The 54,608-nt window shown below is 63.7% G+C and carries 59 protein-coding genes (2 of these 59 running past the window's edge); 27 read left to right on the forward strand and 32 right to left on the reverse strand.

Annotation, left to right across the window (positions count from 1 at the left end):
- On the forward strand, positions 1-398 hold the final stretch of the coding sequence (locus ACPPVP_RS26615; RefSeq protein WP_426525978.1) for an MBL fold metallo-hydrolase. The gene continues 478 nt to the left of window position 1, outside the view; only the last 398 of its 876 coding nucleotides appear in the window; its start codon lies beyond the left edge, outside the window; its stop codon occupies positions 396-398.
- 144 nt (positions 399-542) lie between these two features.
- Here the strand turns inward: ACPPVP_RS26615 and ACPPVP_RS26620 are convergent, their stop codons facing one another.
- The 3 genes from ACPPVP_RS26620 to ACPPVP_RS26630 all read right to left on the reverse strand — a co-directional run bounded on the left by ACPPVP_RS26620 (position 543) and on the right by ACPPVP_RS26630 (position 3,458).
- Positions 543-1,043, reverse strand: a complete 501-nt coding sequence (locus ACPPVP_RS26620; protein WP_426525980.1) for a peptidoglycan-binding domain-containing protein — start codon at positions 1,041-1,043, stop codon at positions 543-545.
- 326 nt (positions 1,044-1,369) lie between these two features.
- Positions 1,370-2,446, reverse strand: a complete 1,077-nt coding sequence (locus ACPPVP_RS26625) for an NAD(P)H-dependent flavin oxidoreductase (RefSeq protein WP_426525982.1) — start codon at positions 2,444-2,446, stop codon at positions 1,370-1,372.
- Between the two features lie 37 nt (positions 2,447-2,483).
- Positions 2,484-3,458, reverse strand: a complete 975-nt coding sequence (locus tag ACPPVP_RS26630; protein ID WP_426525984.1) for an NAD(P)H-dependent flavin oxidoreductase — start codon at positions 3,456-3,458, stop codon at positions 2,484-2,486.
- Positions 3,459-3,561: 103 nt separating this feature from the next.
- Here ACPPVP_RS26630 and ACPPVP_RS26635 point away from each other — a divergent pair, with 103 nt between their 5' ends.
- Positions 3,562-4,443: a LysR substrate-binding domain-containing protein gene (locus ACPPVP_RS26635; RefSeq protein ID WP_426525986.1), complete on the forward strand. Its 882-nt coding sequence runs from the start codon at positions 3,562-3,564 to the stop codon at positions 4,441-4,443.
- Here ACPPVP_RS26635 and ACPPVP_RS26640 read toward each other — a convergent pair.
- On the reverse strand, positions 4,430-4,645 hold the full coding sequence (locus tag ACPPVP_RS26640) for a hypothetical protein (RefSeq protein WP_426525988.1): 216 nt from the start codon (positions 4,643-4,645) through the stop codon (positions 4,430-4,432). The genes ACPPVP_RS26635 and ACPPVP_RS26640 overlap by 14 nt on opposite strands.
- A 202-nt stretch (positions 4,646-4,847) precedes the next feature.
- Here ACPPVP_RS26640 and ACPPVP_RS26645 point away from each other — a divergent pair, with 202 nt between their 5' ends.
- The 3 genes from ACPPVP_RS26645 to ACPPVP_RS26655 all read left to right on the forward strand — a co-directional run bounded on the left by ACPPVP_RS26645 (position 4,848) and on the right by ACPPVP_RS26655 (position 7,283).
- Positions 4,848-5,783, forward strand: coding sequence for a cyclase family protein (locus ACPPVP_RS26645; RefSeq protein ID WP_426525990.1), 936 nt, complete (start codon positions 4,848-4,850; stop codon positions 5,781-5,783).
- A 91-nt stretch (positions 5,784-5,874) separates the two neighbouring features.
- Positions 5,875-6,357 (forward strand): Holliday junction resolvase RuvX, encoded by a 483-nt coding sequence (ruvX, locus tag ACPPVP_RS26650; RefSeq protein ID WP_426525992.1) that lies wholly within the window; start codon positions 5,875-5,877, stop codon positions 6,355-6,357.
- A gap of 2 nt (positions 6,358-6,359) precedes the next feature.
- Entirely contained in the window at positions 6,360-7,283 is a 924-nt protein-coding gene (locus tag ACPPVP_RS26655) for an AEC family transporter (RefSeq protein ID WP_426525994.1), read from the forward strand.
- Here the strand turns inward: ACPPVP_RS26655 and ACPPVP_RS26660 are convergent.
- Genes ACPPVP_RS26660 through ACPPVP_RS26675 form a run of 4 tightly spaced genes read right to left on the reverse strand, consistent with a single transcriptional unit; the run spans position 7,278 to position 11,366 of the window.
- Positions 7,278-8,054: a CPBP family intramembrane glutamic endopeptidase gene (locus ACPPVP_RS26660; protein ID WP_426525996.1), complete on the reverse strand. Its 777-nt coding sequence runs from the start codon at positions 8,052-8,054 to the stop codon at positions 7,278-7,280. The genes ACPPVP_RS26655 and ACPPVP_RS26660 overlap by 6 nt on opposite strands.
- A 46-nt stretch (positions 8,055-8,100) precedes the next feature.
- Entirely contained in the window at positions 8,101-8,880 is a 780-nt protein-coding gene (locus ACPPVP_RS26665; RefSeq protein ID WP_426538072.1) for a CPBP family intramembrane glutamic endopeptidase, read from the reverse strand.
- A gap of 28 nt (positions 8,881-8,908) precedes the next feature.
- Complete coding sequence (locus tag ACPPVP_RS26670; RefSeq protein WP_426525998.1) at positions 8,909-10,552, reverse strand: acyl-CoA dehydrogenase family protein; 1,644 nt, start codon at positions 10,550-10,552, stop codon at positions 8,909-8,911.
- Between the two features lie 22 nt (positions 10,553-10,574).
- Complete coding sequence (locus ACPPVP_RS26675; RefSeq protein ID WP_426538074.1) at positions 10,575-11,366, reverse strand: M15 family metallopeptidase; 792 nt, start codon at positions 11,364-11,366, stop codon at positions 10,575-10,577.
- Between the two features lie 192 nt (positions 11,367-11,558).
- Between ACPPVP_RS26675 and ACPPVP_RS26680 the strand changes: the two genes are divergently transcribed.
- Genes ACPPVP_RS26680 through plsY form a run of 3 tightly spaced genes read left to right on the forward strand, consistent with a single transcriptional unit; the run spans position 11,559 to position 14,432 of the window.
- Positions 11,559-12,512: an aspartate carbamoyltransferase catalytic subunit gene (locus tag ACPPVP_RS26680; protein WP_426526000.1), complete on the forward strand. Its 954-nt coding sequence runs from the start codon at positions 11,559-11,561 to the stop codon at positions 12,510-12,512.
- Between the two features lie 4 nt (positions 12,513-12,516).
- The gene (locus ACPPVP_RS26685; protein WP_426526002.1) at positions 12,517-13,818 is read left to right on the forward strand and encodes a dihydroorotase; all 1,302 of its coding nucleotides are present in this window, start codon (positions 12,517-12,519) and stop codon (positions 13,816-13,818) included.
- Positions 13,819-13,844: 26 nt separating this feature from the next.
- On the forward strand, positions 13,845-14,432 hold the full coding sequence (gene plsY, locus ACPPVP_RS26690; RefSeq protein ID WP_426526004.1) for a glycerol-3-phosphate 1-O-acyltransferase PlsY: 588 nt from the start codon (positions 13,845-13,847) through the stop codon (positions 14,430-14,432).
- Between the two features lie 97 nt (positions 14,433-14,529).
- On the opposite strand, the gene ACPPVP_RS26695 is transcribed toward plsY, so the two are convergent.
- Positions 14,530-15,768, reverse strand: coding sequence for an amidase (locus ACPPVP_RS26695; RefSeq protein ID WP_426526006.1), 1,239 nt, complete (start codon positions 15,766-15,768; stop codon positions 14,530-14,532).
- A 118-nt stretch (positions 15,769-15,886) separates the two neighbouring features.
- On the opposite strand from ACPPVP_RS26695, the gene dprA reads away from it, so the two are divergent.
- Positions 15,887-17,011 carry a DNA-processing protein DprA gene (dprA, locus tag ACPPVP_RS26700; RefSeq protein ID WP_426526008.1) on the forward strand — a complete coding sequence of 375 codons (1,125 nt, stop codon included), beginning with the start codon at positions 15,887-15,889 and terminating at the stop codon, positions 17,009-17,011.
- A gap of 55 nt (positions 17,012-17,066) precedes the next feature.
- On the opposite strand, the gene ACPPVP_RS26705 is transcribed toward dprA, so the two are convergent.
- Complete coding sequence (locus ACPPVP_RS26705) at positions 17,067-17,468, reverse strand: winged helix-turn-helix transcriptional regulator (protein ID WP_426526010.1); 402 nt, start codon at positions 17,466-17,468, stop codon at positions 17,067-17,069.
- Positions 17,469-17,568: 100 nt separating this feature from the next.
- On the opposite strand from ACPPVP_RS26705, the gene ACPPVP_RS26710 reads away from it, so the two are divergent.
- Positions 17,569-18,177 (forward strand): FMN-dependent NADH-azoreductase, encoded by a 609-nt coding sequence (locus ACPPVP_RS26710; RefSeq protein WP_426526012.1) that lies wholly within the window; start codon positions 17,569-17,571, stop codon positions 18,175-18,177.
- A 329-nt stretch (positions 18,178-18,506) separates the two neighbouring features.
- Entirely contained in the window at positions 18,507-20,150 is a 1,644-nt protein-coding gene (locus ACPPVP_RS26715) for a methyl-accepting chemotaxis protein (RefSeq protein WP_426538076.1), read from the forward strand.
- Positions 20,151-20,239: 89 nt separating this feature from the next.
- Here the strand turns inward: ACPPVP_RS26715 and ACPPVP_RS26720 are convergent, their stop codons facing one another.
- A complete protein-coding gene (locus ACPPVP_RS26720) occupies positions 20,240-21,013 on the reverse strand; it encodes a glucose 1-dehydrogenase (RefSeq protein WP_426526014.1) in 774 nt (257 codons plus the stop codon).
- A 112-nt stretch (positions 21,014-21,125) separates the two neighbouring features.
- Here ACPPVP_RS26720 and ACPPVP_RS26725 point away from each other — a divergent pair, with 112 nt between their 5' ends.
- A complete protein-coding gene (locus ACPPVP_RS26725; protein WP_426526016.1) occupies positions 21,126-21,602 on the forward strand; it encodes a winged helix-turn-helix transcriptional regulator in 477 nt (158 codons plus the stop codon).
- Between the two features lie 160 nt (positions 21,603-21,762).
- Here ACPPVP_RS26725 and ACPPVP_RS26730 read toward each other — a convergent pair whose 3' ends face one another.
- A complete protein-coding gene (locus tag ACPPVP_RS26730) occupies positions 21,763-22,017 on the reverse strand; it encodes a hypothetical protein (protein WP_426526018.1) in 255 nt (84 codons plus the stop codon).
- Between the two features lie 230 nt (positions 22,018-22,247).
- On the opposite strand from ACPPVP_RS26730, the gene topA reads away from it, so the two are divergent.
- The 4 genes from topA to ACPPVP_RS26750 are packed head-to-tail and all read left to right on the forward strand — an operon-like array spanning position 22,248 to position 28,560.
- Positions 22,248-25,019 (forward strand): type I DNA topoisomerase, encoded by a 2,772-nt coding sequence (topA, locus tag ACPPVP_RS26735; protein WP_426526020.1) that lies wholly within the window; start codon positions 22,248-22,250, stop codon positions 25,017-25,019.
- Positions 25,020-27,359, forward strand: coding sequence for a ribonuclease R (gene rnr, locus ACPPVP_RS26740; RefSeq protein ID WP_426526022.1), 2,340 nt, complete (start codon positions 25,020-25,022; stop codon positions 27,357-27,359).
- Positions 27,347-27,784, forward strand: coding sequence for a DUF983 domain-containing protein (locus tag ACPPVP_RS26745; RefSeq protein ID WP_426526024.1), 438 nt, complete (start codon positions 27,347-27,349; stop codon positions 27,782-27,784). The genes rnr and ACPPVP_RS26745 overlap by 13 nt, the downstream gene beginning before the upstream one ends.
- Before the next feature lie 38 nt (positions 27,785-27,822).
- Positions 27,823-28,560 carry an NUDIX hydrolase gene (locus ACPPVP_RS26750; RefSeq protein WP_426526026.1) on the forward strand — a complete coding sequence of 246 codons (738 nt, stop codon included), beginning with the start codon at positions 27,823-27,825 and terminating at the stop codon, positions 28,558-28,560.
- Between the two features lie 11 nt (positions 28,561-28,571).
- On the opposite strand, the gene ACPPVP_RS26755 is transcribed toward ACPPVP_RS26750, so the two are convergent.
- Positions 28,572-29,087, reverse strand: a complete 516-nt coding sequence (locus ACPPVP_RS26755; RefSeq protein WP_426526028.1) for a GDSL-type esterase/lipase family protein — start codon at positions 29,085-29,087, stop codon at positions 28,572-28,574.
- A gap of 215 nt (positions 29,088-29,302) precedes the next feature.
- Here ACPPVP_RS26755 and ACPPVP_RS26760 point away from each other — a divergent pair, with 215 nt between their 5' ends.
- Positions 29,303-30,628 (forward strand): LLM class flavin-dependent oxidoreductase, encoded by a 1,326-nt coding sequence (locus ACPPVP_RS26760; RefSeq protein WP_426526030.1) that lies wholly within the window; start codon positions 29,303-29,305, stop codon positions 30,626-30,628.
- 126 nt (positions 30,629-30,754) lie between these two features.
- Entirely contained in the window at positions 30,755-30,922 is a 168-nt protein-coding gene (rpmG, locus tag ACPPVP_RS26765; RefSeq protein ID WP_027537094.1) for a 50S ribosomal protein L33, read from the forward strand.
- 209 nt (positions 30,923-31,131) lie between these two features.
- Here the strand turns inward: rpmG and ACPPVP_RS26770 are convergent, their stop codons facing one another.
- Positions 31,132-32,367, reverse strand: coding sequence for an MFS transporter (locus ACPPVP_RS26770; protein ID WP_426526032.1), 1,236 nt, complete (start codon positions 32,365-32,367; stop codon positions 31,132-31,134).
- Positions 32,368-32,500: 133 nt separating this feature from the next.
- Between ACPPVP_RS26770 and ACPPVP_RS26775 the strand changes: the two genes are divergently transcribed.
- A complete protein-coding gene (locus ACPPVP_RS26775; RefSeq protein ID WP_426526034.1) occupies positions 32,501-33,112 on the forward strand; it encodes a TetR/AcrR family transcriptional regulator in 612 nt (203 codons plus the stop codon).
- Between the two features lie 179 nt (positions 33,113-33,291).
- Positions 33,292-34,518: a serine hydrolase domain-containing protein gene (locus ACPPVP_RS26780; protein ID WP_426526036.1), complete on the forward strand. Its 1,227-nt coding sequence runs from the start codon at positions 33,292-33,294 to the stop codon at positions 34,516-34,518.
- Between the two features lie 131 nt (positions 34,519-34,649).
- Here the strand turns inward: ACPPVP_RS26780 and ACPPVP_RS26785 are convergent, their stop codons facing one another.
- Together ACPPVP_RS26785 and ACPPVP_RS26790 are read right to left on the reverse strand one after the other, a co-directional pair.
- Positions 34,650-36,023 (reverse strand): PleD family two-component system response regulator, encoded by a 1,374-nt coding sequence (locus ACPPVP_RS26785; RefSeq protein ID WP_426526038.1) that lies wholly within the window; start codon positions 36,021-36,023, stop codon positions 34,650-34,652.
- An 18-nt stretch (positions 36,024-36,041) separates the two neighbouring features.
- Complete coding sequence (locus tag ACPPVP_RS26790; RefSeq protein WP_027538546.1) at positions 36,042-36,407, reverse strand: response regulator; 366 nt, start codon at positions 36,405-36,407, stop codon at positions 36,042-36,044.
- A 229-nt stretch (positions 36,408-36,636) separates the two neighbouring features.
- Between ACPPVP_RS26790 and ACPPVP_RS26795 the strand changes: the two genes are divergently transcribed.
- On the forward strand, positions 36,637-36,936 hold the full coding sequence (locus tag ACPPVP_RS26795; RefSeq protein WP_426526040.1) for a DUF3572 domain-containing protein: 300 nt from the start codon (positions 36,637-36,639) through the stop codon (positions 36,934-36,936).
- Positions 36,933-38,240: a DNA polymerase IV gene (locus ACPPVP_RS26800; protein WP_426526042.1), complete on the forward strand. Its 1,308-nt coding sequence runs from the start codon at positions 36,933-36,935 to the stop codon at positions 38,238-38,240. Before ACPPVP_RS26795 ends, ACPPVP_RS26800 begins: the two co-directional genes overlap by 4 nt.
- A 128-nt stretch (positions 38,241-38,368) precedes the next feature.
- Here the strand turns inward: ACPPVP_RS26800 and ACPPVP_RS26805 are convergent, their stop codons facing one another.
- From ACPPVP_RS26805 to ACPPVP_RS26825, 5 genes are all read right to left on the reverse strand, one after another.
- Entirely contained in the window at positions 38,369-38,767 is a 399-nt protein-coding gene (locus tag ACPPVP_RS26805) for a RidA family protein (protein ID WP_426526044.1), read from the reverse strand.
- A 137-nt stretch (positions 38,768-38,904) separates the two neighbouring features.
- Positions 38,905-39,198: a GYD domain-containing protein gene (locus tag ACPPVP_RS26810; RefSeq protein ID WP_426526046.1), complete on the reverse strand. Its 294-nt coding sequence runs from the start codon at positions 39,196-39,198 to the stop codon at positions 38,905-38,907.
- Between the two features lie 123 nt (positions 39,199-39,321).
- The gene (locus tag ACPPVP_RS26815; RefSeq protein ID WP_426526048.1) at positions 39,322-40,086 is read right to left on the reverse strand and encodes a slipin family protein; all 765 of its coding nucleotides are present in this window, start codon (positions 40,084-40,086) and stop codon (positions 39,322-39,324) included.
- The gene (locus ACPPVP_RS26820) at positions 40,086-41,489 is read right to left on the reverse strand and encodes an NfeD family protein (RefSeq protein ID WP_426526050.1); all 1,404 of its coding nucleotides are present in this window, start codon (positions 41,487-41,489) and stop codon (positions 40,086-40,088) included. Before ACPPVP_RS26820 ends, ACPPVP_RS26815 begins: the two co-directional genes overlap by 1 nt.
- Positions 41,490-41,882: 393 nt before the next feature.
- Positions 41,883-42,749: a cell envelope integrity EipB family protein gene (locus ACPPVP_RS26825; protein WP_426526052.1), complete on the reverse strand. Its 867-nt coding sequence runs from the start codon at positions 42,747-42,749 to the stop codon at positions 41,883-41,885.
- A gap of 250 nt (positions 42,750-42,999) precedes the next feature.
- Here ACPPVP_RS26825 and ACPPVP_RS26830 point away from each other — a divergent pair, with 250 nt between their 5' ends.
- From ACPPVP_RS26830 to ACPPVP_RS26845, 4 genes are all read left to right on the forward strand, one after another.
- A complete protein-coding gene (locus ACPPVP_RS26830; protein WP_426526054.1) occupies positions 43,000-43,467 on the forward strand; it encodes a RidA family protein in 468 nt (155 codons plus the stop codon).
- A 14-nt stretch (positions 43,468-43,481) separates the two neighbouring features.
- Positions 43,482-44,234: a glycerophosphodiester phosphodiesterase gene (locus ACPPVP_RS26835; protein WP_426526055.1), complete on the forward strand. Its 753-nt coding sequence runs from the start codon at positions 43,482-43,484 to the stop codon at positions 44,232-44,234.
- A 106-nt stretch (positions 44,235-44,340) separates the two neighbouring features.
- Positions 44,341-45,579 (forward strand): GNAT family N-acetyltransferase, encoded by a 1,239-nt coding sequence (locus tag ACPPVP_RS26840; protein WP_426526057.1) that lies wholly within the window; start codon positions 44,341-44,343, stop codon positions 45,577-45,579.
- Positions 45,580-45,629: 50 nt separating this feature from the next.
- Positions 45,630-46,052 carry an HIT domain-containing protein gene (locus ACPPVP_RS26845; protein WP_426526059.1) on the forward strand — a complete coding sequence of 141 codons (423 nt, stop codon included), beginning with the start codon at positions 45,630-45,632 and terminating at the stop codon, positions 46,050-46,052.
- Positions 46,053-46,190: 138 nt separating this feature from the next.
- Here ACPPVP_RS26845 and ACPPVP_RS26850 read toward each other — a convergent pair whose 3' ends face one another.
- The 10 genes from ACPPVP_RS26850 to ACPPVP_RS26895 form a co-directional block, all read right to left on the reverse strand.
- The gene (locus ACPPVP_RS26850; protein WP_426526061.1) at positions 46,191-46,457 is read right to left on the reverse strand and encodes a non-oxidative hydroxyarylic acid decarboxylases subunit D; all 267 of its coding nucleotides are present in this window, start codon (positions 46,455-46,457) and stop codon (positions 46,191-46,193) included.
- Positions 46,454-47,881 carry a non-oxidative hydroxyarylic acid decarboxylases subunit C gene (locus tag ACPPVP_RS26855; RefSeq protein ID WP_426526063.1) on the reverse strand — a complete coding sequence of 476 codons (1,428 nt, stop codon included), beginning with the start codon at positions 47,879-47,881 and terminating at the stop codon, positions 46,454-46,456. Before ACPPVP_RS26855 ends, ACPPVP_RS26850 begins: the two co-directional genes overlap by 4 nt.
- A 14-nt stretch (positions 47,882-47,895) precedes the next feature.
- Positions 47,896-48,396: a hypothetical protein gene (locus ACPPVP_RS26860; protein ID WP_426526065.1), complete on the reverse strand. Its 501-nt coding sequence runs from the start codon at positions 48,394-48,396 to the stop codon at positions 47,896-47,898.
- The gene (locus ACPPVP_RS26865; RefSeq protein WP_426526067.1) at positions 48,393-49,013 is read right to left on the reverse strand and encodes a UbiX family flavin prenyltransferase; all 621 of its coding nucleotides are present in this window, start codon (positions 49,011-49,013) and stop codon (positions 48,393-48,395) included. Before ACPPVP_RS26865 ends, ACPPVP_RS26860 begins: the two co-directional genes overlap by 4 nt.
- A 197-nt stretch (positions 49,014-49,210) precedes the next feature.
- Positions 49,211-49,702 (reverse strand): tRNA (N6-threonylcarbamoyladenosine(37)-N6)-methyltransferase TrmO, encoded by a 492-nt coding sequence (tsaA, locus tag ACPPVP_RS26870; protein ID WP_426526069.1) that lies wholly within the window; start codon positions 49,700-49,702, stop codon positions 49,211-49,213.
- Positions 49,703-49,705: 3 nt separating this feature from the next.
- Positions 49,706-50,677: a Bug family tripartite tricarboxylate transporter substrate binding protein gene (locus ACPPVP_RS26875; protein WP_426526071.1), complete on the reverse strand. Its 972-nt coding sequence runs from the start codon at positions 50,675-50,677 to the stop codon at positions 49,706-49,708.
- 57 nt (positions 50,678-50,734) lie between these two features.
- A complete protein-coding gene (locus ACPPVP_RS26880) occupies positions 50,735-51,079 on the reverse strand; it encodes an AzlD domain-containing protein (RefSeq protein WP_426526073.1) in 345 nt (114 codons plus the stop codon).
- Positions 51,076-51,816, reverse strand: coding sequence for an AzlC family ABC transporter permease (locus ACPPVP_RS26885; protein WP_426526075.1), 741 nt, complete (start codon positions 51,814-51,816; stop codon positions 51,076-51,078). Before ACPPVP_RS26885 ends, ACPPVP_RS26880 begins: the two co-directional genes overlap by 4 nt.
- A 128-nt stretch (positions 51,817-51,944) precedes the next feature.
- Entirely contained in the window at positions 51,945-52,847 is a 903-nt protein-coding gene (locus ACPPVP_RS26890; RefSeq protein ID WP_426526077.1) for a phosphotransferase, read from the reverse strand.
- Positions 52,848-52,977: 130 nt separating this feature from the next.
- Positions 52,978-53,943, reverse strand: coding sequence for a transglycosylase SLT domain-containing protein (locus tag ACPPVP_RS26895; RefSeq protein ID WP_426538078.1), 966 nt, complete (start codon positions 53,941-53,943; stop codon positions 52,978-52,980).
- A gap of 235 nt (positions 53,944-54,178) precedes the next feature.
- On the opposite strand from ACPPVP_RS26895, the gene ACPPVP_RS26900 reads away from it, so the two are divergent.
- A complete protein-coding gene (locus tag ACPPVP_RS26900; protein ID WP_426526079.1) occupies positions 54,179-54,535 on the forward strand; it encodes a PilZ domain-containing protein in 357 nt (118 codons plus the stop codon).
- Positions 54,536-54,550: 15 nt separating this feature from the next.
- Here the strand turns inward: ACPPVP_RS26900 and ACPPVP_RS26905 are convergent, their stop codons facing one another.
- Positions 54,551-54,608, reverse strand: the final stretch of a protein-coding gene (locus ACPPVP_RS26905; protein ID WP_426526081.1) for a diguanylate cyclase. Its footprint extends 1,550 nt past the window's final position; the window shows 58 of its 1,608 coding nt (coding positions 1,551-1,608); its start codon lies beyond the right edge, outside the window — the gene reads right to left on this strand; its stop codon occupies positions 54,551-54,553.

Consider the following 54,608-nt stretch of genomic DNA (forward strand, 5'->3'; position numbering starts at 1 on the left):
TGTTTTTCCAGGCCGGCCGCGAGCAGGTCGCGCCTTACAAGAAGCAGACGCGATTGTTCCGCGAGGGCGAGGTGTTTCCTGGCGTTACCGCGGTGCCGAGCCACGGCCATACACCGGGCCATACCGCGTACCTGATCGCCTCAGGCAACGATCAGCTGATGATCTGGGGCGACACCGTGCACGTGCCGGAGGTGCAGACCGCGTTTCCAGAGGCCGGCATGGCCTTCGACACTGATCTCGCCGCAGCCGCCGCCGCGCGCAAACGAATGTTCGACCGCGTTTCCGCCGACGGCATCTTGATTGCCGGGATGCATCTGCACTTCCCGGCGTTCTCGCGGCTGGCCCGGCGCGGCGACGCCTACGCGCTGTATCCGGAGGCCTGGGTCCACGCGCTATGAGGCTGCGTCGTCGAGCTTCCAGCTATCTTGGGCTGGACTGGAGCCTTTTCGGTTCTGATTGAATCAGAACCGGGGCTCTAGATTTTTGTTTTGACGCGTTTTCTTGATGCGAACCGGTGTCCACTTCGCTTGAAAACGCTCCGGTCACCTACGGAATATTCCGCCCACCGCGCTCCCCACGCCCCTCCCTACGCCGCGCACCGCGCCGCCGATCGCACCGATTGGACCGCCGACACCACGCGAATAGCGGGCACGGCCTCCAGCGCGACGACGGTCCTTACGGTCAGATTTGACAGCCTCCTTCGCCGCGTCGGTCAGCGCCTTGTGCTGGCCAGCGTTGAGGAAGCCGGTCGTCGGGTAGCCGGTCTCCTCCTGCCAGCGCGCGATGGCCGCGCGCGTCGATTCATCGAACTTCCCATTGATCTTCGTGTCGAACCCGAGCCTGGTCAGCCGACGTTGCACGTCACGACGCTTTGCCTTGGTGAAGCCGATCTGTTGCTCGGTCTCCTGGGTCGCTTCGCCGGCAGCGATCGCCGTATCGGCGGGTGCCGACGTTTCGCGGGGCGCGCCGCTCAGACCAGCCTTGGCAAAGTGCGCGCTGTCGATGATCGCCAGGATGGACAATGCCAAGATCAAGGCGCGCATGACCCTTCCTTTGCCCTCTCCTCGGCTGATGTTGCGGTCTGGAAGACAAGGATACATCGCGCCGCCCCCGAGCTATCGACAGACGGAGGCCCCACTCCGCTTCGTCGCGGGGATAATTGTTGTCCATGGCAGACGGTTCCCCAGCCTCGCGCCAAACCGGAAGTCGGCTCTCGGTAATTTCGGTAGTGAACTCCGGCGGCCGATCTGGACGAGTGTTAATAGCTGCTTTTGTCCCAATTTTGACTTCGAGCCAGGCATCCTATTGCGCAGCGATCAAACGCAGAGCCGATCTCATGCCCTGCCGGACGGGCTTTTGCGCACACGCCCTAGCCGCCCAGCGTGCGCAATCGCGCCAGCGCCGCGCCAGCGAGCGAGCGCGTCAGCTCCGCCGCCGGCATCTCGCGGCCCATCCGCACCGCCTGCCCGGCCCAGAGATTGGTGAAATCGACCTTGCCGAGCTTTTCGGCCGCCGCTTTCAGCGGCCCGAGCGCCGTGGCCGCGTGCGGGAATGCCGGCGCGTCCGGCGAGATCGGACCGACTTCGCGCATGACGCGGTTGGGGACGCCGCGCGCGGGCCGGCCGGTCATGACATTGGTGATGAAGGTGGTATCATCATGCGCCTGGGCCAGCGCCGTGCGCGCCGGCGCAGTCACCTTCGACTCCGGACAGCGCAGATAGGCGCTGCCGATCTGCACGCCGGAAGCGCCCAGCGCAAATGCCGCCGCGATGCCGCGCCCGTCGGCGATGCCGCCGGCCGCGATGACTGGCACCTTCACCGCATCGACCACCTGCGGCACCAGCGCAAACGTGCCGGGCTGCTGGGCGATATTGTCGGTCAGGAACATGCCGCGATGACCGCCCGCCTCCGCGCCTTGCGCGATGATGACGTCGGCACCGTTCTCCTCCAGCCAGATCGCTTCCTTCACGATGGTCGCCGACGACATCACGATTCCCCCCGCCGCCTTGACGCGCCTGACCAGCGCCGCATCCGGCAACCCAAAATGGAAGCTGACCACTTCCGGCTTCAGTTCCTCCACCAAAGCGCACATCGCCTCATCGAACGGCGCGCGGTTGGCGGCGTTGACAGGCGCTGCGGGATCGACCCCCAATTCCTTGTAATAAGAGCCAAGCCGCGTCTTCCATCCGGCCTCGCGCGCGGGATCGGCATCGCCTGCCGTGTGGCAGAAGAAGTTCATATTGACCGGCGCCGAGACCCGCTGGCGGATGATGTTGACCTGCTCGCGCGTCTTCTCGGCTGAGAGCATCGCGCAAGGCAGCGAGCCCAGCGCCCCGCCCTGCGCCGCCGCGATCACGAGGTCAGCGTCCATGATGCCGGCCATCGGCGCCAGCACGATCGGAAATTCGGTCTTGAAGAGGTCGATGATCCGGCGGTCTGGCCACATGGTTTTGCTCGCTTGGGTGAAGTGAAGATGTAAGGCGTCAGGCGGCGAAGGAGTTGCGTTGCCCGTTCAGTATCTGGCCAGCCTCGGTAACGATCCTGTCAACGATTTCGGCCGCCGGCGGAACATCATGGATCAGCCCGACGGCTTCGCCGGCAATGACGGCGGCGATATCGAAATTCCCCGCCGCCTTCGCCGCCGCATATTCGGCCGCGACCGCTTTGACATTTTGCAAGAGTTCGACCTCCCGGCCCATCCAGCGCCGCGCATGATCGTTGATCAGGCAGCGGCCGGTGAACGGCGCCGGCCAGACATTGTTGCGCGACAGATCGAAGATGATGCCGCGAACGCTGTTGCCACTCGACGCCGCGCAGATGCGCCGTTTCGCTTCCTCCGGGCCGTCGCATTCCTGGCTGGCATAGAAGCGCGTGCCGAGCAGCACGCCGGAAGCCCCCAGCATCATCATCGCGGCGAGCCCGCGGCCATCGCCGATACCGCCGGCCGCCGCGACCGGCACCCGGCCGGCCGCGAGATCGACGATCGCCGGCACGATATCGATTATCGTCCGCGACGCGCCATGGCCGCCGGCCTCGGTGCCCTGCGCGATCAGGACGTCGGCGCCGGCATCGAGCGCCTGCCGCGCCATCGCCTCGTCCTGTACCTGACAGATCAGGAGCGCACCCGACGACTTGATGCGTGGTGTGAACGGCTTTGGGTCGCCGAACGAGAGCATGATCGCGCGCGGACCGGCTTCAAGCGCGATGTCCAGCAGCGCCGGCTGTTTGGCAAGGCTCCAGGTGATGAAGCCGATGCCGAACGGATCGGATGCATCGGCAAGCTTGGCCACCTCCTGCTCGAGCCACGCTTTGTCACCGTAGCCGCCGCCAAGAATGCCGAACCCACCAGCGGCGCTGACGGCCCTTGTGAGGCGTGCACCGGCAATGAAATCCATCGGCGCCGAAAGGATCGGGTGTGCAATGCCCAAGCGAGCGGTCAGTGGCGTTGAGATCGGCATGTACGTTTCCCGCAATCTGGACACGCAGCTTAAAGCGAACTATCATTCTCTAAAAATGAATACTAGAGAACGCAGACATCTCTAAAATGAAACGGTTCGCCCCATGGAGTTGAGCGATCTCCTGACCTTTTCGACGGTTGCCCGGCTGGGTGGCATCACCCGCGCCGCCGACGAACTCAACACCGTGCAGTCCAACGTCACCCAACGGGTGAAGGCGCTGGAAGCCGAGATCGGCACCGCGCTGTTCGAGCGGCACAGCCGCGGCATGACCCTGACCGGCGCCGGCCGCCGCCTGCTGCCCTATGCGCAGCGGATGGCCGCGCTGTCGCGCGAGGCGTTGCTGGCCGCGCGCGACGACGGCGAACCGAAGGGACCGCTCGCGATCGGCTCGATGGAGACGACGGCGGCGGTACGCCTGCCCTCACTGCTCGCCGAATTCCATCGCCGCTTCCCGCAGGTGCGATTGAGCTTGCGGACCTCGACGACGGCCGAGCTCGTGGCCGGTGTGCTCAGCGGTACGTTCGACGGCGCATTCGTCGCGGGTCCCATCGACCACGCCGAACTCGATGCAACGGTCGCCTTCCGCGAAGAACTGGTGCTGGTGACGGCGCGGCGATGGGCGAGCCTCGGCGCCTTACGTGCCGGCACGCCGGAGTCCGGCCCCACCGCACTGGTGTTCCGCACCGGCTGCACCTACCGCCAGCGCCTCGAGCAGATTTTTTCGGAATTCGGCTGGCCGTCTTCCGCGCGGTTTGAACTCGGCACGCTCGACGGCATGATCGGCTGCGTCGCCGCCGACATGGGCGTGACGCTGTTGCCGCGCGCCGTGGTCGGCCGGAACGAAAGCGTCGGCATCCACACGCTCACGCCGGCGCAGTCCAGGGTGGAGACGCTCTTCATTACCCGCCGCAGCGCGCATCAATACAGTGCATTGCAGGGCTTTGCGTCGTGCCTGAGCAGCCATGGCGAGGTTATCGCCGCCTGACATACCAACGCCGCAACGCGACGCCGGCCCAAATCGCCTCGACCAGCCCGAACGGCCAGGCGCCCTGCAGAAATCCGTAGACCGAGCCGAGCGCGCACGCGCCGGCGAAGGCGAGGATGAACCAGTGGCTGCGATCCTCCAGCGCATAAGCCACCAGCATCGCGGTCACTGCGAACAGGCCGAACAGGCTCAGCGCATCCATCGGATTCTCATTCGTTCCGTTGTGCGAAATTTCTCTGCCATATTTTTGTAACAAACCGATTTGCAGTGCAGCGTTTGCGCGCTGCGGCTATCCATCGCAACGCGCGCATCACCTCCAGAAATTTTTGGACGCCACGCCCTGCTACGTTAGTATGAGCCGTTAGCTACCAACAACCATAACGTCAACTCTGGGAGGGACTGCGATGCGCACAGCGTTCGTATTGTGCTGTTCTGTTGCCTTGTTGGGTACGGTCGGAACGGCAGGCGCTCAAGACTGGACGAAATCGAAATGGGGGCCGGACGACGAGATCGGCGCCGCCAATTACATGAAGCCCGAACTTGTCCTGAAAGCGGCTTCACTGATCAAGACCGGCAAGACCTACGCGCTCGGCATTCCCGTCGACTCCAAAACCCCCGCCTACCCGCCGCGCGCCTTCAAGATCACCATTGTGCAGCCCGGACAGGCCGGCATCGCCGGACTCGGGCCGAGCAAGACAACCTATAATGACGACATCCTCGACACCTGGGTCGGCATCGGCAGCCAGCTCGACGGCCTCGGCCATATCGGCGTCGAGCACGTCTACTACAACGGTAACAAGCTGCTCGATTTCGCCGATCCCACCGGCCTGAAGAAACTGGGTATCGAAAAGGTCCCGCCGATGGTGACGCGCGGCGTGCTGCTCGACATGGCCGCCCATTTCGGCACCGACGTGGTCAAGGAAGGCACCGCCTTCAACGTCAAGGAGATCGAGGAGGTCGCCAAGAAACAGAACGTCGAGATCCGCCAGGGCGACGTCGTGATCTTCCACACCGGCTGGCTCAGCCTGATCGGCAAGGACGACAAGCGCTACTCGACCGGCGAACCCGGCCTCGGCGTCGAAGGCGCCAAGTATCTCACGGGCAAGGGTGTCGTCGCTGTTGGCTCCGACACCTGGGCGGTCGAGGTGATCCCGTTCGAGTCCAAGAACGTGTTCGAGGTGCACCAGATCCTGTTGCCGATGAACGGTACCTACATCCTCGAAAACATGGATACCGCCGAACTCGCCAAGGACAAGGCCTATGAGTTCCTGTTCGTCCTCGGCCAACCGCGCTTCCGCGGCGGCGTGCAGAGCATGATCAACCCGGTCGCGATCCGCTAAGACCGCGCATCGACAGATGGCGTGGCGTTCCGCATGGACGCCACGCCATGATCGGCTTTGCGCCTGCGCCGCGCCGGTGTTATGCGGGACGATGCCCGCCCCTATCCTCCCCCTGATCGAAGCCGTCACGCACTGGCCCGAGCGCGGCGCCCTCGTCGGCCTCGATCTCGGCACCAAGACCATTGGTGTCGCCGTCTCCGATCCCGACCGCCGGCTGGCCACCGGCGTCGAAACGCTCCACCGCAAGGCGTTCAAGGCCGACGCGGCGCGGCTGCTGGCGATATCGGGCGAGCGTAACGCGGTCGGCTTCGTGCTGGGACTTCCGATCAACATGGACGGCAGCGAGGGGCCGCGCGCGCAATCGACCCGCGCCTTTGCCCGCAATTTTTCCAATCTCACCGGGCTTGCCATCGCGCTGTGGGACGAGCGGCTGTCGACGGCGGCCGTGGAGCGCGAATTGATCGGCATGGACGTCTCCCGCGCCCGCCGCGCCGAGGTGATCGACGAGCATGCCGCCATCTTCATCCTGCAGGGCGCGCTGGACCGGCTGACGAAGCTGCGCGGAGACGCTTAAGCATGGCAGTCGTCATCGCGGCGCTGCTGCCGGTGTTTCTGCTGATCGTGTTCGGCTTTATCCTGAAGCGGACCCTGATACAGCCCGAAACGCAATGGCAAGGGCTCGAGCGGTTGACCTATTACGTGCTGCTTCCGGCCTTGCTGATCCAAACGCTGGTGAGGGCCGACTTCGCCAGCGTGCCGGTCGCCGGCGTCGGCGGCGCCTTGCTGCTGGCGGCGCTCGCGATCTCGCTGATGTGTCTTGCGCTGCGCCCCCTGCTCGCCCGCGCCGCGGTCGATGGTCCCGCCTTTACCTCGATCTTCCAGGGCGCAACGCGCTGGCAGAGTTATGTCGCGCTCGCCGTTTCCGGCAGCCTGTATGGCGATCTCGGGCTTGCGCTGGCATCGGTCGCGTTGGTCGCCATCGTTCCGATGGCCAACGTGTTCTGTGTCGCGGTGCTCGCCCAGTACGCCTCCCCAAACAAGCGCTCGGCCGGTTCAATCGTCGTGACCGTGGCGGGCAACCCGCTGATCTGGGCCTGCGCGATCGGGCTGGCGCTCAACGTCACGCACATTCCGCTGCCAAAACTCTGGCACGAGGTGGCGGACGCGCTCGGCCGTTCATCGCTCGCTATTGGCCTCCTGGTGACCGGCGCCGGCCTGCACCTCGAAGGCTTGTTCAGGCCCAGCCTCGCCGCCAGCGTGACGGTATTCCTCAAGCTGGTACTGATGCCGGCGATCGCCGTCGCGCTGGCGATACAATTTGGGATCACCGGTTCCAACCTCGCCGTCGTGGCGATTTGTTCGGCGGTCCCCACGGCATCGAGCGCCTATGTGCTGGCGCGCCAGATGGGCGGCGACGCGCCGCTACTCGCGCAGATCATCACGCTGCAGACCATTCTGGCGGCAGTGACGATGCCGATCGCGATTGCGCTTGTCTCATAAGAAGTAAGCCACAAACAGCGCCGTCTGAGCCATGACCGCAAGGTTGAAGAAGGCATGGGCCGCCACGGTCAGCCAAGTCGAATCGCTGCGGTACCGCAGGTAGCCGAAAATCAGGCCGACACAGAAAACCTCGCCAACAAAATACCAGTTATATTGAAAATGAATGATCGCCCATATCGCCGATGATGCAACGATTGCGCCGAGCGGCCCGAGGAAGGATTGCGACCAGCCGCGAAACAGAAAACCCCGGACGGTCAATTCTTCGGTGATCGGGGCAGCGATACAGTATCCGACGAGCAGCAGCCACAGCTGCCCGGCGTCTCGCGCCGTCCGATAGCTGTCGATCACGAAGGCGGGAACCGCCTGCCCCGTCAGATATGTCAGCAGATCCCAAGCCAGCAGAAACGCAAGGCTGATGGCGAGGCCGCGCAGAAGTTCGGCGCGGCTCGGCAGGTTCAGGGCCAGGTACTCGGCAAAGCGCCTTCGCGCAATCCGGATCGTGACCCACAGCACGGCCAGCACGAGCGGACACGCGAGGATCGCGCCCGCCGCCATCGTCGGCCCGCCCTTGGCCAATTCCTGCACTTTGGATGGGATGATCGAGGGATCACCATGCTGGATCACCACCGCGATGATCGCGATCATATGGGCAAGATTCAGCGTCGCATAGGCGATCAGGACGGCAATCGTCGAGCCCAGGAAATACCAGGTCCGGGGCGGGCGCTGCACAACCGGCAAAGGGGGTGGCGTGGCAATCTCGGTTGACGACATGGGAACTCCGCTCGGAGGTCGCTGTAGCGCGGTTTTCAGTTCGAGATCAGGAATGTCCAGCGAGCCAGAACGTCTGAATCGTCGCGGCCAGATTGTTGATGCCGTGCAGGGCGATCGTGAGCCAAGTCGAATTGGTGCGGTAGCGCAGATATCCCAGCAGCAGGCCGAGCGAAAAAACCTCGCCGAAGAAGAACCAGTCGTATTGCAGATGCAGCGAGGTCCAGGCCAGCGACGACAGGAAGATCGCGCCGGCGACGCCGAGCTTAGATTCCGACCAACCGCGATAGAGGAAGCCGCGCGAAAATATCTCTTCCCACATCGGCGCGGCGAGGCAGAACGCGATCGCCAGCAGCCACAGCGCGCCGTCGGCCTGCGCGGATTTCAGCACCTCGCCCATGAAGCCTGGCGTCACCTCGCGTCCGAGCGCCCGCGACAGCAGGTCCCAGCCACCGACAAGGATGGCCAGCGCCGCGACACCGACGAAGAAATTGCGCCATGAGGTCCCGTGCAGCGCCAGATAATCGGTAAAGGTCATCCGCGTCGGACGGATCGCGATCCACGTCGCCAGCAGCACGGCGGGCAATCCCAGGATGACCGAGAGCGAGATGGTCAGACCGCTGCCAACCACGCGGATCGCTTCGGCGATATCGAACGATCCGCCCTGCCGCAGCACAAAGTAGGCGATGACCGCGGCCTGGCCGAGAAACATCGCAGCGAAGATGAACAGGCCCCACAGCGTCGTGCCCCAGAACTTCCAGACGCGTGGCGGCTGGTCGGGAACCGCGGGCGGAACGGCAACAGCGCTTGCGGGCGTAAGGGAGTCCATCAGAAGGCTTTCATTGGGGAGATCGAATTCACGGCAGCGCGCGCCCGAAGAGGCCGCTGATGTCGTCATGGGCCAGATCGACCGCGCCGTACATGCCGGCGTGATTCCCGGCAAGGCGCGTGGCGGCGAACAACTGCGCATGCCGCACTGAGACGGCATTGAGCGCGGCGGAAGCCGCCAGCAGCGCCAGCTTCTCGACCGCCAGCCGCGCGACACGCTCGCTGTCCGGCCGGCGGAACGCCTTGCCGATGAAGGTGACGGCCTCACCCGCGCCCGGCAATCCGAGTGTCTCGCCGGTCAGTTCATGCACGATGCTGGACGCGACTTCCGGCTCCCGCGACAGCGCACGAAGGACATCGAGACACATCACATTGCCGGAGCCTTCCCAGATCGCATTGACCGGCGACTCCCGGTAATGCCGCGCCAGTATGCCCTCCTCCACGTAACCATTGCCGCCGAGGCACTCCATCGCCTCATAGAGAAAGCCTGGCGCACTCTTGCAGACCCAGTATTTGATGGCGGGCGTCAGCAGCCGCATATAGGCCGCTTCCTTGGCATCAACGGGCGCGCGATCGAACGACCGGCACAGCCGCATCACCAGCGCGATGGTCGCCTCGACATGCAGCGCCATGTCCGACAGCACCGCCTGCATCAGCGGCTGATCGGCGAGATGTTTCTGGAACACGCTGCGATGCCGCGCATGATGCAACGCGTGCGCCAGGCCTGATCGCATCAGGCCGGCGGAAGCAATCGCGCAATCCTGCCGCGTCAACTGCACCATCTGGATGATGGTACGGATGCCCTTGCCCTCGGCGCCGACGCGCTCGGCATAGGCGCCGTGAAACTCGACTTCGGAGGAAGCATTCGAGCGGTTGCCGAGCTTGTCCTTGAGCCGCTGGAAATGGATCGCGTTGATGGTGCCATCCGGCGCAAAACGCGGCATCAGGAAGCAGCTCAGGCCCTCCTCGGCCTGCGCCAGCACCAGGAAGGCGTCGCACATCGGCGCCGACATGAACCATTTGTGCCCGGTGATGCGGTAGGCGCTGCCGTCGCGCTCCGCCCGCGTCATGTTGGATCGCACGTCGGTGCCGCCCTGCTTCTCGGTCATGCCCATGCCGAGCGTCATGCCGCGTTTTGTCGGCCACGGCGCAAAGCTGGGGTCATAGGAACGCGTTGCGAGGACCGGCATCACCTTCGCCAACAGGTCGGGCTGCTCCGCGAGCGCGGCGACGGAGGCGCGCGTCATGGTGATCGGGCAGAGATGCCCGGTCTCGACCTGCGCGGCCATGTAGAATTTCGCCGCGCGTATCACTTCGGATGCGCCGCCCGCCGGCCTGCCGTCGGCGGTCCAGGTCGAATTGTGCACGCCGGCATGCGCACTGTGCGCCATCAACTCGTGATAGGCCGGATGAAACTCGACCTCGTCGCGGCGATTGCCGCGTGAATCGAAGGTGCGCAGTTTCGGCGTGTTCTCGTTGGCGATGCGGCCGCGCTGCGCCATCGCAGCCGAGCCCCAATGCTTGCCGAACTCGCATAGTTCGCTCTGCGCCGACGCGCCGCCATTGGCCGCGACCGCCTCGACCAGCGGTCGGTCGACCGCGTACAGGTCGATATCTTCGAACGGCGGCGACTGGTTGAAGACTTCGTGGGTCGCAAATGTTGCCTGGCTCATGGCTGGTCCTGGGAACCGTGAATCACTTCCGCGGCATGATCGGGAAATCATAGGCCTGCCCGCCCGCGCCCGGCAGTGAAAAGTGCCACCACTCCTTCGAATAGTTTACAAATCCTCGCCGCGCCATCAGCAGAACCAGCTTCTCCCGCCAGCGGCGCTGGGCAGCCGTGATGGATTTTGCCGCCGTGTGCGACCTGACGTCAGAACAATCATACCCGGTGCCCATGTCGACGCTGCCGTCCGGCGCGCGCAGGTTCACATTGGCGGTGCAGTCGCCATAGTCCTTGGCAGCATCGAAGGTGGCCGAATTGTCGGCTTTCAGATCGACCAAACTGAGGTCGAGCGCGGCGCCGGTGGAATGGCCCGAATGGGTAGCGATGTAGCCCAGGCGAAACAGGTCGGCCTTGCTGAACGCCGGATTGTAGCGTTTTTGCGCCGGCGTTTCGCGGCCGTCGCGCGACCACGCCACCATGTCGGCAACCGCGCGCGTCGGCCGGTAGCAGTCGAACATCTTCAGCGACAGGCTCTGCAGCGCGAGTTCTTCCTGAACGCTCTTCAGCAGCGCGCCCACTTCACGCTTCACCACGCATTCGGCGGCTTGATACCCCTTGAGGGGCCGGCCGACGAAATTGTTGGCGCCGGCGTAGCGCATGTCCTGAATGATGGTCGGATCGATATCGCGCAAATAGACGAAGCCGGCGGGCAGTTTTTGCGCCTGCGCGGCGGCGCTCGCCAGGCAAACCGCCGCGACTATCGCCGCGAGGGCCGTCGGCCTTCCCGCACCCTTGCCGGCGATCACCAATGCCCACGACATGATCCGGACGGATTGAATGAAATGCCGCACGTTCTTCATGGCCTGATGCATCGCGGCCACCCTAGCCGAAACCGGCGGTACGGAACACCGGCAGGCACCGTTTACCCTGTCGCCGAAGCGCTAGTGGATAAGTCCGAACACGGGATTTGAGGCTTGCCCTACCCGGCATCTCTGCCTATAGCTCTGGCTTTAATGACCCCAGCATTAAAATCGACTTTCGTCCTCGGTCACCGGCATCTGCTGGGCATTGAGGGCCTTTCCGCCGACGACATCACCGGCCTGCTCGACCTCTCCGAGGAGTATGTCGAACTCAACCGCCAAGTCGACAAGAAGCGGGCCTCGCTGCGCGGCCGCACCCAGATCAACCTGTTTTTCGAGGCCTCGACCCGAACCCAATCCTCGTTCGAGTTGGCGGGGAAACGGCTTGGCGCCGACGTCATGAACATGTCGGTGTCCTCGTCCTCGATCCGCAAGGGCGAGACGCTGATGGACACGGCGGTGACGCTCAACGCCATGCATCCGGACATCCTGGTGGTGCGGCACCACGCCTCTGGCGCGGTGGAACTTTTGGCACGCAAGGTTGACGGTTCTGTGATCAATGCGGGCGACGGCGCCCACGAGCATCCGACCCAGGCGCTGCTGGACGCGCTGACCATCCGCCGCAACAAAGGCCGGCTGGAAGGGCTCGTCATCGCGATCTGCGGCGATGTGATGCACTCGCGGGTAGCGCGCTCCAATATCCTGCTGCTCAACACCATGGGCGCCCGCGTCCGCGTGGTGGCCCCCTCCACGCTGCTGCCGCGCGGCATCGAGCGCATGGGTGTCGAGGTCGCGCGCGACATGCGCGAAGGCCTCAATGGTGCCGATATCGTGATGATGCTGCGGCTGCAGCGCGAGCGGATGAACGGCTCCTTCGTGCCGTCGAGTCAGGAGTACTTCCACTATTTCGGTCTCGACCAGAAGAAGCTCGCTTATGCCAAGCCGGATGCGCTCGTCATGCACCCGGGGCCGATGAACCGCGGTGTCGAGATCGACTCGATCGTGGCGGACGGCGCGCAATCGCTGATCCGTGAACAGGTGGAAATGGGAGTGGCGGTGCGGATGGCGGTGCTCGAAGCGCTCGCCCGCAACCTGCCGAACGCGTGAGATCATGCTGACCGACCGCCGCCCGATCCTGCTTGCCAATGCCCGCGTCGTCGATCCCTCCAGGGACTTTGACGGCCCCGGCGACGTCCTGATTGCCGATGGCACCATCCGCGACTCCAAGCGCGGCATCGGCGCGGCCGGCGTGCCCGAGGGCACCGACATCATCAATTGCGCCGGCAAGATCGTCGCTCCTGGGCTGATCGACATGCGCGCCTTTGTCGGCGAGCCCGGCGCCAGCCACCGCGAAACCTTTGCCTCCGCCAGCCAGGCAGCGGCCGCCGGCGGCATCACCACCATCATCTGCCAGCCGGATACCTCGCCCGTCATCGACAATTCGGCGACGGTCGACTTCGTGCTGCGCCGCGCCCGCGACACCGCGATCGTCAACATCCACCCGATGGCCGCGCTGACCAAAGGCATGCGCGGCGAGGAGATGACCGAGATCGGGCTCCTGAAGGCTGCCGGCGCGGTCGCCTTCACGGATGGCGACCGAAGCGTCACCAACGCCCAGGTGATGCGCCGGGCGCTGACCTATGCCCGCGATTTCGACGCGCTGATCGTGCACCACACCGAGGATCCCGACCTGGTCGGCGAAGGCGTGATGAACGAGGGCGAATTCGCAGCCCGGCTCGGCCTGGTCGGCATTCCCAACGCCGCCGAAGCTGTCATGCTGGAGCGCGATATGCGCCTCGTGGCGCTGACCGGCGGGCGCTATCATGCCGCCTCGCTGTCCTCGCTGGAGTCGCTGGAAATCCTCAAGCGCGCGCGCGACGCCGGCCTCTATGTCAGCGCCTCAGTGTCGATCAACCATGTCACGCTGAACGAAAACGACATCGGCCCCTACCGCACCTTCCTGAAACTGTCGCCGCCGCTGCGCGCCGAGGAGGACCGCCTCGCGCTGGTCGCCGCCGTCGCCTCCGGCCTGATCGACGTCGTGATGTCCGATCACAATCCGCAGGACGTCGAGGTCAAGCGGCTGCCGTTCGCGGAAGCGGCCGCCGGCGCGGTCGGACTGCAGACCATGCTGCCGGCGGCGCTGCGGCTGATTCATAATGGCGAGATGGACTTCAAGACGCTGATCCGGGCGATGTCGACCCGGCCTGCGGAGCTGCTCGGCCTGCCCGGCGGCACGCTACGTGCGGGTTCCCCGGCCGACCTCGTCGTGATCGACCCCGATACGCCCTGGGTGCTCGATCCCGCCGATCTCAAATCGCAGTGCAAGAACACGCCGTTCGACGAAGCCCGCTTCTCGGGGCGCGTCGTGCGTACTATCGTGGGCGGACGGACGGTCTACGAACATGTCTGATTCATCCCGCGGTGGGAGCTACCGCCATGTCTGACGCATTCCTCATCGTCGCCTTCCTGCTCGGCTATCTGCTCGGCTCGATCCCGTTCGGGATGGTGCTGACCAAACTGGCCGGTACACAGGATCTGCGCTCGATCGGAAGCGGCAATATCGGCGCCACCAACGTGCTGCGCACCGGCCGCAAGGGGCTCGCCGCGGCGACGCTGATCGGCGACATGCTCAAGGGCACGGTCGCCGTGATCATCGCCGGCTATTACGGCGGCGCCAATGCCGCAATGCTGGCCGCGCTCGGTGCCTTCCTCGGCCACCTGTTCCCGGTCTGGCTCAAGTTCAACGGCGGCAAGGGCGTCGCGACTTACATCGGCGTGCTGATCGGGCTGTTCTGGCCGGCGGCTTTGATGTTCTGCCTGATCTGGCTCGCGACCGCCGTCACCACGCGCTATTCGTCGCTTTCGGCATTGGTCGCAGCGTTCGTGACGCCGCTGTTCCTGTGGTGGTTCGGCCACCCGGCGCTGGCCTCACTGTTCGTCGTGCTGACGTTGCTTTTGTTCTGGAAGCACACCGAGAACATCAAGCGGCTGCAGTCCGGGACTGAGGGGCGCATCGGCGCGTAAAGCATCTCCGCCCTCGTAGCCCGGATGAGCGCAGCGATATCCGGGAAAAGTCTAACACCGTCCCGGATGTCGCTGCGCTCATCCGGGCTACACGTCATCACCGCTTAAGCGCGTCCTCCACAAACCGCGCCGCCGCCAGCGCCTTCGCATCGGCGCCATATCGCGCGATCACGGTAACGCCGACAGGCAAGCCGCCTTCCGCAATCAACGTAGGCACATTGACACAAGGCACGCCCATCAGCGTCCAGAGACGGTTGTAACGGGCGTCGCCGGTCGAGCTTAATCCCTTGGGCGCGGCGCCCGGCGCCGACAAGGTCAATATCACATCGACATCGTCGAATGTTTTGGCGAGCGCATGCCGCGCGCGGCCCGCAACAGCCATGGCTTCGTCGTATTCGGTCGGTGTCCCTCCCTTGCTTTCGTCGAGCCGCCCGCGAAGGTTGGGCGCCATCGCGTCGTAATTTTCGCGGTATTCCCAGGCGAGCGCCTGATGGGCCTCGAATTCCTGGATCACCGGGTGCACGCGCCACGCCTCCGCAATGATTTCGGGCAAAGCCAGCGCTCGCACAGAGGCGCCGGCCCGCTCCGCAGCCTTGGTCGCGATCCGCAGCGCCTCCGTGCCTGCTGCTTCCGGCGCATCGGCAAAATCCTGCGTCACGATGCCGATGCGCGGGGTTGGAATGCCTGATGGCAGCAGCAATTCGGGCCGGCCGGTCATCGCGGCAAGCCCGCGCGCCACGTCGTCCACGCCGGCCGCAAATAACCCAACGGTATCGAGTGTCCACGAATAGCATTTTACGCCGACGGTGGGCAGCAAGCGGTAGGACGGCTTGATCGCAGCCGTGCCACAGAACGAAGCCGGCCGGATCACCGAGCCGCCGGTCTGCGTTCCCAGCGCGAGCGGGATCATGCCGGCGCCCACCGCCGCCGCCGACCCCGACGACGATCCGCCGGGTGTGTGGCCATGGTTGTGCGGATTGAGCGTCGGCGTCGGATCCGAGGAAGCGAATGCCGTGGTCGTGGTCTTGCCCACGATGGTTGCACCTGCCTGCTTCAGCATCATCACCACGGCCGCGTCGCCGCGCGACCGAAATCCTCGGTAGATCGGCGAGCCCATTTCAGTCGGGAAATCCGCGGTGTCCATAATGTCCTTGATGCCGACCGCAATGCCGCGCAACGGCCCGGCGCTTTGGACGCGGGCGTCTGGATCATGGCAGACGAAAGCGCCGATGGACTTTTCATGCGCACGGACTGCTTCGAGCGACTGCGCGATCGCAGCGTCTGCGGAAAGGTCGCCGGCATCGATGCGGCGCTGGAGGTCGGCAAGCGAGATCATGAAGGCATTCCTGTGATGAGAACACAGGTTACGGATGGCCTCGGCATCGAGCAAGCGTAACACCCATCACAATCAAACAGGTTGATCACAATCTCAGGTTGGGCAATGCTGCCGCCGCATGCATGACCGGACCCAACTCACGCCCCACCTCTCCGAGACCGACCGGGTCGACCGGCTGCGGCTGATCCGCAGCGACAATGTCGGTCCGCGCACCTTCAACTCGCTCATCGCCCACTTCGGCGATGCGCGCGCGGCGCTGGAGCGGTTGCCCGATCTGGCGCGGCGCGGCGGCGCTTCGCGCTCGGGGCGGATCTGCAGCGAGGAGGAAGCGCGGACTGAGATCGCTGCGTCGAAAAGGATCGGCGTCACGCTGGTCGCGCCCGGCGAAGCCGCCTATCCGCCGCGGCTGGCGACCCTTGAAGATGCGCCGCCGCTGCTCGGCGTGCGCGTGCGCGCCGTGCCCGACGTCCTGATCCGGCCGATGATCGCGATCGTCGGCTCGCGCAACGCTTCCGGCGCTGGGCTGAAATTCGCCGGCCAATTGGCGCGCGATCTCGGCGAGGCCGGCTTCGTCGTCATCTCGGGCCTGGCGCGCGGCATCGATCAGGCCGCGCATCGCGCGACGATCGAAAGCGGCACGGTCGCAGTGCTGGCCGGCGGTCACGACCGGATCTATCCGCCGGAGCATGAAAACCTGCTCGCCGCCCTGCTCGATCAAGGTGGTGCGATTTCCGAAATGGCGCTCGGCCATGTGCCGCGCGCCCACGATTTTCCCCGGCGCAACCGCCTGATCTCGGGCGCCTCGCTCGGCGTCGTCGTGATCGAGGCCGCGCACCGTTCAGGCTCGCTGATCACGGCGCGGATGGCGGCCGAACAGGGCCGCGAGGTGTTTGCCGTGCCGGGCTCGCCGCTCGATCCGCGCGCCGCCGGCACCAACGATCTGATCAAGCAGGGCGCAGCGCTGGTCACCGACGCCAGCGACGTCATCAACGCTATTCAACCGATCCTGGAGCGGCCGATGGTGCTCGAGGCGCGTGAAGGCGATGACGAGCCGCTCGACTTCGACATCGATCCGGATGTACGCGGACGCATCATCACGCTGCTCGGGCCAAGCCCGGTCAGCCTCGACGACCTGATCCGGATGTCGGGCCTCTCCCCCACCATCGTGCGGACGGTGCTGCTCGAACTTGAACTCGCCGGCCGGCTTGAGCGCCACGGCGGCGGGCTGGTGTCGCTGCTCTAGAATCCTGTTTGACGCGTTTTCTTAGCGCGGACGGTCCCCACTTCGCTCGAAAACGCTATCCCTTGTCATTGCGCGTGTCGAAACTGGTCCGCGCGCCCTCGATCTCCGGCAGGTGCGCGAACGCCCATTGGCCGAGCGCCTGCACCGGCTGCGCCAGCCCGCGGCCGAGATTGGTGAGTTCGTAATCGACCCGAGGCGGGATGGTCGGAAAGATCGTGCGCGTCACCAGCCCGTCGCGCTCCAGCCCGCGCAAGGTGAGCGTCAGCATCCGCTGCGAGATGCCGCCGATCTTGCGCTTGAGCTCGTTGAAGCGCACCGGCCCGTCGATCAGCATCATGATGACCAACACACTCCATTTGTCGCCGACGCGGGCCAGCACGGAAGCCACCGCGCGGCAACTGCCGTCGGCATGCGGGCTCGGTGGCAAGGCAGGCACAATCTTGTGCTCGGGTCTCATGGCTGTGCTCGGGTGTAAAAAATGTGCGTTCTTGCGGGGGTTTGCCACGGTCACTCATATAGCGCCAGTTACAAACCTATACCGAAGGGTGACATCTACCATGAAACTTCTGCACATCGACTCCAGCGTTCTCGGCCCCCACTCCGTCAGCCGCCAGGTTTCCGCCGCCATTGTCGAACGGCTGCGCCAATCGACGCCCGGCCTCGACGTCAGCTATCGCGATCTCACGCTGACGCCGCTGGCGCATCTCACCGGTTCGCACCTCGCCGCTGGCCAAGGGGCCACCCCGGACGCATCGCTGCGGGAGGATATCGCCGCCGGTCAGACCGTGCTGGAAGAGTTTCTGGCCGCCGAAATCATCGTGCTCGGCGCGCCGATGTACAATTTTACGATTCCGAGCCAGCTCAAGGCCTGGATCGACCGCATCCTGGTCGCGGGCAAGACATTTAAGTACGGCGCGCAAGGCGTCGAGGGTCTGGCCGGCAACAAGCGCGTCATCGTCGCGATCTCGCGTGGCGGCTTCTATGGCCCCGGCACGCCGGCCGCGGTCGGGGAACATCTCGAAACTTACTTGCGCTGGGTGTTCGGCTTCATCGGAATCAAGAATCCGGAATTCATTTCCGCCGACGGCATCCAGGTCGGTCCCGAGCATCGCGAAAAGGCGGTAGCCGGCGCGCTGAAGGCGGCAAGCGATCTGAGCGCGGCCTGAGTTGAGGCGTGAGCGGCTGCCGTCGCGGAGCCCGACGGCAGCCGCTTTCCGCACCATAGCGAAGCCAGATCAGCAGCGCAAAGAGCCGGCATTACTGCACACGTGGCGTCTGAAGTTGACGCATAATGGATGCATGGTGTTTGGGTCACGCACTTCGCTTGCCAGCAACCGGCAGCGGAGCCGTAATTGTACGGTCCGTCAACTTTACACTAGCGAAAGAACGGCCTCTTACCTTTGTTTTCGGGATTCGATCCGAAGAAAAAAGGGGGCTGTTCATGGCCAGGTTTCGCATACTCACGAAAATATTGGCGATCATCGCTGTGCTGTCGATGATCACCGGCGTGATGGCCTGGATAGGTGTGTCGTCCCTGCATTCGGTGAGCGAGCGGTCCGATACGATGAAGAGGTCTGCGGAACGGGCCCTGCTCGCCACCCGCGCCAACAACAACGTGGTGTCGATGAATCGCGCCGAATTTCGCAGTGCGCTCGACCCGCGCGATGAAAACAGGCTGGCTGCGCGCGCCGTTATAGACGAGCAGGTCAAGCAGCTGGAGGAGCGGCTTACTGAAGTTGCCAAGACCAGCGATCAGAAAACCCAGGCATTGTTCCCGGCGGTCAGATCGGCTCTCGCCACCTACCAGACGCAATTGGCGCAAACGCTTCACTCTGTGGACGAAGCAAAGTCCGCCGATATCACGCAATCGGCCGCGAAGCTACGCGACGTCGCGATGAAGAGCCGGGCCGCGGCAGAGGCCCTGCAGGTTGCTATCCGGGCGGTGGCGACGCGGATGGACGAGCGAGTCGCCGAGAACAACAAGGCAGCGGAGGAAGAGTATGCATCCGCCTCGCGGCTTCTGGAAATTCTCGCCTTCAGCAGCGTGTTCGTTGGTGTGCTGTTCGGCTTTATTGTCGGCCAGTACGGGGTTGCCGGGCCGATCCGCGCGGTGGTCGAGCTGCTGAAACAGCTCGCCGCTGGCAAGTATGACCTGGACGTACATGGCACGGAACGAGCGGACGAGGTCGGTGACGTCGCGCGGACAGCGCTGGTTTTCAAGCAGAACGGCCTCGCCAAGATCCGCATGGAACAGGAACAGAAAGAGGCTGAAGCCGGCGTGGCCGCACAGCGTCGAGCGGACATGCTGCAGCTCGCTGACGGCTTTGAACGCGCGATCGGCGAGATCGTGGAGACTGTCGCTTCAGCCTCGACCGAACTTGAAGCATCTGCCACGACATTGACCTCGACCGCCGAACGCTCCCAGGAATTAGCCACGGTGGTTTCGGCCGCTTCAGAAGAAGCGTCCACCAATGTGCAATCGGTGGCCTCCGCGACGGAGGAACTATCTTCTTCAGTCAACGAAATAAGCCGTCAGGTCCAGGAATCAGCTCGGATGGCATCCGAAGCGGTCCAGCAGGCCAAGGCGACCAATGATCGCGTCGGCGAATTGTCCAAGGCGGCAGCCCGTATCGGGGACGTTGTCGAACTGATCAATACCATCGCCGGCCAGACCAATCTTCTGGCACTGAACGCTACGATCGAGGCGGCGCGCGCAGGCGAGGCGGGCCGTGGCTTTGCGGTCGTGGCTTCCGAGGTCAAGGCTCTTGCCGAGCAGACTGCGAAGGCTACCGGCGAGATCAGTCAGCAGATTTCGGGCATCCAGGGAGCGACCCAGGTGTCGGTGCACGCAATCAGGGAGATCAGTGGCACGATCGAACGGCTATCGGAGATTTCCTCGACCATTGCGGCTGCGGTGGAGGAGCAAGGTGCAGCCACTCAGGAAATTTCCCGCAATGTCCAGCAGGCTGCCGAAGGCACCCAGCAGGTCTCCTCCAACATCACCAACGTCCAGCGCGGTGCCACCGAGACCGGGTCGGCATCCTCGCAGGTACTGTCCTCGGCGCAAATGCTGTCGGGCGACAGCAATCGCCTCAAGATCGAAGTCGCGAAGTTCCTCACTTCGGTTCGGGCCGCCTGATGGCTCACCTGGTTGCGTTCGAGAGCCGCTTGTTCACTCAAGCGGCTCTCCTCGTTCGCATAGGTATGCCTAATTGCTGCAAAACCATCTCATCCCCGATAGATCGGCGCACCGCTCGGAGAGGCTGTCGCGCCACCGTCGACGAACAATTCCTGGCCCTGCACATGGGCCGCATCATCTGATGCCAGGAACAGGACCGTCTTGGAAATGTGGTCGGGTTCGCCGATGCGGCCGAGCGGCGTGGTTGCGCCGATGCGCTTCTCGAACGCCTTCTCGGCTTCGGGCGTCGCGATCGCAGCGCCCCAGATCGGGGTGCGAATCGCCCCGGGCGAGACCACGTTGACGCGGATACCGCGCGGCGACAATTCCGACGCCATGATCCGCGCCATTGCGCGCACCCCGGCTTTCGCCGCGCCATAGGCCGAATAGCCGGGACTGCCGAGCACGGAAATCACCGACCCGTTGAGGATGATGGAGGCGTTATCGTTGAGATATGGCAGCGCGGATTGCACGGTGAAGAACACGCTGGTGAGGTTGGTGCGGATGACTTTTTCGAACGTCTCGAGGTCGGCGCCGCCGAGCGGCGTGGCTCCCGGGATACCGGCATTCGCAAACAGGATGTCGTACTTGCCGAATTTTTCGGCCCCCTTCCTGATCGCTGCTTCGGTCGCTGCGATGTCGGTGGCATCAGCCACGAGCGCAAGCGCGTTCGGACCTAATTCCCTGGCCGCAGCATCGAGCGTCGCCTGATTGCGCCCCGTGATGACGACCTTGGCCCCCTCCGCCACGAACAGTTTTGCGGTCGCCAGACCGATGCCGCTGTTGCCGCCTGTGATCAGCGCCGTCTTGTTCGCGAGCCTCATGGCTGTCTCCGATGGTTGCGTTATTAAACTAGATTGCCTACCTAGGGCATCTGGTTTAATATTGCAACTACACAAGGCCGTGATCGTTTCTCAATCCCGCCCGGAGTTTGCGATGGTGAAAAAGACGAGCTTTGAGCACGACGGCTGCCCGGTGGCGCGCTCGCTGGATGCGATCGGCGACTGGTGGTCGATGCTGATCCTTCGCGAGGCATTTCTCGGGGTCAGCCGCTTCGGCGAATTCCAGAAGAGACTGGGGCTGGCCAAGAACATTCTCACCGTGCGGCTGCGCGCGCTGGTCGATCAGGGCATCCTGAAGACCGCGCCGGCCTCCGAGGGCAGCGCGTATCAGGAATATCTGCTGACGCCGAAAGGCCATGGTGTATTCCCGATCATGGTCGCCCTGCGGCAATGGAGCGAGGAATTCGACGCGCACCCGGAAGAGATCGCCACCATTCTCGTCGACAAGGAAAAGGGCAAGCCGGTGCGCAAGCTCGAACTCTATTCGCAGGACGGGCGGATATTGAGTGCGGGCGATATCGCGCTGAAGCCGCGAACGGCAGGAAAGCAGGGCAAGCGCGTGGTCGGATGAGCGAGTTTTCTCCCTCTCCCCGTTCTTGCGGGGAGAGGGTTGGGGTGAGGGGCTGCCGCAAGCGCTCCCGCCAATTGATAGACCTGTACCCCCTCACCCGGATCGCCGATGGCGATCCGACCTCTCCCCGCAGGCGGGGCGAGGTAAACAAACCCGCTCGTCACGACAGCTTGTGCTTGCTCCGGGTGCGCAGGCGTTCTTCCGCCTCGAGCTGCGCCATGCCGAGCAAATGGCCGAGCACCTCGAGCCGGTGGCGCGCCGCCAGCTTGACCAGTTCGGCAACGGTCTCCGCAATGAAGGCCACGGCCTCGTCGGGGCCGCCCTCCTCGCCTCGTTCAGCGGTACGTTCCTCGGGCGGCGCTTCCCGACGTTTGCCTGAAGCTTTTCGCTTCCGGCCGCCTCCAGCCTTGCTCAAAAAACTTGCATCCAATCGAATACAATATTGCTCAAAAATAACCCCTTTGCGGGCGCAACTCTAGGGCGCATTTCGGAGCTGCCTAGACATAAAGTCGATCCGTAAAGTTACGTGGTGGACATCTGCCGATTTGACAGGGGCCGCCTCACCACCCATGTTCGGGTCCAATCGGTGGGCCGCGAGTCTCGCGGAACCCGCCTTTATCTCCTCCCGTAAGCCATTGGAATGACATGAATATCGTCATCGTGGAGTCGCCGGCGAAAGCCAAGACTATCAATAAGTATTTGGGCGCCTCCTACGAGGTTTTGGCCTCGTTCGGCCATGTTCGCGACCTCCCCGCCAAAAATGGCTCCGTCGATCCGGAGGCCAATTTCCAGATGATCTGGGAGGTCGACCCCAAGGCGGCCGGCCGGCTCAACGACATCGCCAAGGCGCTGAAGGGCGCCGACCGGCTGATTCTCGCAACCGACCCTGATCGCGAGGGTGAAGCGATCTCCTGGCACGTGCTGGAAGTGATGAAAGAGAAACGCGCGCTGAAAGATCAGAAGATCGAGCGCGTGGTGTTCAACGCCATCACCAAACAGGCTGTGACCGATGCGATGAAGTCGCCGCGCCAGATCGATGGCGCGCTGGTCGACGCCTACATGGCGCGCCGCGCGCTGGACTATTTGGTCGGCTTCACGCTCTCGCCGGTGTTGTGGCGCAAGCTGCCGGGCGCGCGCTCGGCGGGCCGCGTGCAGTCGGTCGCGCTGCGGCTGGTCTGCGACCGCGAACTCGAAATCGAAAAGTTCGTGCCGCGCGAATACTGGTCGCTGGTGGCGACGCTGACGACGCCGCGCGGCGACAGTTTTGAAGCGCGCCTTGTCGGCGCCGACGGCAAGAAGATCCAGCGCCTCGACATCGGCTCGGGCGCGGAAGCCGAAGACCTCAAGAAGGCGATTGAAGCGGCAAACTTCACGGTTTCGACCGTTGAGGCAAAACCCGCGCGCCGCAATCCGCAGGCCCCCTTCACCACCTCGACACTGCAGCAGGAGGCCAGCCGCAAGCTCGGCTTTGCGCCCGCGCACACCATGCGGATCGCGCAACGGCTTTATGAAGGTATCGACATCGGCGGCGAGACCACCGGCCTCATCACCTATATGCGAACCGACGGCGTGCAGATCGACGGCTCCGCGATCACGCAGGCCCGCAACGTGATCGGCGAGGATTACGGCAAAGCCTATGTGCCGGACGCGCCGCGCCAGTACCAAACCAAGGCCAAGAATGCGCAGGAAGCGCACGAAGCGATCCGCCCGACCGATTTGTCGCGCCGTCCCGCCGAGATGCGCCGGCGTCTCGATGTTGATCAGGCCAAGCTCTACGAGCTGATCTGGATCCGCACCATCGCCAGCCAGATGGAATCGGCCGAGCTCGAGCGCACCACCGTCGATATCGCGGCAAAGGCCGGCGCACGCATGCTGGAATTACGCGCCTCGGGCCAGGTCATCAAGTTCGACGGCTTCCTTGCGCTCTACCAGGAAGGCAAGGACGACGACGGCGACGACGAGGATTCGCGCCGCCTCCCCGCCATGAGCGCGGGCGAAGCCCTGAAGCGGCAGGATCTCGCCGTCACGCAGCATTTCACCGAGCCGCCGCCGCGCTTCTCCGAAGCGTCGCTGGTCAAGCGCATGGAGGAGCTCGGCATCGGCCGTCCCTCGACCTACGCCTCGATCCTGCAGGTCCTGAAGGACCGCGGTTACGTCAAGCTGGAAAAGAAGCGGCTGCATGGCGAGGACAAGGGCCGCGTCGTGGTCGCGTTCCTCGAAAACTTCTTCGCCCGCTATGTGGAGTATGACTTCACCGCCGCGCTGGAAGAACAACTCGACCGCGTCTCCAACAACGAGATTTCCTGGCAGCAGGTGCTGAAGGAATTCTGGACCGGCTTCATCGGCGCGGTCAACGACATCAAGGATCTGCGCGTCTCCGAAGTGCTGGATGCGCTCGACGACATGCTGGGTCCGCACATTTACCCCGCCCGCGCCGATGGCGGCGATGTCAGGCAGTGCCCGACCTGCGGTACCGGTAAACTCAATCTCAAGGCCGGCAAGTTCGGCGCTTTCGTCGGCTGCTCGAACTATCCGGAATGCCGCTACACCCGGCCGCTCGCCGCCGATAGCGAAGCCAGCGCCGACCGCGTCCTCGGCAAGGACCCGGAAACCGATCTCGACGTGACGGTGAAGGCCGGACGCTTCGGCCCCTATATCCAGCTCGGCGAGCAGAAGGATTATGCCGAGGGCGAAAAACCCCGGCGCGCCGGCATTCCGAAGAACATGTCGCCCGGCGACATGGAGCTCGAACTGGCGTTGAAGCTGTTATCGCTGCCGCGCGAAATCGGAAAACATCCGGAGACCGGCGAACCGATCACCGCCGGCATCGGCCGTTTCGGCCCGTTCGTGCGACACGAAAAGACCTATGCGAGCCTGGAAGCCGGGGATGAAGTGTTCGACATCGGCCTCAACCGCGCGGTGACGCTGATTGCGGAGAAGATCGCAAAAGGCCCGAGCGGCCGCCGCTTCGGCGCCGATCCTGGCAAGCCGCTTGGCGAGCATCCGAGCCTTGGCGGCGTCGCGGTCAAGAACGGCCGCTATGGCGCCTATGTCACGGCCGGCGGCGTCAATGCCACGATCCCGAGCGACAAGACGCCGGAAACGATCACGCTCGCCGAAGCCATCTCGCTGATCGACGAGCGCGCCGCCAAGGGCGGCGGCAAGCCGAAGCGCGGCGCCAAGAAGGCTGCAGCGAAGAAGGCCGCGCCGAAGAAAGCAGCCGCCAAAGCAGCCGATCCCGATGCGCCAAAGCCAGCGAAGAAGGCGGCCGCGAAAAAAGCAGCAGTGAAGCCGAAATCGGAAGCCGTCAGCAAGGCGCGCGCGCCGGTCGCCTCCGCCGCGAAGACATCGGCGGCGAAGCCCGCCCCTGCACCCAAGACGCCTGCGAAGAAGAGCGCGGGCAAGGCCCGGGGATAAGTGAAGACAAAACACGACAATGGTTTTCCAAGCCGGGACGCCATCGTCGCCTTTATCCGTGCGAATCCGGGCAAGATCGGCACGCGGGAAATCGCCCGCGAGTTCGGCCTGAAGAATGCCGACCGCGTCGAGCTGAAGCGCATTCTGCGCGAACTTGCCGATGACGGCGCGATCGCCAAACGCGGGCGGAAAATCCACCAGCCCGCCACCCTGCCGCCCACCGTGGTCGCGGACATCACCGGCCGCGACACCGACGGCGAATTGCTCGCTACACCCACCGAGTGGGACACGGAAGAAAGCGGCCCCGCGCCAAAAATCCGCATTCACGTGCCGCGCCGCCCGCAGCCGGGAACCGCTGCCGGCGTCGGCGACCGCGTGCTGATGCGCGTCGAGAAGCTGGATGAGGGTGACGGCGCGCTTTATCGCGGGCGCGTCATCAAGGTCCTCGATCACGCCCGGACGCGCCTACTCGGCATCTTCCGGAAAGCGCCCGGCGGTGGCGGGCGTCTTGTGCCCGTCGACAAGAAGCAGGCCGGGCGCGAACTGAACATCGCGCCATCGGACACCGGTGGCGCCGAGGATGGCGACCTCGTCAGCGTCGATCTCGTGCGCACCCGCGGCTATGGGCTTGCTTCCGGCAAGGTGAAGGAGCGGCTTGGATCGCTTGCGACCGAGAAGGCGATCAGCCTGATCGCGATCCACGCTCACGAAATTCCGCAAGCCTTTTCGCCGAGCGCGGTGCGCGAGGCCGAGGAAGCGCAGCCTGCCACACTGAAGGGCCGCGAGGATTGGCGCGAACTGCCGCTGGTCACCATCGACCCGCCCGACGCCAAGGATCATGACGACGCGGTGCATGCGGCGCCCGACCCCGATCCGGGCAACAAGGGTGGCTACATCGTCCATGTCGCCATTGCCGACGTCGCCTTCTATGTGCGGCCGGGCTCCGCGCTCGACCGCGACGCGCTGACGCGCGGCAACTCGGTGTATTTCCCCGACCGCGTCGTGCCGATGCTGCCCGAACGCATCTCCAACGATCTCTGTTCGCTGGTGCCCGGCGAGCCACGCGGCGCGCTCGCGGTGCGAATGGTAATCGGCCCCGACGGCCGCAAGCGTTCCCACAGCTTTCATCGCGTGCTGATGCGCTCGGCCGCCAAGCTGAATTACGCGCAGGCGCAGGCCGCCATTGACGGAAGGCCCGACGACACCACCAGCCCGCTGCTGGAGCCGATCCTGAAGCCGCTCTACACCGCCTACGCGCTGGTAAAGCTCGCCCGCGACGAGCGCGATCCGCTCGATCTCGATCTGCCCGAGCGAAAAATCCTGCTCAAGCCCGACGGGTCAGTCGATCGCGTCATCGTGCCCGAGCGGCTCGACGCGCATCGCTTGATCGAGGAATTCATGATCCTCGCCAACGTCGCCGCCGCCGAAATGCTTGAAAAGAAGGCGTTGCCGCTTATCTATCGGGTACACGACGAGCCGTCCCAGGAGAAGGTTCATAACCTCCAGGAGTTTCTGAAAACGCTCGACCTGCCGTTTGCGAAAACCGGTGCGTTGCGCCCTGCTTTGTTCAACCGCGTGCTCGGCCAGGTTCGCGGTGAGGATTACGAACCGCTGGTCAACGAGGTGGTGCTGCGCTCGCAGGCGCAGGCGGAATATTCGGCGGAGAATTATGGCCATTTCGGCCTCAACCTTCGCCGCTACGCGCATTTCACTTCGCCAATCAGGCGATACGCTGATTTGATCGTGCATCGCGCGCTGATCCGCGCGCTCGGCCTCGGCGAAGGCGCATTGCCGGAAACCGAGACGCTGGAGACGCTCAGCGAGGTCGCGGCGCAGATTTCGGTGACCGAGCGCCGCGCGATGAAGGCGGAACGCGAGACGGCCGATCGGCTGATCGCGCATTTCCTCGCCGACCGTATCGGCGCGACGTTTCAGGGGCGAATTTCCGGCGTCACCCGCGCCGGCCTGTTTGTGAAGTTATCTGATACCGGCGCCGACGGGCTGATCCCGATCCGCACGCTTGGCACCGAATACTACAATTTCGACGAGACGCGTCACGCGCTCGTCGGCTCACGCAGCGGTGCCATGCACCGATTGGGTGACGTTGTCGACGTGCGTCTGGTAGAAGCTGCACCTGTGGCCGGCGCGTTACGGTTTGAGCTATTGACGGAAGGCCAGGTCATTCCGCGCGGCAGAAAACGCGACGGCGGGCGCGAAGGTTCGAGAGCGCAGGCCACACCGTCGAAAGCGCATCCGGGCCGTAGCCCGCGCAAGAAGGATCGCAAGCCGGGCAAACCAAAGCCCGGTAAACCGAAGAAAGGCAAGTCATGGAAACGGTGAGCACCGCGACGACATGGAGCCGGAATACCGTGCAGGCCGAGAAGCGTGACGTCTGGACCGCGATGAAGCGCGGCTTTCGCGGCCGCTGTCCCCGCTGCGGCCAAGGCAAGCTGTTTCGCGCCTTCCTGAAGGTCGATGACCACTGCTCGGTCTGCAGCCTCGACTACACGCCGCATCGGGCCGACGACCTGCCCGCCTATCTCGTGATCATCATCGTCGGCCATATCGTCGTGCCCGCGGTACTGTGGATCGAAACCAATTATTCGCCGGCCGTGTGGCTGCAACTGGCGATCTATCTGCCATTCACCTTCATCGCATCGCTCGCGTTGCTGCAGCCGGTGAAAGGCGCCGTGGTCGGCTTCCAATGGGCATTGCGCATGCATGGCTTTGACGAGAATGCCCCTTCCGACATTCCGCCGGTCTAGCTAAACCAAAAAGAACAAGAGCATCAAACGGGGATGGAATGACCGAAGCCGCGACCGCCGTCATCGAAGGAAAAGAAGCCGATCACCATCCTTACTTTCGTCCGAAGGACGCGGCGACGCTGATCCTGATCGACCGATCCGGTGACAAGCCGAAAGTCTTGGTCGGCAAACGCCACGACAAGGTCGTGTTCATGCCGGGCAAGTATGTTTTCCCGGGCGGCCGTGTCGATAAAGCCGACAACCGCATTCCCGTCGCCGCTCCGATCTCCGCCGAGCTTGAGGCGAACCTGCTCAAGGGCAGTCCGAAGATCGCGCCTTCGCGGGCGCGCGCGCTCGCGGTTGCCGCGATCCGCGAGGCCTGCGAGGAAACCGGGCTCTGCCTCGGCCGCAAGGTCGACAAGCCTGCGAAGCTCGACGGCGCCTGGCAACCGTTCACGGAAGCAGGCCTGCTGCCCGATCCGTCGAGCCTGTTCCTGATCGCGCGCGCGATCACCCCGCCCGGCCGCGTCCGCCGCTTCGATACGCGCTTCTTCACCGCTGATGCCTCCAGCATCGCCCATCGCGTCGAAGGCGTGATCCATGCCGATGCCGAGCTGGTCGAACTGGTGTGGGTCGAGATCGGCTCGCGGCCGCTCGCCGACGCGCATGCCATGACCAAGAACGTGCTCGCCGAACTCGACCGACGGCTGGCCACTGGGCCGTTGAAACACGACGCACCGGTGCCGTTCTTTCATTTCTACGGCGGCAAGATGCAGAAGGACGTGCTGGGGGCTTAGGCTTCCGCCGATCAGCGAACGGCGGCCATGACCGCTGGCAGCATTCTGGTGGCGACCAGCCGGTGCCCCTCCACCGTGAAGTGAATGCCGTCTGGCTGCAAGTATTGGCGCAAGGCGGCGTTCCACCACATTGGGATAATTTTGATGCCTCGGCTACGAAGCCGAGCTTCGATCGCGGCCAGTTCCGCGTTCTGATCACCCTTACCCAGCCGCCTCCCGTTCCAGCCACCGCCATATCGATCGAGGAGCACGATCTTCGTCCCCTGCGGGACCACGGAATCGATCCGGGCCAGCATTCCCGCATTGGTATCCCCGTTAATTCCGGCGTTTGTCACGTGAACGCTGCGGCCCTTCGCCACCAGCATGCGCTCGAGTTGCGCCGGCCAGGCATCTGAACTGCTGACGCCTCGTCCCGCAACATTGCTCGCGCCGATGGCGACGATCTGGGCCTGCGCCGGATCGGCTGAACCGAGCATCGGCACAACGAGGAAACCAACGAGCAGAAACAGCCTTGCCGCAAAACTCATGCGCCCCTCCATGCGACGGGGTTACGGCTAGTTCGTACAACGGTAACCCGCACCACCAACAAAATATCCGATATGCACGCTCACGGCGAGAAGTGACGCGGAAATATCCTCCTGATGTCGTTTAATTCGCAAAATTCTTCTCGGCCCGACCTGATGGCGCAATCCTGACCGCCTCCCTATCTGTTCCCCAACAATAACAGCTACGGAACGGGGCAATGGCACAGCGGCAACTCAAGCTCGGCGCGTTCATGCGGCCGGTCTCCATCCACACCGGCGCCTGGCGCTATCCCGGCGCATGGCCTGACGCCAACTTCAATTTCCCGCATATCAAGAAGCTGATCCAGAAGCTGGAGGCCGGCAAGTTCGACGCCTTCTTCATGGCCGATCACCTCGCCGTGCTGAACATGCCCGTCAATGCGCTCAAGCGCAGCCACACGGTGACGTCGTTCGAGCCGTTCACGCTGCTGTCGGCGCTGGCCGGCGCCACCGAACATATCGGCCTGATCGCGACGGGATCGACCACGTTCGACGAGCCCTATCACGTCGCCCGGCGCTTTGCTTCGCTTGACCACATCTCGGGCGGGCGCGCGGGCTGGAATATCGTGACCACTTCCAATCCGGACGCCGCGCTGAATTTCGGGCTCGACGACCATATGGAGCACGCCGAGCGCTACAAGCGGGCGCGGGAGTTCTACGACGTGGTGACGGGTTTGTGGGATTCCTTTGCTGACGACGCCTTCGTGCGCGACGTCGAATCCGGGCTCTTTTTCGACCCTGCGAAAATGCACGTGCTCAATCACAAGGGCAAATATCTCTCAGTGCGCGGGCCGCTCAACATTGCCCGTCCCGTCCAGGGCTGGCCGCTGATCGTGCAGGCCGGCGCGTCCGAGGACGGCAAGCAGCTCGCGGCGGAAACGGCAGAAGCCGTATTCACCGGTGGCGGCCCTCTCGCCGACGCGCAGAAGCTTTATGCCGACATCAAGGGCCGCATGGAGAAGATCGGCCGCAACCCCGAGCACCTGAAAATCCTGCCCGGTGCCTTCGTCGTGGTCGGCGACAGCGTCGATGAAGCCAAAGAGAAAAGAGCAAAACTCGACAGCATGGTGCATTACGATTCAGCCATCGCCTCGCTCTCGGTCCAGCTCGGCACCGACGCCTCCGGCTTCGATCCCGACGGGCAGTTGCCGCCGATCCCCGAAACCAACGCCAGCAAGAGCGGACGCCAGCGCCTCGTCGATGTCGCCGCGCGCGACAAGCTCACCGTGCGCCAGCTCGCCCAGCGCGTCGGCGGCTATGGCGGGCTATCGTTCGTCGGCACGCCGCAGACGATTGCCGACCAGATGGAGGACTGGCTGATGAGCCGCGGCAGCGACGGTTTCAACATCATGTTCCCGTTCCTGCCCGCGGGGCTTGACGATTTCGTCGACAAGGTGGTGCCGGAACTGCAGAAGCGCGAGATTTTCCGGAAAGAGTATGAGGGCAAGACGCTGCGGGAGAATCTGGGGCTGCCGAGGCCGAAAAACCGGTTCTTTGAGGGTTAATCCCGCCGAATCAAGCCGGTTTTTGCCCCGAAAACCTTGACTTTGGGCGATCAGAAGCTAGGTTGCGCGGCAGATGCAGGCCGGTTTGGCCGGCGCCTGATATCCCCCTATTTGAGGTTTGAGAACATGGCCAAAGCGGTCACCATCAAGGTCAAGCTCGTTTCCACGGCGGATACCGGCTTCTATTACGTCGCCAAGAAGAACTCGCGCACCATGACCGACAAGCTGGTCAAGAAGAAGTACGACCCGGTCGCGCGCAAGCACGTCGAGTTCAAGGAATCGAAGATCAAGTAATTCGTAGGCGCATCGCTGACGGATTTGAACGGGGCCCTTTAGGCCCCGTTTTTTGTTGCGCTCCGCTTGGCCGCTGCACCCTCCGTTGTCGTCCTCCGCGAAAGCGGGGGACCCAGTACGCCGCGGCCTCTCGATTACGCCACTGCTGCCTCTGGAATACTGGATCACCCGCTTTCGCGGGTGATGACGACTGGTGATGGGTTGGATCCTTACGCCGTCTGCATTTGCCGGGGCGGCTCACTCGGCCGGATCAGCGCGAACGCGACCTGGATGATGCCGCCGGCCAGCCCCAGGGCTACACCGATCCGCCACGCCATGGTGTAGGAGCCGAGCTGGTCGTAGATCAGCCCTCCACCATAAGCGCCGAGGAACGAGCCGATCTGGTGGCTCATGAAGGCGAGGCCCTGAATCATCGCCTGCCATTTCATGCCGAACATTTCGACGACGGCGCCCGCAACCAGCGGACCGACGCCCATCCAGAGGAAACCCATGATCGCCCCGAACAGGAGCGTGGTCGCCGGCGTCGCCGGCAGCATGAAGTACCAGGCGAGTGCGAGCGAGCGCAGGATGTAGATCATCCCGAGCAGCGCCAGCTTGTTCCAGCGCTGACCGGCCCAGCCGAAGAACAGGCTGCCCAGCACGTTGAAGCCGCCGATCATGCCGAGCGTCTGCGCACTCAGCATCGGATCGAGGCCGCAGATCAGGAGATAGGACGGCAGGTGCGTGGTCAGGAACACGAGCTGCATGCCGCAGACGAAATAGGCGCAGGTCATCACCACGAACGAGGCGTTGCCGAAAGCGATCTTCGTGGCTGTTGCAGCGGACGTGTCGCCGATGTCGTCGGCGGCCTTGGGCGGCAGCGGAATCCTGTCGGCCCGGCCCGCATACCAGGCCGCCGGCAGCATGAACAGCGACAGGATCACGAAGCCGGCGACGCCCACGCGCCAGCCAAAACCTTCATTCAACATTTGCCCGACCGGCGCCGACACCAACGCGCCGAGCGATCCCGCCGCCGAGACCATGCCCATCACGGTGCTGCGCACGGTGGCCGGCACCGCGCGCGCCGAAACCGACATCGCAATCGCATTGGCCGTGCAGGCCAGCGAGACGCCGATCAGCACGCCCGCGCCGATCAGGATCGGGATCATCCCCTGCGCGGTCGCCATCAGGGCAAGGCCCACGATGTACATCAGCGAGCCCACGATCATGATCGGACGGAAGCCGTAGCGCACCGTCATGGCGCCGGCGACCGGCTGCAGGAATCCCCAGGCGAGGTTCTGCACAGCCAGCGCCAACGTGAACTGCGACACCGAAATTCCGATGTCGTGCGTCAACGGCTGCATGAAGATGCCAAAGCTCTGCCGCAGGCCCATGCTCAAGGTGAGCATCAGCGAGGCGCCGATCAGGATGGGAAGCGTGGGCCGCAGGATTTGCAGCAGGGCCATTGTTTTTATTCTCCCCAGGGGCGCGATTCGACCGCCGCGTGCTGAAATTGATATCTGAAATAGGTACACAGACCTGTGTAACTAGGCTATAGAGAGGTGCCGCTGTCAAGCAACCGGTGACCCGCGCATTCGCATGGCTACCCTGCCCGCCAAACCCGACATGAAAGACCGGATTCTCGAAACCGCAGACAGGTTGTTCTATCTGCAGGGAATTCGCGCGGTCGGCGTCGATACCATCGCGGCCGAAATCGGCATCAGCAAGCGCACGCTCTACAATCATTTCCCGTCCAAGGACGCGTTGATCTCGGCCTATCTGGCGCGGCGCTTCGTGGCGCCGCGGCCATCGGACAAGTCGCCGGTCGAGCAGATTCTCGGCACCTTCGATTCGCTGGAGCGACGCTTCTCGGCAAAGGATTTTCGCGGCTGTCCCTTCGTCAACGCGGTGGCTGAACTCGGCGAAGACCGCTCGGTCCGGAAGGTTGCCATCGCCTTCAAGGAAAGCCGCCGCCTCTGGTTTCGCAATCTGCTGCTGCAGCTCGGCGTCATGGATGCGGAAGCGCTGGCAACGCAGCTCGCGCTGCTGGTCGACGGCTCGATCGCGCAGAACCTCGTCCGAAACGATCCGGCGATGGCGCGGGCGGCAAAGCAGGCAGCGACCGTGCTGCTGAGGAATGCCGGGGTGAAGGTGGGTGGGAGTGCAGCGAGGAACAGCGCTGGAAAACGGCAGTCCAGACCGGCCTCTTGAGACCCTCTCCGCCGTCGTCCCTGCGAACGCAGGGACCCATACGCCGTGGCTTTTCAGTTGGGCGATGTGGTAGTTACCTTCTCACAATAACCGGCATCGGTGGCTATGGGTCCCTGCGTTCGCAGGGACGACAGATAGCAAAAGCCGCGCAAGAACCATGACGGCAAAAGGGAGCGAAAATGGAAGATCTGAAAGTCACCGCCAACGGTTACGACTTCAAACCGGCGCAGGCGGCGATGCAGCGCTACATCGACAACAATTTGCTATCAGGCATTTCCTGGGCGGTCATGGTCGGGCGCGACCTGGTGGACGTGAATTGCGTCGGCTGGGCCGACAAGGAAGCCCAGACGCCGCTCCGCACCGACCACATCTTCCGTGTCTTTTCCAATACCAAGCTGGTCACTTCCTGCGCCGCGCTATTGCTGTTCGAGGAAGGCAAATTCAAGCTCGACGACCCCATTGAAAAATTTATTCCGCAGCTCGGAAATCGAAAAGTGCTGCGCCCGGGCGCCACGTCGCTGGATGACACCGAGCCGGCGAAGAGCTCGATCACCATCCGTCAGCTCCTGAGCCACAGCTCCGGCCTGAGCTACGGCTTTTTCGATCCGGGCACTGCCATCTACAAGGCGCTGAACGAGCGCGGGGTGCACGATCCCAGGACCACGCTGGCTGACATGGTGGACGTGCTGGCCGGACTGCCGCTGATCTATCAACCCGGGACATCCTGGGAATACTCGCTCGCCATCGACGTCGTGGCGCGGCTGGTTGAAGTCATCAGCGGCCAGAGTTTCGATAAGTTCATCCAGGCGCGGATCCTCGATCCGCTCGGCATGGTCGATACCGGTTTCGTCGTGCCGGAAAAGGATCAGGGACGGCTGGTCGCCTATTACGCCGGTGCCGACCTGATGGAGCCGATGAAGCCGGGTCTTACCCGGACCGACAATGCGCCGTTTCCCGGCGCATATCTGCATCCCATCGCAAGGCTCAATGGCGGCGGCGGCCTGGTTTCAACCATGCCTGACATGGTCGCGCTGATCCGAAGCCTGCTGCCCGGCGGCAAGACCCTGCTCAAGCCGGAGACGATTGCGCAGATGATGACCAATCAATTGCCCGAGGGCCAATGGATCCGCTTTGCCTTGATGGGACCACAGCCTGGCAAGGCACATGGCCTCGCCGGCGGGTTGATCCTGCAGCCCTCGGCGTTCGACCATCCCGACGCGTCGGGCGAATTCTATTGGGGCGGCGTGGCCGGCACGCAGTGGTGGATATCGCCGAAGCGCAACATGGCCGGCGTGATGATGGCGCAGCGCCAGATGGCGTTCGTCCATCCGTTCTCGTTCGAGTTCAAGCGGCTGGCGTATGAGGCGGTGAAGCAAGGTGCGGAAGGAATGCGTGCGTCGGCTTGACTGTCGTCACCCGCGAAGGCGGGTGACCCAGTATCCCAGAGACGTTCGTAATCAAGCCGAGAAGCCGCGGCGTACTGGATACCCCGCATGCGCGGGGTATGACGACCGGTTGGTGCAACTGCGATGACGGCTCACGCCGCCGTCGAAACCACCCTGTTCCGCCCGTCGTGCTTCGCCTGATACAGCGCCACGTCGGCGCGCTTGAGCACGTCGGCGACCGGCTCTCCCTTGTGGTCCAGCGTCGCCAAGCCGATTGAAATCGTGACGTCGATCCGCTTGGTGCCCTTGTTGACCGCAAAGGTTTCGCCGGCGATCGAGCGGCGCAGGCGCTCGGCGACCATGCCGGCGACGGTCAGGTCGGTTTCCGGCATCACGATCACGAATTCCTCGCCGCCATAGCGGCAGGCGAGATCGATGCCGCGGATCGACTTGCGGATGCGCACGGCGAATTCGCGCAGCACGTCGTCGCCGGCGTCGTGGCCATAGGTGTCGTTGATCGATTTGAAGAAGTCGATGTCGAGGATCATCAGCGCGAGCGGCTTGCCGCGACTCGAGGCCTGCTCGGCCAGCGTCGCCAGATGGGTTTCCATATAGCGGCGGTTATGCAGGCCGGTCAGCACATCGAGGATCGCCATTTCGATCGAGTTCTGCACATTGTCGCGCAGGTGATCGGTATAGCGCCGCTTGCGGATCTGGGTGCGCGCCCGCGCCAGCAATTCGTTCTTGTCGACGGGACGCAGCAGATAATCGTTGACGCCGATTTCGAGCCCGCGCAGCAGCCGCGCATTGTTGTCGGCATCGGAGATCGCGAGGATCGGCAACTGCCGGGTGCGCTCCAGCGAGCGCGCCTGGCTGCACAGCCGCAAGCCATCGTAATTTTCCAGGCTGAGCGAAACGATCAGCAGATCGTAATTGCCCTCGGCGGCGTGAAACAGCGCCTCCGCCGGATTGATTTCGACGTCGACGGTGTGCTCGGCGGAAAGGATCGGCGCCAGCCGCTCGTAGGACGACGGCCGGTCGTCGACCAGCAGGATCCGCCCGCCGACGCCCTTGTCGGCGATCGCGCTGCGTTCGGGCGCCTCCATGCCGATCTCGAGCGAGGTGATGGCGCGCATCCGCAGCTCATCCGTCATCATCTTCAGCCGCGTCAGCGAACGAACGCGCGCGATCAGGACGATGTCGGATACCGGCTTGGTGAGAAAATCGTCGGCGCCGGCTTCCAGCCCGCGGACGCGATCGGACGGGCTGTCCAGCGCGGTGACGATCACGACGGGGATGAAATGGGTGGCCGGATTGGATTTCAGCCGGCGGCAGACCTCGAAACCGTCGAGATCGGGCATCATGACGTCGAGCAGGATGATGTCGCAGTCGGAGCGCGAACAGATGTCGAGCGCCTCGGCACCATTGGATGCCGTCAGCACATCGAAATATTCCGCCGACAGACGGGCTTCCAGCAGCTTGACGTTCGCTGGGACGTCATCGACGACGAGGATACGCGCAGACATCGAAACTCACTCCTACCCCTAGCCGATAAAGCGCCGCACGGTTTCGATAAACTTGCCGACGGAAATTGGTTTGGACAAATACGCCTCGCAGCCGCCCTCGCGGATGCGCTCTTCGTCGCCCTTCATCGCGAATGCGGTGACCGCAACCACCGGAATGGCGCGCAACTCCGGATCGTCCTTGATCCAGCGCGTCACTTCGAGGCCGGACACTTGCGGAAGCTGGATATCCATCAGGATCAGATCGGGGCGCAGCTTGCGGACGAGATCGAGCGCCTCGAAACCATTGCTGGTGCCCGAGGTCTGATAGCCGTGCGCTTCCAACAGGTCGCGAAAGAGCTTCATGTTGAGCTCGTTGTCCTCCACGATCAGGACGGTTTTTGCCATCCCGTCCCTCCCCTCATCCCAGGAAACAGATCCGACTTCAGCACGATCCTGTACCGCCGCCGGGCTGCCGAAAAGTGAATTCAAACTAGCGTCAGATTTCGCTCTAAGCCGTTAAATCGATGCGCCAACTTTCGCGGTGTGGTTTCCACTTGCTTGAACACACTGCGCAGACTCGGGCATGATGGTTCCAAACTAGACACCATAAGTTAACGGAAAGGCAAACCCATCGTTGAAAAAGCCTGTTCACAACCCCCGCGAAGTAGCTGAAATCGTTGCAGTTCAGGCGCTGAGTTTCATTGCCAGCGACCCTGAAAGATTGGGGCTTTTCCTGGCCGAAAGCGGGATCGGCCCGGAGACGCTGCGGACGGCGGCGGCTGACCCGCAGTTTCTGAGTTCCGTGCTCGATTTCGTGATGCGCGACGATGCAACCGTGAAGGCGTTTGCCAGCGTCTCACAACTGCATCCGACCAACATTGCCGCCGCACGCCAGGTGCTGGGCGACCCGGACTGGGAGCGCGACGTGCCGTGAGCGCGCCCGCGCCAACCTTAGACGGTCCGCGCGCGTTTTGCCGGGATTGCCTCGGCGACCTCGATATCAAGGCCCGACGATGCGGCGCATGCGGCTCGCCGCGGCTCGTCCGCCACCATGCGCTGCCCTCGCTGACGCTGGCGCATATCGATTGCGACGCGTTCTACGCCACGGTGGAGAAGCGCGACAATCCGGAGCTGGCCGACAGGCCCGTGATCATCGGCGGCGGCAAGCGCGGCGTGGTGTCGGCCGCCTGCTACGTCTCGCGCACCTATGGCGTGCGCTCGGCGATGCCGATGTTTAAAGCGCTGGCGCTCTGCCCGCAGGCTGCCGTCATCCCCCCCGACATGGCGAAATATGTCCGCGTCGGCCGCGAGGTGCGCCACGCCATGCAGACGCTGACGCCGCTGGTGGAACCGCTGTCGATCGACGAGGCATTCCTGGATCTGGCCGGCACACAACGCGTCCACGGCATGATTCCGGCAAAAGTACTGGCGCGCTTTGCCCGCGACGTCGAGCGCGACATCGGCATCACGGTGTCGGTCGGCCTGTCCTGCAACAAGTTTCTGGCCAAGATCGCCTCCGATCTCGACAAGCCGCGCGGCTTTGCCACGCTCGACCAGGACGAGGCCCGCGAAATGCTGGCGGACAAGCCGGTCGGCTTCATCTACGGGGTCGGCCCCGCGACCCAGGAGAAGCTGGTGCAGCGCGGTTTTCGCACCATCGCGGACCTGCAGCGCGCCGACGAGGTCGAACTGATGAAGCAGTTCGGCGGCGAAGGCCGCCGGCTGTGGCGGCTGGCCCGCGGCATCGACGACCGCAGCGTGGTGGCGGACCGCGGCGCCAAAACCATTTCCAACGAGACCACGTTCGAGAACGACATCAAGGATTTCGCCACGCTGGAAAAGGTGCTGTGGCGGCTGTCCGAAAAAGTGTCGTCGCGGCTGAAGAGCGGCGATCTGTCAGGCCTCACCATCACCTTGAAACTGAAGACCGCGGATTTCAGGCAGCGCACCCGCTCGCAGTCGATTCAGGCGCCGACCCAGCTCGCCGCGAAAATCTTCGCGGTGTCGCGCGAAATGCTGGCGAAGGAGATCGACGGCACGGCGTTCCGCCTGATCGGCACCGGCGTCAGCGCGCTGCGCGAGGGCTCACAGGCCGACGACACCGACATGCTCGATCGCCGTTCGGCCCACGCCGAACGCGCGATGGATGATCTGCGGAAGAAATTTGGTAATGCCGCCGTGATCCGAGGCATCGCCTACAAGGGGCCGGCGAAGGAAGACGACGAGGAAGAAGAATAGTAGCGCGCCGCCCTCTCCGCGTCATTGCGAGCGCAGCGAAGCAATCCATGGCCCAACAAGCGGAGAGATGGATTGCTTCGTCGCTTCGCCCCTCGCAATGACGGCTGTTCCAGCGACGCGCAATGACGTCAGTCCACGACAGCGACAGCCTCAATCTCGATCAGCCATTCAGGGGCCGCGAGCGCCGTTACACCGACCAGCGTGCTCGCCGGCGGCTCCATGCCTTCAAAGAACGCCGAGCGCGCCTTGCCGATGATGGGACGCAGCTCCGGTCTGTAGCCGACGACAAAAGTAGTGATCTTGACGATATTGGAATAGCTCGCACCGGCAGCCTTCAGCGCAAGGCCGAGGTTGTGCATCACCTGGGTCGTCTGCGCGGCCAGATCACCCTCGCCGACCACCCGTCCCTCGTCGTCGGTGGACACTTGTCCCGAGATATAGATCGTGCGCGCGCCCTGGGCGACGACGACGTGTGAGTAAGCCGGATTGTGATGAAGGCCGCTTGGCCTGAGATGTTGCTTGCTCATGTTTGCGCTTCCCTGACGTGCATGGTTGGGCCGAAGCGTATCCGGGTCCGGCGCTCTCGACCAGACTGATCCTCGCCGATGGCATGACGGAAGGCCAGGCCGCGGCTTGAAGGGATGATCGAACTGCGGAGCTGCCGTCAGAGCATCTTGCCGACAACCTTGGTCATGTCCGCCGCCGAGAAGGCACGCAACGACTCGGTGCGAACATTGCCAAGGGCGCCAAGACTCAGGCTAAGCGTCATGGCGGAAAGTTCATCCGGCGCATCGAGGACTGTCACAACGTCATATCGTCCCTGCGTCCAGAACAGCTCCTTTACGGTGACTCCGAAGGTCTCGGCCATTTTCTTGAAAGCATCTGCCCGCTTCGGCGAGTCCTTGGCGGCACGGATTCCCTGGTCGGTGAAGTTGCCAAGCACGACATAAGTTACCATCGTGGCTCTCCCTGGTTGTCGGTGTCAGCCGAACTTTCTGGCCGATTGTTCGGCTGCACCGATAGATCAGCGTTCTTGACCCGTCCGGCGGCATCACGCGATCGGCTTGTTGCCGGCAACAAGTCACGTTGCTTCGTTCCGCCGCCCGGGCATATGACCGAGCAAATCCATCGGCAGCGGAAAGACCACGGTCGATGATCGCTCGCCGGCAATGTCGTGCAGCGCCGCGAAATAGCGCAGCTGCATCGCCTGCGGCTCCTGCGCAAGCGTTCGGCCGGCTTCGACGAGCTTCTCGGCGGCTTGCTGCTCGCCCATCGCATTAATTACTTTGGCGCGCCGCAACCGCTCCGCCTCGGCCTGCTTGGCAATCGCGCGCACCATGGTTTCATTGAGATCGATATCCTTGATCTCGACGGTGGTGACCTTGATACCCCATACGTCGGTCTGCTGATCGAGAATTTCCTGGACGTCGGCATTAAGCCGGTCCCGTTCGGCGAGCATCTCGTCCAGTTCGTGCTTGCCGAGCACCGAGCGCAGCGTGGTCTGCGCCAGTTGGCTGGTCGCGGCCATGTAATCGCCGACCTTGATGATCGCGCGCTCGGGATCGATGATGCGGAAGTAAAGTACGGCATTGACCTTGACCGAAACGTTGTCGCGCGAAATCACGTCCTGCGGCGGCACGACCTGTACCATCACCCTGAGATCGACCTTCACCATCTGCTGCACGACCGGGATCAGGATGATCAATCCCGGGCCCTTCACGCCGGTAAAGCGGCCGAGCGTGAACACGACGCCGCGCTCATATTCGCGCAGGATGCGAATGGCCGAGGACAGAAACAGGACCACGACGACCGCGAGCACCCCATAAGTCAAATAATCAAGCATCATCACGTACCTCCTTCGGGGACGGTGAGCACCGGCCGGCGCCGTACCACCAGCGTCAAATCCACGATGTTGGCCACTTCGACCACCTCTCCGGGCTTGAAGGCTTCGGTGCCGCGCGCCTGCCACCGCTCACCATGGGCGAAGACGTGGCCTTCGCTCTCGGACCAGTCGAGGATTTCGGCGGACAGGCCGCGCATGGCCTGTGCGCCGAGGCGCATGGGGCCTCTTTGGGCACGTCGAAGCGAGCCGAGGACAACCAGGATCAGCCCGACGAAGATCGCCGCCGTGACGCCGATCACCGGCCATGACAGCCGGAATCCGGGCGCTTCGAGCTCGAACAGCATCACGGCTCCGAGGACGAATGCGACGATCCCGCCAAGGCCGAGAACCACGGTCGGGTTGAAGACTTCGATGACCAGAAGCGTGGTGCCCAACAGGATCAGGCCGAGGCCCGCATAATTGACGGGCAGCATGTTGAGCGCATAGAGGCCCAACAGCAGACAGATCGTGCCGATCACCCCGGGCGCGACCGCACCGGGCGAGGAAAGTTCGAAGATCAGGCCGTAGATGCCGACCAGCATGAGAATGAAGGCGACGTTGGGATCGGTGATCACTCTCAGAAATCGTGAGATCCATCCAGGATCGATCGCTTCACGCGCGGCCTCCCTGGTCGCCAGATGCCGCGTCTCGCCGCCCGCAACCTCGACCGTGCGACCATCGATCTGCCTGAGCAGTTCGGCCTGGTCGCGCGCGACGAGGTCGATCACATTCGCCTGCAACGCGGCATTGGCGGACAGGCTGGCGGCCTCCCGCACCGCTTTCTCCGCCCAATCGGCATTGCGGCCGCGCATCTCGGCAAGACTGCGGATCAAGGCGACGGCGTCGTTCGTCGCCTTCGCGGCCATGGCATCCTTTGTCTTCGGCTGCTGGTCGCTGCCGTCCTTCTTTTCCTTATCGCCCTTGTCAGGGCTTGCGTCCGGCAGACCCGGCAGCGGGCCGCCAATCTGCACCGGCGTCGCCGCTCCGAGATTGGTGCCCGGCGCCATGGCCGCGATATGCGTGGCGTAGAGGATATAGGTCCCGGCGCTGGCCGCATGGGCTCCGGAGGGGGCAACGTAGCCGACGACGGGAACGCGCGACGCCAGCACGTCTGCGATAATCTCGCGCATGCTGGTTGAGAGACCGCCCGGTGTATTCAAACGCAGAACGACAATTTCGGCATGTCGTTCGTCTGCCTTGGTAAGAGCGTCTTTCACGTAACGGGCGGTTGCCGGCCCGATAGCTCCTTCGACCGAGACGGTCAGCGCAAGCTTGCTGTTGTTCTCCCCCGCTGAGGCCACAGGGGAAAAGACAGCGAGAGCGACCGCTACAACGGCCGCAACAAGAGTCGCCCGTACATTCTGCACAGCAAGGACTCCCTTATCGACATGATATGGGGGTGTCCTCCTCGAACCTCAATATATCAGGGATTGGCGGTCCGCAGCGTTTCCCGGTGAATCGGGCTCGCGGAGATCAGCTTTCACCGTCGTGGAAACGGCAGCGCGTCAATGGTATATCAAGCCATGGCAAATGGTCAGGTTGTCCTCGTAACAACTGAACCGTTGGGAGGCGGTTCGCCCGTCCGCTCGGTCTACTATGTGGCTGAACAGGATCCGACAAAGGCTGAGGCAATTGTCGCCGCAATGATGGCCCCGAACGAGAGGGTCGAAGCCTGGGGGCTGCTTCCGGAGCCAGCCGTCAAAGCGCTCGGATTGAAGCCCGGCGACTTCACACGCGGATGACCGACTGGACGGAGCCCCTCACTTACACGGCTTGGAATCCCTGACGTCGAACCGGCCCATCGCGCCCGCGATCACGAAGTCGTTGTAATCGAGCACCAGCGCGCGGGAGACGCCGTTCTCGAACAGCTCGAACGACATCGCGTAAACCGGCGTCTGCTCGCCTTCCTTGGTCTTGGTGTCGCGGTCGTAATAGCTCACGGTCACCGGCCAGCGGGTCAGCGTCTTCATCTGGTCGTTGGCGGTCGAGGGATCGGGCGAAGCGATGTCGCGGGTGCCCGGAATCGGCTGCCCGATCACCGACAGCGTATTGTAGACCTTCTCGCCATTGTCGGAGCCGTCATAGACCATCAGCTCAAGCACCGATTTGCCCTCGCGAGCGGCAGCGATGATGTGCTGGATCTGCTCGGTCGGAAACACGATCTTGCCGTCGAGTTCGAACGTCTTCGCAACCGGCGCTTTCAGCTTTACCGTGATGTGGTCGCCGACCCGCTCCGCCATGCCGTCGACCGGGGCCGCGTCGGTATCGTTCATGCGGGTATCGATCTTGAAACGGTAGCTCTTGCCCGCGGCATCTTCCCAGGAATGCGAGCGCAGATCGCTCAGCGTCAGCTTGCCCTCGCCGCTGTCGAGTTCCGACACCTGGCGAAATTCGGACGTGTAGCCCTCGCAGGCGCTGCCCGAGAAATTGTAGAGGATGCGCCCGCGCGCCCCCGATATCGCGTTGGACCCACGCGACTTGACCAGCTTCAATTCATACAGCGCCTGATGGGATAGGAACGGCCCGCCGGCGGCCGCCAGCGCCGGTCCGCTTGCGAAGCCTGAGAGCAAAGCGGCCACAGCCGAAAACGCCAAAGCACGAACCGGAACCGGAAACGAGCAAGCCATGTGTTGTTTTTTCCTTGAGGGAGATTCGTTACATTAGTGATGGCCCTATTGCGTCGCAACTAGGGCGACGCCCTCAAAACGCAGGAATTTGACGTCGGGGAGCCTTGCTTTTCGGCAATATTACGCAACGATTACGGTGGTCACGACCGCGCGGCGGCGATCTGCCCTTGCTTGCAACCGGCGGCGCGATGCGCGAAACAGTGCGGCCTGATCGCGGGTCAGGATAATGAATCAATCGGGGACAAGAAAAATGGCGGGCACGGTCGAACAGAAGCTGGCGGCGCAAGGCATCGTCCTGACAGAGCCGCGCACGCCGATGGCAAATTACGTCGGCTTCGTGCGTACCGGTAACCTGCTGTTCGTGTCCGGCCAGGTTTGCGCCAATGCTGAAGGCAAGCTGATCGCCAAGGGCAAGCTGGGCGCCGGCGTCACCATCGAACAGGGCTACGCGGCGGCGCAAGGTTGCGGCGTCAACCTGCTGGCGCAGGTCAAGGCAGCGCTTGGCGATCTCGACAAGGTGGTCCGCGTCGTCAGGCTCGGCGGCTTCATCAATTCCGCGCCCGATTTCCTCGACGGACCCAAGGTGCTCAACGGCACTTCCGACCTGATGGTCGCAGCCTTCGGCGACAAGGGCCGGCATGCCCGCACCACCGTCGGCGTCGCTTCGCTACCCTCGGATGCCGCCGTCGAGGTCGACGCCATCTTCGAGGTATCCTGAGCGGGACTCCCCTGATGCGCGCGCCGGACTGGCTGACGGCACGGCCGGTCGCCCATCGCGGCCTGCATGATATCTCGCGCGGCATCGTCGAGAACATGCCGGCGGCCGCGCAGGCCGCCGTCGATGGAAACTTCGCCATCGAATGCGACATCCAGCTTTCCTCGGACGGCGAGGCGATGGTGCATCATGACAATGCGCTCGGCCGGCTCACCGACGGTTCCGGCGCGTTGCTCGGCAAGACCGCGGCCGAACTGAAGGCGGTCGCGTTCAAGAACACGGCGGAGCGGATGATGACGCTCGGCGATCTCTGTTCGCTCATCGCCGGCCGCGTGCCGCTCGTGATAGAGGTGAAAAGCCATTTCGATGGCGATCGCCGGCTGGTGAAACGGATGGCCGAGGTGCTCGGCGCCTATTCCGGCCCTGCGGTCGGCATGTCCTTTGATCCGGACCAGGTGGCGGCACTGCGCGAACTGATCCCCGGCCGCCCTCGCGGCATTGTCGCGGAGCGCGAATATACCGCCGAGGAATGGCCGGAAGCGTCGCCGGCGCAACGCCAGGGCATGACCCATCTGCGCCACGCCTTCCGCACCCGCCCGCATTTCGTCGCTTACTGGGTGGATGAGCTGCCGGCAGCCGCCCCCTGGATCGCCCGCAACATATTTGGGCTGCCGCTGTTGACCTGGACCGTGCGCACGCCCGAGCAGCGCGCGCGGGCGGCGCAGAACGCCGACCAGATGATCTTCGAGGGGTTCCTGCCGGGAACCTGATCCGCGCAGTGCCACCTTGAACTCGCCCGCCCGATGCACGATCTTTGAAGTGTTGGCCACCCTGCGCGATGGCTGATCGCACGATGGGACCGGTCCGAATTTCTAGATGGCGTCATCCGAAATCACCCTCGAAGCCGTCCCCTCCGTCAGCGACATCAAGGCTGCGGATTGGGACGCCTGCGCCAATCCGAAGCCAAATCCAGACAGCCTCGAAAACCTCGACACGCTGGCCGCAAGCGGGTCTCAAAGCGATTCCTGCAAGAGCGCCTATAACCCCTTCGTTTCTCACGCCTTTTTCGCAGCCGCCGAAGCCTCCGGCTCGGCCTGCGCCCGCACCGGCTGGGGTGGGCGGCATCTGCTGGCGCGGCTCGACGGCGAGATCGCCGGCATCGTGCCGTGCTATCTGAAATCGCATTCGCAGGGCGAATATGTCTTCGACCGCGGCTGGGCGGATGCCTATGAGCGTGCCGGCGGGCGTTATTATCCCAAACTGCAGGCCTCGGTGCCGTTCACGCCCGCCACCGGTCCGCGGCTCTTGATCCGCGATGGCGTCGACCGCGACCAGATCGGAACCGCGCTGGCGAGCGGCCTGATGGCGCTGTGCAACGCGACCAACGCCTCCTCCGTGCATGTGACCTTTGCCCGCGAGCCGGAAGCGAAGTTTTTAGGGCAGCACGGCTTTCTGGTGCGGAACGACCAGCAGTTTCACTGGCACAATGAAGGCTACGGGACGTTTGACGATTTCCTGACGTCGCTGAACTCGCGCCATCGCAAGGCGATCAAGCGCGAACGGCGCGAAGCGGTGGCAGCCGGGATCACGATCCACCATCTGACCGGCAGCGACATCACCGAGGACGCGTGGGATGCATTCTTCGCGTTCTACATGGAGACGGGTTCGCGCAAATGGGGCCGGCCCTACCTCACCCGCAAATTCTTCTCGCTGATCGGCGAGAGCATGAGCCGCGACGTGCTGCTGGTGATGGCCAAACGCAACGGCCGCTGGATCGCCGGCGCCATCAATTTCATCGGCTCCGACACGCTGTTCGGCCGCAACTGGGGCGCGGTCGAGCACCACCCGTTCCTGCATTTCGAGGTCTGCTACTATCAGGCGATCGATTTCGCGATCCAGCGCGGCCTTAGGATCGTGGAGGCCGGCGCGCAGGGCGAGCACAAGCTGGCGCGCGGCTACCTGCCGCAAACCACCTACTCCGCGCACTTTATCGCCGATCCCGATTTGCGCCGGGCGATCGCGGACTACTTGAAGCGAGAGCGCGCCTACGTCGCGGAAGTCGGGCGCGAACTGGCGGAGTCCGGCCCGTTCCGCAAGGCTGCCGACGAGGCTTGACCTCGTGCGGCAGCCGACATGAAATTGAAAACGAACCCGAGGGAAAAGCCATGCCCGCCTATGACACCAACAACCCCTTCGCAAAAGTCCTGCGCGGCGAGTTTCCCTGCCACAAGGTCTACGAGGACGATCACGTGCTGGCGTTCCTCGACATCATGCCGCGTTCGCCGGGCCATACGCTGGTGATCCCGAAAGCCCCTGCCCGCAATATCCTCGATATCACCCCCGACGATTACGCCCACGTCGCCCGTGCCGCCCACAAGATCGCCGCCGCTGCCATGAAGGCGTTCAACGCCGACGGCATCACCGTGCAGCAATTCAACGAACCCGCCGGCGGGCAGGTCGTGTTCCACCTGCACATGCACGTGATGCCGCGCCATGATGGCGTAGCGCTGCTGCCGCCCGCCAGCCGCAAGGAAGACGTGAAGGTGCTGGAGGACAATGCGACCAAGCTGGCGGCGGCGCTGGGGTAGCAACCGTCTCACTGCGTCATTGCGAGCCCACGGGTCGCGCGAATGACCGCGAGACAATCACTCCGTCTCGAGGTCCTCCACGCGATGTGGCTGGATCGTTGGTTCAGGATCGGCGCAATCGGCGGGCTATTCCCTTCTTCACCCGGCGCCCGATCGGCGCCGCGCCGGAATACTGGGGGCCACCGGAAGATTTGGGAGGTCTTCCGGTTTCAGCCGGAACACGGCGGGATACTTGTCGGGGTCGGTATTCTCGTCTGGCTCGGTCGAACGCCACGCATAGAGACAGGTCGCACAACCGAACACGGACCAGACTCCCGCGACAGGCGATGTGCTCAGCACCTTGACGGTGACCGAACGACAGCGCGGACAAAATCGATGCTGGCCGGCCTGCTCCGTCTGACTCATTTCTGCAGATCCTTTATCAACGCACCAAGCTTGAGCCGCCACGCGTCCATCCCCTGCGGAATGTCCAGTTCCTCGCCGTAGTGACCACGAATATCCGGGGCGACCGGCGTGGTGGCATCGATGATCATCTTGTGTGACATGCCGCCCGGCTGACCCGCGGGGTCCAGCAGATTCTCGGGAAGGTTCGGCAGGATGATGACGTCGCCGGCGGGGTTGACCTTGACGGACAGCGCCCACATCACCTGCTTCAGGTCGAACGGGTCGACATCGGCATCGACGACGATGATGATCTTGGCGTAGCCAAGGCCGTGCGGCGTGGACAGCACGCTCAGGCCGACCGACTTGGCGAAGCCGCCGTAACGTGTCTTCGTCGATACGATCACCACCAGCCCGTGCGTATACAGCGCATTTACCGCCACGATCTCCGGGAATGACGCCTTGAGCTGAACAAAGATCGGCGCGCTTGTCGTCATCGCCTGCAAGAAATCCAGCTCGGTCCAGGGCCTGCCGACATAGACTGCGTCGTAGATCGGATCCTTGCGATGCGAGACCCGGTCGATTTCGATCACGGGATATTGGTGACAACCCGAGTAATAGCCGGGAAACTCGCCAAACGGCCCTTCAGCCTCGCGTTGCCGGTTCAGTACCCTGCCTTCCAGCACGTATTCCGATCCCCAGGGAACATCCAACCCCTTCGCCGTCTTGACCACGCGGTACGGTGCGCCCTGCATGACGGCGGCCATCTTGTATTCGAGCTGATCGTAACGCATCGGTGTCGCACCCATCAGCGTGATGATGGGCTCGTTGCCGAGCGCGATCGCAACCGGCAGATCCTCACCGCGCTCTTCGGCGTGCGCCAGATGGATCGCGATGTCGTGCTGCGGCACCGTCTGGATGCCAATCCGGTTGCGGCCCTTCACCTGCAGACGATAGACGCCCACGTTCTCGACGTCGTCGTTGTTCCAATCGTCGAGGTCGCGGCTGACGACACATGGCTTATCGATGAAGTAGCCGCCGTCACCCCGGTTGAGACGAAACAGCGGCATCAGATCGTAAAGGTTCACGTCCTTGTCGATCACCACCTCCTGCCATGGCGCGCTGGCGACGCGCTCCAGCTCGCCGGGATATTGCTGGAAGCGGCGAACGAACTCGAAGAACTGGTCGCGCAACGGCGCCTCCTTGTCCATGCCAAGCGCGAGCGCGTGGTTGGGCCAGGAGCCGTGCACGTTCATCGCGACATGCGCATTGGTGTAGCCGGCAATATTGTCGAAGCGGATTGCCGGGTTGCTTTCGCCGAGATGCGCCAGTGCACAAGCCGCCGCCCCCAGATCCGGCTCCAGGCGAACCGGTTCGGCGATCCGCAACAACTGGCGTTCCTGCTCAAGCACGGACAAGAATTCTCGAAGATCCTTGTAGGCTCGCATGGATGTGCCGCCTTTCAGGTCATGGCCCGCAACGCGGCGATCTGGCGTTGCCAGCGCGGTAGAACTGCTTGCGGCTCGTGCAGCGCGAAAGTGATGCCGCTGGACACAGCGGCGTAGGGCGCGATGTGCGTTCGTACCGTCTCCACCTCGGCCTCAAAGCAGGCCAGTGGAATTTCGGGCAAAGAACGCGCAAGCCGGCGAGCGCGCAACCGCAACTCGCACATGCCGCCGGCGATCGAAAGGGTCAGCGTCAGCCGCCCGTCACACATCAAATTGGCGCACGTCGCAGACTGTGGAAACAACGCGAAGCGGATACGGCCGGACGGCAACGCGACCATATCACCTGCACTCAGCAGCGAAGCGTGCGGCCACCCCTCTTGATCGACGGTGGACAAGCGTATCGCCTGCGTTTTCGCCAGCAGGTCTGTGCCATCGAGGTAGCGCGCCAGTTCGGCCGGCACCGCATTGCCGTCCGACGCCTGGGGCCGCGAATAGGTGTGCTCGGCTTCGTTCATGTTCCGCTCCCCTTGGCAACGACATGCGGGCGCTCGACCACCGCAGGAAGATCACCTTCCGCACGCATCCCGTTCCAACGCCGCTGCGGCATTTCCAGGCCGAACAGGTCCAGCACGCGGCCGACGGTGTGGTCGATGAGGTCTTCGATGGTCTGAGGATTGTTGTAGAATGCCGGCACCGGCGGGGCGATGATCACGCCCATGCGACTCAGCGCCAGCATATTTTCCAGATGGATATCGTTCAGCGGCGTTTCGCGCGCCAACAGCACAAGGCGGCGCCGTTCCTTCAGCGTAACATCGGCGGCACGCGAAATCAGTCCATCGGAATGCCCGAAGCGGATCGCCGAAAGCGTCTTCATGGTACAGGGCGCAACGATCATGCCGTCGTGGCGGAACGAGCCGCTGGCAATCGTTGCTCCCTGATTGTTGTGCGGATGCACAATTGAGGCCATCGCACCAACCTCGCGCGTGCTGAGGCCAGTTTCCTTCGGGATCGTCACCTCGGCCCACTTGCTCAAAATGAGGTGACGCTCGACGTCGAGCTCCCGGAGCGCAGATAGCAGGCGGACGCCATAAGCCGCGCCCGTCGCACCCGTTATCGCAACGACGATTCGCATTTCCGCCCGGTTCCCCGCTGGTAGGAGACCTTGTAGCGCTTGCGCTTCCAGACCACCTTACGACGAGTTGTTGGCGGCGCGCAACAACCGGCTGCAGAATTCACGCCGTCAATGCGGCGCCCCCCGATCGCATCCGATCGTCCCGGCTACAGGCAGCAAGGTGGCCATGACCGATCCATCCACTCGAACCGGACCGCTCACTCCGTCTCAAAATCCCCGGGCTGCGGTGGCGCCAGCGGCGTGAACTCGCAGCGGTCGGGCTTGATGTCGAGCAGCGGCGTCTCATCGAGGCAATCGAGACCGCGCACCAGGATGACGTTGCCCTCGATCTTGACGAACTTCACGATCGAGGTGCCGATCGGGTTCGGCCGCACCGGCGAGCGCAGCGAGAACGTGCCGCGGGTTTTCTGGTTGTTCTTCGGGCTTTGCAGCACCAGGTCGCGGCGCGACTGGTGCAGCCAGTAGATCACTTCGAGATTTTCATAGAAGTCGACGCCCTTGATCGCGGGCACCCAGGGCTCGAAAATCTCCAGCCGGCAGACCGGGCCGTCCTGACGGCCCTGCCGCGGCGTCTCCAGTCGCGATTTCCAGGGCGTGCGGATGCGGCCGACGAACACCAGCCCGGCATCGCGCGCGGGCGGCATGTCGACAGTGATTTCGCCCTCGCGGACTTCGCTTTCTCTGACCATCATCTAATCCAGTGAAATGTTGAGTGCCTTTATCACGCCTGCCCACAATTTGCGATCGGCGTCGATGAACTTGTCGATGTCGGCAAGACTCTTCGGGCGCAGCGGCGCAAAGCCTGATTTGTCGAGCGAGGCGCGGAAGGTGTCGTCGCTCAGGGCGCGATCGAGACTGGCCTTGAGCTTCTGCGCGATCTCATCGGGCAGTTTCGATTGCGCGGCAACACCGTACCAGACGCTGACTGCATATTGGGGATAGCCGGCTTCGGCCATGGTCGGCACGTCAGGCAGATCGGGAATGCGCTGCGCCGAAGAGACCGCCAGCGGCCGCAGCAAGCCGGCCTTGACCGGCGGCAGCGCAGTTCCGAGCGTGTCGAACATCAGCTGGATGTTGCCCGACAGCAGGTCGGTCAGCGCCGGCCCTGCCCCCTTGTAAGCGATGTGGACCATGTCGATGCCGGCCATCTGGCGGAACATCTCGCCGGCCAGATGCGTCGTGCCGCCGGTGCCGGCCGATCCGAAATTGAGCTTGCCCGGGTTCTGCTTGGCGTAAGCCACGAACTCGGCGACGGTCTTGGCGGGTACGGACGGGTGGACTTCCATCAGCACCGGCAGATCGGTGATAATCGCCAACATCCGGAAATCCTTCACCGGATCATATGGCAGCTTCTTGTAGAGCTGCGGGTTGAGCACGACGATCGAGGCCGCAGTGAAGAACAGCGTGTAGCCGTCGGGCTCGGCGCGCGCCGCCACTTCAGCGCCGATCGCGCCCTGCGCGCCGGCCTTGTTCTCGACCACGACAGTCTGCTTGAGATCGCGGGAAAGATAATCGCCGACCATGCGGCCGAGCACGTCGGTCGGACCGCCCGCAGCATACGGCACCACCAGCTTGATCGGCCGCGTCGGATAGTCGGCCGCATGGCCCTGCGTTGCGACGAAAACAAGGCTGCACGCCAAGCCTAAGAATGTTCGCCAGTTCATTTTGTTTTTCCTTGGGTTTCCCAAGGCGAACAGTAACGGATTACGCGCCGGCTGCAATCAACCGAGCCACCATTTCCCGGCCACCAGAACGAACTCGCCCGCGACCACACCGGCAAAGATCGAGCGTCGCGTCAGCATGAACACCGCAAAGCCCGCCGCGACCGCGCCATAGCGCAGCCAGTCCGGCACGCCGGCTAGCGCGCCCGGCGGCTGCACCAGTATCTGGGCGATGACGCCGGCGAGAATTGCGGTCGCCACCGCCCTCACCCACACCAGAATTTCCGAGCCCTCGTCGACGCCGGCGCCGAACCACAGCCCGGCCATCCGCCAGACCTCGTTGGGCAGGAAGCCTGCGAGCACCAGGACCAAGAGCGCGTGAGGACTGCCGAAAAACTCGCTCATGCGCCCCTCTCCCGCCACCAGTGCACGCCGTAGGCGATGCTGCCGGCGGTAACGCCGCTGATCAAAATATCGACGCCGGTATGCAGCTGTGAGACCAGCGGAAACAGCGCGATCCCGAGCACCAGCGCCAGTATGTCCGATATCTCCCGGCAGTTGCGCGCGGTCGAAAGCAGGAACGCCAGTGGCGTCAGCAGCAGGATCGCCGCTGCAAACAGCGGCGGCAAATTGGCGGCAAGGCCATAGCCGAGCGTGGTGGCGACCATGCAAACGGTGAGCAGCCCGCAGCCGAGCCCATGCGTGAATGCAATCCGCCGCTCGCGCGGCACTTTTGGCAGCAGCCGGTAGCACTCAACCCACAGGGTGACGGCGATGAAATGCGTCGCCAGCACGAGGTGACGGCGTTTTGTCTGCGGCGTCCGCATCAGCGGCAGCACCGACACCACCATCGGAAACAACCGGATCGCACTCACCGTCACCGCAATCGCCGCCTGAACCGCCGTCGCCCCGGAGCCCAGCGTCGAGATCAGGATGATCTGCGCCGGGCCCGCCCAGACCAGCAGCGTAGAGCCCAGCACCCAGCCCAGGCTGAACTGGCTGTCATGGGCCAGCGCACCGATGCCGAGATAGGTCGCGAACAGCACCAGCGTCAGCACGGTGGATGCGACGGAACTCATGCCCCATGCGAAGGCGCGGAGCGGGCTTTTCCATTGGGGAGAATCGAGCTGAGGTAGTGCCACGGGACCGGATGAGGATTTGAGTCGTTGCGGGCATAGGGCTGGCCAAAGCGGCCTGCGTCAAGCTGACCTGCGGGCAGATCTGCTATTCCGCTCGTCTCGAAGCATGCAACATTCTGGCGCGCCCGCCTCTAGACTGCGGCGTCAAATCCCGGTGCGGCCACACCGGACAGAAATGATGCTAGAAACATCTTGCCGAGGATGTGTTTGGTTTCGGCTGTACCGGCCTTCAGCCAGCCCGCCCTGATAGCCCGTTGAAAATCGACCGCGGAAGGAACGGAGAGATCGGTCTCTTCCTTGACCCATGAGACCGCAGCGGATGCGCTGAGAAAAACACCCGCGTAATAGAGACGGGTAAACGCGCGGACAACATCGAGGCGTCTGCGAATGGCTTCATCAGGCGCGCGACCAAGCCAGGCACCCAGCAAAACCTCCTCCATCTCAGGGCAACGCGCGACACCGTCGAGTATGATCGCCACATCGACCAGAGGATCATTGCAATATGCGGACTCCCAGTCGATCAACCAAAGACGCCGGCCGTCGAAAAGAATATTGTTCGGTACGGCATCATTGTGGCTGGACACCAGCGTGCTCGAGTTCGCTCGATACGCTTCGCGGAGCAACTCCAGTCGCTCCACATGTTGATCGAGCACGCCGCCGGCAAAAAGCCCGGTACGGCACACATGTGCAAACAGCCGGGCAACGATATCGGGATACTCGACGAAGTAAGGAAAGGCCTGCGTCGCCTGAACGCGCGCGAGCAATTCGCCCAACGCCTGCGCCAGTGCGCGTGGACCGCCAGGATAAGTCTGCAGCGGCACCTGCTCGATGAAATCGGTCACCACAATGCGGGCCGCCTCGTCCACATAAAGGATTTTGGGCGCAATCCCGGCCTCCGCGGCAATGCGCATGGACACATATTGGTGCGGATTGCGAAGCGGGCTTGGCTGTCCTTCGATCCGTAACAAATACAGCCGCTCGCCAACCTCTATCCGATAGACCGATGCCGTCGTCGCGCCACCGGTGAGCGCCATGATCGGGCCGATCCGGGCCCGGCCAAACGCGGCAGCGAGAGCCGAGCGCGCACTATTAGAGTGTGCGACTGCAAGTGAGGCGAAGGGGTCAACATTCATGAGCTTTCTTACTATGCGCTTCGGCGTCTGGTCACCCCGGCACCCCTCTGTTTTTCAGCACGAAGCACGCCCCGCCCGCCTTGCGGATGCGGCTGCAGAGATCATCCGCGGCGGGCCGTGTGTCGGCGCCGATCCGCACCTGGTAGAAGGCGCGCGTGCCGCGACTGCGCATCACCGACGAGAGCAGGCTCGGGTCCTGGTCGCCGATCACGGCGCTGAGCCGCTTCATGGCGCGAGCATACATCGCGAGCGCCTTGTCGCGGGAAAAGCCGGCGGCAAGCTGCACGCCCCACAATTTGGCGGCACTGAGCGTGATGCGCTGTTCGAGGCCGGCGACGAACGGATTGGGCGCCTGCTTCAGCAGCGCCATCAAGTCGCGGCAGCTCGACGTCGGTATGCGCTCCGGCGTCCTGCCGCCTTTCTGCGCCTTCGACCAATCCTCGACGGTGGAGCCCGTGATGGCGAGAACGTAGCTGCGCGTCTCCTGCGGCATCGCCCCGGTGCCGGTGAGCCACTCCTGAACCCGGCGCGGACCGGCATTGTAGGCGGCGGCCGCCAGTCCCAGATTGCCGAACTGGTCGCGCAGCTCGGCCAAAAACTCCGCCGATTTCGGCAGCGCCTGCACCGGATTGAAGGGATCGAGCAGCCCCCGCTCGTTCGCGGTGCCGGGCATGAACTGCGCGATCCCCTGCGCCCGCTGGCCGCGGCGCGTCATTGGCCCGATCGCATCGGAGCGGAAGCGGCTCTCCTGCCAGATCACGCGGGCGAAGAATTCGAGCGGCAGGTTTGAGGCTTTCGCGGCCGACTCGATCATCAGGCACATCGCCTCGCGCGCGTCACTTTCCCGCGCGCCGTCAGCCGGCCTCTCGACCGCGCTCGCGCGTGGTTCGAAGCTCGACCGGGTGGCCTCGCCGGCGTCCTCAGCGAAGGCATTCGCAACGGAAGACAAAAGCGACAGGGCGCACCACAGGGCGCGAAGAAGCCGGCCTCCTGGCAGGGCCGACTGCAATCCGGGCGCGCGTATGGTGGTTAACACGCTGGTTAAACGATCGCGGCTGGCAGGTGGATCCGCGGTTTCACCGCGGCAACACGCCATTTTGCACTGCAATTGTCCCGAAAACCGCGCCATCGGAACCGCCGTTAATTTACGTTAATGCCGCATTTTGCGTCAGCCGGTCTTTTACGGGGAACAAAGCCGGGTAAAAGTCTCCCTCTTTGTTGGGAGACTTTCAATGCGGGACCGGCGCGAGAGCGTGCGCGACAAGGTAATGTATGGCGGCGTCGCCGAGATCGGCGAACGCGGTACGACGCGCGAATGCATCGTCCGCAACATCTCCAACAAAGGCGCCAGCATCGAATTCAGCAATGATTTCCAGTTGCCAAAAGAGCAGCTCTCGCTGCGCATCGCGCGCAAGGGCCGCTCCTTCCTCGCCAAGGTGGTCTGGTGGCACGACAATTTCGTCGGCGTCGTTTTCAGGGCGGAGACGCCCGCCGAGCCCGTCTCCGATATCGCGGAGCGGCTGCGCAGAAGCGAAATCAAGAAGCGGCAGCTGCAGCAACGGATCGACGAACTGCTTAACGAGCGCTAGAGGCCCGTCGATGGGCTACTCGGCCGCGAGCTTCGCTGCCGGTGGCGGTGACCATGCCACGATGCGATTGCGG

This window comes from Bradyrhizobium sp. McL0615 (assembly GCF_049993905.1).
Classification (GTDB): domain Bacteria; phylum Pseudomonadota; class Alphaproteobacteria; order Rhizobiales; family Xanthobacteraceae; genus Bradyrhizobium.

What these genes read in the sequence shown, in the direction of transcription:
- ACPPVP_RS26620 (WP_426525980.1), bottom strand. Translation starts at nt 1,043, where the DNA reads ATGCGCGCCTTGATCTTGGCATTGTCCATCCTGGCGATCATCGACAGC.
- ACPPVP_RS26625 (WP_426525982.1), bottom strand. Translation starts at nt 2,446, where the DNA reads ATGTGGCCAGACCGCCGGATCATCGACCTCTTCAAGACCGAATTTCCG.
- ACPPVP_RS26630 (WP_426525984.1), bottom strand. Translation starts at nt 3,458, where the DNA reads ATGCCGATCTCAACGCCACTGACCGCTCGCTTGGGCATTGCACACCCG.
- ACPPVP_RS26635 (WP_426525986.1), top strand. Translation starts at nt 3,562, where the DNA reads ATGGAGTTGAGCGATCTCCTGACCTTTTCGACGGTTGCCCGGCTGGGT.
- ACPPVP_RS26640 (WP_426525988.1), bottom strand. Translation starts at nt 4,645, where the DNA reads ATGGATGCGCTGAGCCTGTTCGGCCTGTTCGCAGTGACCGCGATGCTG.
- ACPPVP_RS26645 (WP_426525990.1), top strand. Translation starts at nt 4,848, where the DNA reads ATGCGCACAGCGTTCGTATTGTGCTGTTCTGTTGCCTTGTTGGGTACG.
- ruvX (WP_426525992.1), top strand. Translation starts at nt 5,875, where the DNA reads ATGCCCGCCCCTATCCTCCCCCTGATCGAAGCCGTCACGCACTGGCCC.
- ACPPVP_RS26655 (WP_426525994.1), top strand. Translation starts at nt 6,360, where the DNA reads ATGGCAGTCGTCATCGCGGCGCTGCTGCCGGTGTTTCTGCTGATCGTG.
- ACPPVP_RS26660 (WP_426525996.1), bottom strand. Translation starts at nt 8,054, where the DNA reads ATGTCGTCAACCGAGATTGCCACGCCACCCCCTTTGCCGGTTGTGCAG.
- ACPPVP_RS26665 (WP_426538072.1), bottom strand. Translation starts at nt 8,880, where the DNA reads ATGGACTCCCTTACGCCCGCAAGCGCTGTTGCCGTTCCGCCCGCGGTT.
- ACPPVP_RS26670 (WP_426525998.1), bottom strand. Translation starts at nt 10,552, where the DNA reads ATGAGCCAGGCAACATTTGCGACCCACGAAGTCTTCAACCAGTCGCCG.
- ACPPVP_RS26675 (WP_426538074.1), bottom strand. Translation starts at nt 11,366, where the DNA reads ATGTCGTGGGCATTGGTGATCGCCGGCAAGGGTGCGGGAAGGCCGACG.
- ACPPVP_RS26680 (WP_426526000.1), top strand. Translation starts at nt 11,559, where the DNA reads ATGACCCCAGCATTAAAATCGACTTTCGTCCTCGGTCACCGGCATCTG.
- ACPPVP_RS26685 (WP_426526002.1), top strand. Translation starts at nt 12,517, where the DNA reads ATGCTGACCGACCGCCGCCCGATCCTGCTTGCCAATGCCCGCGTCGTC.
- plsY (WP_426526004.1), top strand. Translation starts at nt 13,845, where the DNA reads ATGTCTGACGCATTCCTCATCGTCGCCTTCCTGCTCGGCTATCTGCTC.
- ACPPVP_RS26695 (WP_426526006.1), bottom strand. Translation starts at nt 15,768, where the DNA reads ATGATCTCGCTTGCCGACCTCCAGCGCCGCATCGATGCCGGCGACCTT.
- dprA (WP_426526008.1), top strand. Translation starts at nt 15,887, where the DNA reads ATGCATGACCGGACCCAACTCACGCCCCACCTCTCCGAGACCGACCGG.
- ACPPVP_RS26705 (WP_426526010.1), bottom strand. Translation starts at nt 17,468, where the DNA reads ATGAGACCCGAGCACAAGATTGTGCCTGCCTTGCCACCGAGCCCGCAT.
- ACPPVP_RS26710 (WP_426526012.1), top strand. Translation starts at nt 17,569, where the DNA reads ATGAAACTTCTGCACATCGACTCCAGCGTTCTCGGCCCCCACTCCGTC.
- ACPPVP_RS26715 (WP_426538076.1), top strand. Translation starts at nt 18,507, where the DNA reads ATGATCACCGGCGTGATGGCCTGGATAGGTGTGTCGTCCCTGCATTCG.
- ACPPVP_RS26720 (WP_426526014.1), bottom strand. Translation starts at nt 21,013, where the DNA reads ATGAGGCTCGCGAACAAGACGGCGCTGATCACAGGCGGCAACAGCGGC.
- ACPPVP_RS26725 (WP_426526016.1), top strand. Translation starts at nt 21,126, where the DNA reads ATGGTGAAAAAGACGAGCTTTGAGCACGACGGCTGCCCGGTGGCGCGC.
- topA (WP_426526020.1), top strand. Translation starts at nt 22,248, where the DNA reads ATGAATATCGTCATCGTGGAGTCGCCGGCGAAAGCCAAGACTATCAAT.
- ACPPVP_RS26745 (WP_426526024.1), top strand. Translation starts at nt 27,347, where the DNA reads ATGGAAACGGTGAGCACCGCGACGACATGGAGCCGGAATACCGTGCAG.
- ACPPVP_RS26750 (WP_426526026.1), top strand. Translation starts at nt 27,823, where the DNA reads ATGACCGAAGCCGCGACCGCCGTCATCGAAGGAAAAGAAGCCGATCAC.
- ACPPVP_RS26755 (WP_426526028.1), bottom strand. Translation starts at nt 29,087, where the DNA reads ATGAGTTTTGCGGCAAGGCTGTTTCTGCTCGTTGGTTTCCTCGTTGTG.
- ACPPVP_RS26760 (WP_426526030.1), top strand. Translation starts at nt 29,303, where the DNA reads ATGGCACAGCGGCAACTCAAGCTCGGCGCGTTCATGCGGCCGGTCTCC.
- rpmG (WP_027537094.1), top strand. Translation starts at nt 30,755, where the DNA reads ATGGCCAAAGCGGTCACCATCAAGGTCAAGCTCGTTTCCACGGCGGAT.
- ACPPVP_RS26770 (WP_426526032.1), bottom strand. Translation starts at nt 32,367, where the DNA reads ATGGCCCTGCTGCAAATCCTGCGGCCCACGCTTCCCATCCTGATCGGC.
- ACPPVP_RS26775 (WP_426526034.1), top strand. Translation starts at nt 32,501, where the DNA reads ATGGCTACCCTGCCCGCCAAACCCGACATGAAAGACCGGATTCTCGAA.
- ACPPVP_RS26780 (WP_426526036.1), top strand. Translation starts at nt 33,292, where the DNA reads ATGGAAGATCTGAAAGTCACCGCCAACGGTTACGACTTCAAACCGGCG.
- ACPPVP_RS26785 (WP_426526038.1), bottom strand. Translation starts at nt 36,023, where the DNA reads ATGTCTGCGCGTATCCTCGTCGTCGATGACGTCCCAGCGAACGTCAAG.
- ACPPVP_RS26790 (WP_027538546.1), bottom strand. Translation starts at nt 36,407, where the DNA reads ATGGCAAAAACCGTCCTGATCGTGGAGGACAACGAGCTCAACATGAAG.
- ACPPVP_RS26805 (WP_426526044.1), bottom strand. Translation starts at nt 38,767, where the DNA reads ATGAGCAAGCAACATCTCAGGCCAAGCGGCCTTCATCACAATCCGGCT.
- ACPPVP_RS26810 (WP_426526046.1), bottom strand. Translation starts at nt 39,198, where the DNA reads ATGGTAACTTATGTCGTGCTTGGCAACTTCACCGACCAGGGAATCCGT.
- ACPPVP_RS26815 (WP_426526048.1), bottom strand. Translation starts at nt 40,086, where the DNA reads ATGATGCTTGATTATTTGACTTATGGGGTGCTCGCGGTCGTCGTGGTC.
- ACPPVP_RS26825 (WP_426526052.1), bottom strand. Translation starts at nt 42,749, where the DNA reads ATGGCTTGCTCGTTTCCGGTTCCGGTTCGTGCTTTGGCGTTTTCGGCT.
- ACPPVP_RS26830 (WP_426526054.1), top strand. Translation starts at nt 43,000, where the DNA reads ATGGCGGGCACGGTCGAACAGAAGCTGGCGGCGCAAGGCATCGTCCTG.
- ACPPVP_RS26835 (WP_426526055.1), top strand. Translation starts at nt 43,482, where the DNA reads ATGCGCGCGCCGGACTGGCTGACGGCACGGCCGGTCGCCCATCGCGGC.
- ACPPVP_RS26840 (WP_426526057.1), top strand. Translation starts at nt 44,341, where the DNA reads ATGGCGTCATCCGAAATCACCCTCGAAGCCGTCCCCTCCGTCAGCGAC.
- ACPPVP_RS26845 (WP_426526059.1), top strand. Translation starts at nt 45,630, where the DNA reads ATGCCCGCCTATGACACCAACAACCCCTTCGCAAAAGTCCTGCGCGGC.
- ACPPVP_RS26850 (WP_426526061.1), bottom strand. Translation starts at nt 46,457, where the DNA reads ATGAGTCAGACGGAGCAGGCCGGCCAGCATCGATTTTGTCCGCGCTGT.
- ACPPVP_RS26855 (WP_426526063.1), bottom strand. Translation starts at nt 47,881, where the DNA reads ATGCGAGCCTACAAGGATCTTCGAGAATTCTTGTCCGTGCTTGAGCAG.
- ACPPVP_RS26860 (WP_426526065.1), bottom strand. Translation starts at nt 48,396, where the DNA reads ATGAACGAAGCCGAGCACACCTATTCGCGGCCCCAGGCGTCGGACGGC.
- ACPPVP_RS26865 (WP_426526067.1), bottom strand. Translation starts at nt 49,013, where the DNA reads ATGCGAATCGTCGTTGCGATAACGGGTGCGACGGGCGCGGCTTATGGC.
- tsaA (WP_426526069.1), bottom strand. Translation starts at nt 49,702, where the DNA reads ATGGTCAGAGAAAGCGAAGTCCGCGAGGGCGAAATCACTGTCGACATG.
- ACPPVP_RS26875 (WP_426526071.1), bottom strand. Translation starts at nt 50,677, where the DNA reads ATGAACTGGCGAACATTCTTAGGCTTGGCGTGCAGCCTTGTTTTCGTC.
- ACPPVP_RS26880 (WP_426526073.1), bottom strand. Translation starts at nt 51,079, where the DNA reads ATGAGCGAGTTTTTCGGCAGTCCTCACGCGCTCTTGGTCCTGGTGCTC.
- ACPPVP_RS26890 (WP_426526077.1), bottom strand. Translation starts at nt 52,847, where the DNA reads ATGGCGCTCACCGGTGGCGCGACGACGGCATCGGTCTATCGGATAGAG.
- ACPPVP_RS26900 (WP_426526079.1), top strand. Translation starts at nt 54,179, where the DNA reads ATGCGGGACCGGCGCGAGAGCGTGCGCGACAAGGTAATGTATGGCGGC.